Annotated in this window: 47 protein-coding genes (1 of these 47 running past the window's edge); 20 read left to right on the top strand and 27 right to left on the bottom strand. The window is 58.7% G+C overall.

The genetic code is table 11. The annotated features are described in order from the left end of the window. Both E4021_RS15180 and E4021_RS15175 read right to left on the bottom strand, forming a co-directional pair. Window positions 1–2,019, bottom strand: the 5' portion of a protein-coding gene (locus E4021_RS15180) for a T9SS type B sorting domain-containing protein (protein WP_168797632.1). It extends 1,452 nt beyond the left edge of the window; only the first 2,019 of its 3,471 coding nucleotides appear in the window; the start codon lies at window positions 2,017–2,019; the stop codon falls past the left edge of the window. Window positions 2,020–2,145: 126 nt separating this feature from the next. Next, a complete protein-coding gene (locus tag E4021_RS15175; RefSeq protein ID WP_136460227.1) occupies window positions 2,146–2,898 on the bottom strand; it encodes a porin family protein in 753 nt (250 codons plus the stop codon). Window positions 2,899–2,962: 64 nt separating this feature from the next. Here E4021_RS15175 and E4021_RS15170 point away from each other — a divergent pair, with 64 nt between their 5' ends. Continuing rightward, a complete protein-coding gene (locus E4021_RS15170; protein WP_136460226.1) occupies window positions 2,963–4,021 on the top strand; it encodes a gliding motility protein GldB-related protein in 1,059 nt (352 codons plus the stop codon). A gap of 44 nt (window positions 4,022–4,065) precedes the next feature. Continuing rightward, on the top strand, window positions 4,066–5,022 hold the full coding sequence (locus E4021_RS15165; protein ID WP_136460225.1) for an isopenicillin N synthase family dioxygenase: 957 nt from the start codon (window positions 4,066–4,068) through the stop codon (window positions 5,020–5,022). Window positions 5,023–5,317: 295 nt separating this feature from the next. Here E4021_RS15165 and E4021_RS15160 read toward each other — a convergent pair whose 3' ends face one another. From E4021_RS15160 to E4021_RS15120, 9 genes are all read right to left on the bottom strand, one after another. Further along, on the bottom strand, window positions 5,318–7,612 hold the full coding sequence (locus E4021_RS15160; RefSeq protein WP_136460224.1) for a GH92 family glycosyl hydrolase: 2,295 nt from the start codon (window positions 7,610–7,612) through the stop codon (window positions 5,318–5,320). 689 nt (window positions 7,613–8,301) lie between these two features. Continuing rightward, window positions 8,302–9,723: a pyridoxal phosphate-dependent decarboxylase family protein gene (locus E4021_RS15155; RefSeq protein ID WP_136460223.1), complete on the bottom strand. Its 1,422-nt coding sequence runs from the start codon at window positions 9,721–9,723 to the stop codon at window positions 8,302–8,304. Window positions 9,724–9,838: 115 nt separating this feature from the next. Next, window positions 9,839–10,381: a dihydrofolate reductase family protein gene (locus E4021_RS15150; RefSeq protein ID WP_136460222.1), complete on the bottom strand. Its 543-nt coding sequence runs from the start codon at window positions 10,379–10,381 to the stop codon at window positions 9,839–9,841. A gap of 118 nt (window positions 10,382–10,499) precedes the next feature. Beyond that, entirely contained in the window at window positions 10,500–10,883 is a 384-nt protein-coding gene (locus E4021_RS15145; RefSeq protein WP_136460221.1) for a hypothetical protein, read from the bottom strand. An 88-nt stretch (window positions 10,884–10,971) separates the two neighbouring features. After that, the gene (locus tag E4021_RS15140; RefSeq protein WP_136460220.1) at window positions 10,972–12,882 is read right to left on the bottom strand and encodes an endo-1,4-beta-xylanase; all 1,911 of its coding nucleotides are present in this window, start codon (window positions 12,880–12,882) and stop codon (window positions 10,972–10,974) included. A gap of 150 nt (window positions 12,883–13,032) precedes the next feature. Next, on the bottom strand, window positions 13,033–13,563 hold the full coding sequence (locus E4021_RS15135) for a hypothetical protein (protein ID WP_136460219.1): 531 nt from the start codon (window positions 13,561–13,563) through the stop codon (window positions 13,033–13,035). Window positions 13,564–13,610: 47 nt separating this feature from the next. Then, entirely contained in the window at window positions 13,611–14,981 is a 1,371-nt protein-coding gene (locus tag E4021_RS15130) for a Gfo/Idh/MocA family protein (protein ID WP_136460218.1), read from the bottom strand. A gap of 265 nt (window positions 14,982–15,246) precedes the next feature. Then, window positions 15,247–17,283 carry a glycoside hydrolase family 3 protein gene (locus E4021_RS15125; RefSeq protein WP_136460217.1) on the bottom strand — a complete coding sequence of 679 codons (2,037 nt, stop codon included), beginning with the start codon at window positions 17,281–17,283 and terminating at the stop codon, window positions 15,247–15,249. Window positions 17,284–17,431: 148 nt separating this feature from the next. Further along, the gene (locus E4021_RS15120) at window positions 17,432–17,767 is read right to left on the bottom strand and encodes a TfoX/Sxy family protein (RefSeq protein ID WP_136460216.1); all 336 of its coding nucleotides are present in this window, start codon (window positions 17,765–17,767) and stop codon (window positions 17,432–17,434) included. 144 nt (window positions 17,768–17,911) lie between these two features. On the opposite strand from E4021_RS15120, the gene E4021_RS15115 reads away from it, so the two are divergent. After that, window positions 17,912–18,427 (top strand): hypothetical protein, encoded by a 516-nt coding sequence (locus tag E4021_RS15115; protein ID WP_136460215.1) that lies wholly within the window; start codon window positions 17,912–17,914, stop codon window positions 18,425–18,427. A gap of 24 nt (window positions 18,428–18,451) precedes the next feature. Here E4021_RS15115 and E4021_RS15110 read toward each other — a convergent pair whose 3' ends face one another. After that, window positions 18,452–20,434 (bottom strand): carboxypeptidase-like regulatory domain-containing protein, encoded by a 1,983-nt coding sequence (locus tag E4021_RS15110; RefSeq protein WP_168797631.1) that lies wholly within the window; start codon window positions 20,432–20,434, stop codon window positions 18,452–18,454. Window positions 20,435–20,764: 330 nt separating this feature from the next. On the opposite strand from E4021_RS15110, the gene E4021_RS15105 reads away from it, so the two are divergent. From E4021_RS15105 to E4021_RS15080, 6 genes are all read left to right on the top strand, one after another. Then, window positions 20,765–21,052, top strand: coding sequence for a Sec-independent protein translocase subunit TatA/TatB (locus E4021_RS15105; RefSeq protein WP_136460263.1), 288 nt, complete (start codon window positions 20,765–20,767; stop codon window positions 21,050–21,052). Between the two features lie 144 nt (window positions 21,053–21,196). Then, complete coding sequence (gene lysS / locus E4021_RS15100) at window positions 21,197–22,741, top strand: lysine--tRNA ligase (protein WP_136460213.1); 1,545 nt, start codon at window positions 21,197–21,199, stop codon at window positions 22,739–22,741. 27 nt (window positions 22,742–22,768) lie between these two features. Further along, on the top strand, window positions 22,769–23,680 hold the full coding sequence (locus E4021_RS15095) for an aldo/keto reductase (protein WP_136460212.1): 912 nt from the start codon (window positions 22,769–22,771) through the stop codon (window positions 23,678–23,680). A 5-nt stretch (window positions 23,681–23,685) separates the two neighbouring features. After that, window positions 23,686–25,101 carry a GMC oxidoreductase gene (locus tag E4021_RS15090; protein ID WP_136460211.1) on the top strand — a complete coding sequence of 472 codons (1,416 nt, stop codon included), beginning with the start codon at window positions 23,686–23,688 and terminating at the stop codon, window positions 25,099–25,101. 16 nt (window positions 25,102–25,117) lie between these two features. After that, window positions 25,118–25,918, top strand: a complete 801-nt coding sequence (lgt, locus tag E4021_RS15085) for a prolipoprotein diacylglyceryl transferase (RefSeq protein WP_136460210.1) — start codon at window positions 25,118–25,120, stop codon at window positions 25,916–25,918. 250 nt (window positions 25,919–26,168) lie between these two features. Then, window positions 26,169–26,780 (top strand): HAD family hydrolase, encoded by a 612-nt coding sequence (locus tag E4021_RS15080; RefSeq protein WP_136460209.1) that lies wholly within the window; start codon window positions 26,169–26,171, stop codon window positions 26,778–26,780. 39 nt (window positions 26,781–26,819) lie between these two features. Here the strand turns inward: E4021_RS15080 and purQ are convergent, their stop codons facing one another. From purQ to yidD, 4 genes are all read right to left on the bottom strand, one after another. Continuing rightward, window positions 26,820–27,527, bottom strand: coding sequence for a phosphoribosylformylglycinamidine synthase subunit PurQ (gene purQ / locus E4021_RS15075; protein ID WP_136460208.1), 708 nt, complete (start codon window positions 27,525–27,527; stop codon window positions 26,820–26,822). 282 nt (window positions 27,528–27,809) lie between these two features. After that, on the bottom strand, window positions 27,810–28,967 hold the full coding sequence (locus tag E4021_RS15070) for a prolipoprotein diacylglyceryl transferase (protein WP_136460207.1): 1,158 nt from the start codon (window positions 28,965–28,967) through the stop codon (window positions 27,810–27,812). A gap of 18 nt (window positions 28,968–28,985) precedes the next feature. Further along, complete coding sequence (locus E4021_RS15065; protein WP_136460206.1) at window positions 28,986–30,158, bottom strand: thioredoxin family protein; 1,173 nt, start codon at window positions 30,156–30,158, stop codon at window positions 28,986–28,988. A gap of 58 nt (window positions 30,159–30,216) precedes the next feature. Next, on the bottom strand, window positions 30,217–30,510 hold the full coding sequence (gene yidD / locus E4021_RS15060; protein ID WP_211097032.1) for a membrane protein insertion efficiency factor YidD: 294 nt from the start codon (window positions 30,508–30,510) through the stop codon (window positions 30,217–30,219). Window positions 30,511–30,770: 260 nt separating this feature from the next. On the opposite strand from yidD, the gene E4021_RS15055 reads away from it, so the two are divergent. Then, the gene (locus E4021_RS15055) at window positions 30,771–34,067 is read left to right on the top strand and encodes a VPS10 domain-containing protein (protein WP_136460205.1); all 3,297 of its coding nucleotides are present in this window, start codon (window positions 30,771–30,773) and stop codon (window positions 34,065–34,067) included. Between the two features lie 900 nt (window positions 34,068–34,967). Continuing rightward, the gene (locus E4021_RS15050; RefSeq protein WP_136460204.1) at window positions 34,968–36,155 is read left to right on the top strand and encodes an MFS transporter; all 1,188 of its coding nucleotides are present in this window, start codon (window positions 34,968–34,970) and stop codon (window positions 36,153–36,155) included. A gap of 218 nt (window positions 36,156–36,373) precedes the next feature. Here E4021_RS15050 and E4021_RS15045 read toward each other — a convergent pair whose 3' ends face one another. Together E4021_RS15045 and E4021_RS15040 are read right to left on the bottom strand one after the other, a co-directional pair. Further along, window positions 36,374–37,189, bottom strand: a complete 816-nt coding sequence (locus E4021_RS15045; RefSeq protein WP_136460203.1) for an inositol oxygenase family protein — start codon at window positions 37,187–37,189, stop codon at window positions 36,374–36,376. A 78-nt stretch (window positions 37,190–37,267) separates the two neighbouring features. Then, entirely contained in the window at window positions 37,268–38,872 is a 1,605-nt protein-coding gene (locus E4021_RS15040; RefSeq protein ID WP_136460202.1) for a solute:sodium symporter family transporter, read from the bottom strand. A 247-nt stretch (window positions 38,873–39,119) separates the two neighbouring features. Here E4021_RS15040 and E4021_RS15035 point away from each other — a divergent pair, with 247 nt between their 5' ends. Genes E4021_RS15035 through E4021_RS15025 form a run of 4 tightly spaced genes read left to right on the top strand, consistent with a single transcriptional unit; the run spans window position 39,120 to window position 41,315 of the window. Then, the gene (locus E4021_RS15035; protein ID WP_136460201.1) at window positions 39,120–39,449 is read left to right on the top strand and encodes a nucleotidyltransferase family protein; all 330 of its coding nucleotides are present in this window, start codon (window positions 39,120–39,122) and stop codon (window positions 39,447–39,449) included. Further along, window positions 39,446–39,889 carry a hypothetical protein gene (locus E4021_RS15030; RefSeq protein WP_136460200.1) on the top strand — a complete coding sequence of 148 codons (444 nt, stop codon included), beginning with the start codon at window positions 39,446–39,448 and terminating at the stop codon, window positions 39,887–39,889. The genes E4021_RS15035 and E4021_RS15030 overlap by 4 nt, the downstream gene beginning before the upstream one ends. Beyond that, a complete protein-coding gene (locus tag E4021_RS18170) occupies window positions 39,886–40,059 on the top strand; it encodes a hypothetical protein (protein WP_168797630.1) in 174 nt (57 codons plus the stop codon). The genes E4021_RS15030 and E4021_RS18170 overlap by 4 nt, the downstream gene beginning before the upstream one ends. Next, on the top strand, window positions 40,056–41,315 hold the full coding sequence (locus tag E4021_RS15025; protein WP_136460199.1) for a cation:proton antiporter: 1,260 nt from the start codon (window positions 40,056–40,058) through the stop codon (window positions 41,313–41,315). The genes E4021_RS18170 and E4021_RS15025 overlap by 4 nt, the downstream gene beginning before the upstream one ends. A gap of 182 nt (window positions 41,316–41,497) precedes the next feature. Here E4021_RS15025 and E4021_RS15020 read toward each other — a convergent pair whose 3' ends face one another. Then, entirely contained in the window at window positions 41,498–42,607 is a 1,110-nt protein-coding gene (locus tag E4021_RS15020; RefSeq protein ID WP_136460198.1) for a Fic family protein, read from the bottom strand. 499 nt (window positions 42,608–43,106) lie between these two features. Between E4021_RS15020 and E4021_RS15015 the strand changes: the two genes are divergently transcribed. From E4021_RS15015 to E4021_RS15005, 3 genes are all read left to right on the top strand, one after another. Further along, on the top strand, window positions 43,107–44,636 hold the full coding sequence (locus tag E4021_RS15015) for a M20/M25/M40 family metallo-hydrolase (protein ID WP_168797629.1): 1,530 nt from the start codon (window positions 43,107–43,109) through the stop codon (window positions 44,634–44,636). 182 nt (window positions 44,637–44,818) lie between these two features. Further along, entirely contained in the window at window positions 44,819–47,929 is a 3,111-nt protein-coding gene (locus tag E4021_RS15010) for a SusC/RagA family TonB-linked outer membrane protein (protein WP_211097031.1), read from the top strand. 6 nt (window positions 47,930–47,935) lie between these two features. Continuing rightward, window positions 47,936–49,525, top strand: coding sequence for a RagB/SusD family nutrient uptake outer membrane protein (locus E4021_RS15005; protein WP_136460195.1), 1,590 nt, complete (start codon window positions 47,936–47,938; stop codon window positions 49,523–49,525). 88 nt (window positions 49,526–49,613) lie between these two features. Here the strand turns inward: E4021_RS15005 and E4021_RS15000 are convergent, their stop codons facing one another. The 8 genes from E4021_RS15000 to E4021_RS14960 all read right to left on the bottom strand — a co-directional run bounded on the left by E4021_RS15000 (window position 49,614) and on the right by E4021_RS14960 (window position 56,552). Beyond that, entirely contained in the window at window positions 49,614–50,075 is a 462-nt protein-coding gene (locus tag E4021_RS15000; protein WP_136460194.1) for a DUF3368 domain-containing protein, read from the bottom strand. Beyond that, window positions 50,068–50,292: a UPF0175 family protein gene (locus E4021_RS14995; RefSeq protein WP_136460193.1), complete on the bottom strand. Its 225-nt coding sequence runs from the start codon at window positions 50,290–50,292 to the stop codon at window positions 50,068–50,070. Before E4021_RS14995 ends, E4021_RS15000 begins: the two co-directional genes overlap by 8 nt. Before the next feature lie 374 nt (window positions 50,293–50,666). Beyond that, window positions 50,667–51,563 carry an alpha/beta hydrolase gene (locus E4021_RS14990; protein ID WP_136460192.1) on the bottom strand — a complete coding sequence of 299 codons (897 nt, stop codon included), beginning with the start codon at window positions 51,561–51,563 and terminating at the stop codon, window positions 50,667–50,669. A gap of 181 nt (window positions 51,564–51,744) precedes the next feature. Next, window positions 51,745–52,023: an IS66 family insertion sequence element accessory protein TnpA gene (tnpA, locus tag E4021_RS14985; RefSeq protein ID WP_136460191.1), complete on the bottom strand. Its 279-nt coding sequence runs from the start codon at window positions 52,021–52,023 to the stop codon at window positions 51,745–51,747. A gap of 600 nt (window positions 52,024–52,623) precedes the next feature. Continuing rightward, window positions 52,624–53,346: a hypothetical protein gene (locus E4021_RS14975; protein WP_136460189.1), complete on the bottom strand. Its 723-nt coding sequence runs from the start codon at window positions 53,344–53,346 to the stop codon at window positions 52,624–52,626. 98 nt (window positions 53,347–53,444) lie between these two features. Next, complete coding sequence (locus tag E4021_RS14970; RefSeq protein ID WP_136460188.1) at window positions 53,445–53,786, bottom strand: hypothetical protein; 342 nt, start codon at window positions 53,784–53,786, stop codon at window positions 53,445–53,447. A 222-nt stretch (window positions 53,787–54,008) separates the two neighbouring features. Beyond that, window positions 54,009–55,067: a DUF5677 domain-containing protein gene (locus E4021_RS14965; RefSeq protein ID WP_136460187.1), complete on the bottom strand. Its 1,059-nt coding sequence runs from the start codon at window positions 55,065–55,067 to the stop codon at window positions 54,009–54,011. 360 nt (window positions 55,068–55,427) lie between these two features. After that, window positions 55,428–56,552 carry a hypothetical protein gene (locus E4021_RS14960; RefSeq protein WP_136460186.1) on the bottom strand — a complete coding sequence of 375 codons (1,125 nt, stop codon included), beginning with the start codon at window positions 56,550–56,552 and terminating at the stop codon, window positions 55,428–55,430. Window positions 56,553–56,969: 417 nt separating this feature from the next. Here E4021_RS14960 and E4021_RS14955 point away from each other — a divergent pair, with 417 nt between their 5' ends. Continuing rightward, window positions 56,970–57,389: a transposase gene (locus tag E4021_RS14955; protein WP_136460185.1), complete on the top strand. Its 420-nt coding sequence runs from the start codon at window positions 56,970–56,972 to the stop codon at window positions 57,387–57,389. A gap of 43 nt (window positions 57,390–57,432) precedes the next feature. Further along, on the top strand, window positions 57,433–57,671 hold a 239-nt coding region (locus E4021_RS14950), incomplete at its 3' end, for a transposase (RefSeq protein ID WP_136459663.1).

The following is a 57,671-nucleotide window of genomic DNA, read 5'->3' as shown; positions in this document are numbered from 1 at the left end:
GCTGAAGAGCGCCTCGAAGGTGGCCGAACCGTCGGCGGTGGTTTCATCCGGGCAGCTTACCCCCTGCAGATCGGTGAAGGAACCGGAGATACCTACCGGGTCCTCCAGTTCGAAGAGGGTGTCAAAGGCGGGCTGACAGTTATTGGCGTCGGTAATGGTCACGCGGTACGTACCGGCCGTCAGGTTGGTAATGGAGTTGGAAGAGGTGCTGGCACCGTCGACCGACCAGTCGTAGCGGTAGGGGGGCGTGCCGCCCGTGGGGTACACGAAGATGCTGCCGTTGGCGTCGCCGAGGCAGACGGGCGATTGCAGGTTCACGCTGTCTACACCTACCAGTCCCGGGCTGGCCACCTCGCCGATGGCCTGGGATACGCACTGGTTGGAGATGGTGGCTTCAAATAGGTAGAAGCCCACGCTCAGGTCGGCGGTCGTACGCGTGCCGATGTCGACCTGCTCGCCAATGGTACCGTCGTTGTTGATGCGGTACCAGGCGGTCTCGGTCACGGTTTCCCCCTGCGGCGGGGTCACGACGGTGAAGAGTTGGCCGTCGCTGCTGGAGGGGCAGGACACCGAGTCGACCGCGATGGGCTGAATACTCGCCCGGGGCGGGGAGAAGATTTTGAAGCGCAGCGAATCGATACAGCCGTTGGCGTCGGTGACGAAGGCCACGTAGTTCGTGTCGGGCTGCAGTTCGTCCAGGAAGCTCGTGTCCATCACGATCGTATCGAAGCGCATCGTCGTATCGGAGGGGTTGGGCAGGCTGTCGTTCTTAAAGCGGAAGGTGTAGGGGGCGGTGCCGCCGGTAAAGACCACCCGGGCGGTGCCGAACTCATCAGGGCAGCCGAAGTCGGTGGTTTCCACGGTGTCGATCTCCAGCAGGGGCGGCTCGTTGATGGTGATCGTATCGGTGACGGTACAGCCTTCGGAATCCTGGTCGCGCAGTACCACGAGGTAGGTGCCGGGACCGAGGTCTTCGTAGACCCGTGGCGTGCGACCCTGGTTGCCTACGGTCTGGTAAGCAACCAGTTCGGTGCCGTCCTCCGCGAGCAGTCGCGACTCGAAGGGATAATCGGGGGTAGCGCCTTCGAAGCCGGCGGTAACCGAGATACTACCGTTCGCGTCGCCGAAACAGCTGATGTCGGTCGGGGCGGCGGTAAGCAGCAGGGTTTTTTCGGCGGCCACCACGAAGCTGGTGGTGGTCATACAATTGTTGGCGTCGGTGACGGTCACCTCGTAGTTGCCCGGCTGCAGGTCGGTGCGCCTGATTCCGTCGGCCAGGACCTCGAGGCCGTCCGACCAGTTGAGGCGGTAATTGCCGTTGGTGTTCTTGGTGCCACCGGAGATGGGGACGTCGACCGTACCGTCGCTTACTCCGCTACAGGTGGCGGGGTCGGTCCTGAGCTGGCTGCTGTTTACCACCAGGCGACCGGGCGACCGCAGGGTTTCGGTATCGGTGGTCTCACAGTCGGTAGCGGTATTGGTGGCGGTGACGGTGTACTGGCTCGGGCCGAGATCGGTGATGCGCCGGGTCGTGGCGCCGTTGCTCCACCGAAAGGTGTAGTCGCTGTAATCGGAAATGGGGTTGCTGCCGTCGAAGACCACGGCCTCCAGGATGCCGTTCGTGTCGTCGAAGCACTGAATTTCCTGCACCACCTCGATAGCGGTAGTGATATTCGGTTCTTCAATCTCGACGTTGTCGCTGGCACTGTTGCCGGCGGCGTCGGTAACGGTCACGGTATATTCTCCGCTGTCGAGGTTGGAAAAGTCAATGGTTACCCCGTTGGCGTTCGTGGAGTTGGAACCCGTGACCGGCGGGGTGGCCGGACGGGTACGGACGATAGAAAAATCATAGGCGGGACTCCCCCCGGTGGCGGACACGGTGATCGTTCCGTCGCGTTCACCCAGGCAGCTGATGTCGGCTTTGGAGACCGTTAGGGCCAGCTGCGCCTGCAATCCCGTGACCCCAAGCAATGCGAACAGCAAAAAGAAAAGGGTACGGATACCGGGGCGGTCAGGCATAAATGTGTAGTTCATAAGCATACGAGGGGCAGCCGCTGGGAGGGGCCGACGGAGGAACTACGTACCAACGTTGCCTTGCCGGGATTCATTGCACCCGCGCCCGCGCCCCCTTCCTTTATGTCGGTGTTAGAACATAATGCCCAAAAGAATAGAAATCGAATTAACCTTAGCCTTGCTGTTGTCCTCGGCGGGGCTCCGCTGGTCGCGCATGAGCTGGGTATCGTTGTCGGTCGTCAGGTCGAGGAAACCCGACTGAAACCCGAGGCCGGCGATCAGCGAGGAACTGGTGGAGATGGCGTATTCGATGCCGCCGCCGAGGCCCCAGGAGAGGTTCAGGGCGTTGACCTCGGGGCCGATCTTGAACTTTTCGCCGGAGTCGATGAAACTGGCGTTCTCAATGCTGCCGCGGCTGCCGGAAACGATGCCGAGCGTAAAGGCGGGCTGTACGAAGTAGCGCACGTAGCCGAACTCACGGGTGCGCAGGGTGAGGCCCAGGGGCACCTCCACGAACTGTAGGTTGTAGTCGAAGGTCTTGCCGCTGAGCTGGGTGGGCGTGGGCGGATTGGTGAGGGTCTCCGCCAGCGACTCGCGCCAGATGTCTACCGACGTAAACTGCTCGTCGTAGCGCAGCGCGCCGCCGGATCCGAAGTGCACGTTGATGCCGGTGTGAATGCTGTAGTTGTCCTGAAAGAAATACTCCGCGATCAGGCCCAGTTTGAGGCCGAGGTTGGTGCCGTCGCTCTCGATCAGGTTATTGTCCGTAGTCATGTAGCTGAACGACGGGCTCAGCTGCAGGCCAAACTGGATAGGGTTATACTGGCTGAAAGCGGTAAGGGAGGTCAGCAGGAAGGCGAGTAAGAGGGGTAACTTGGTGCTCATTCGGTAATAATTGGGAGGTAAAGTCGTTGTCAAACGACCGCGTACCCCCGGTGTTTACCTCATGATGAAAGTTAGCAGACACTTATTCTTTCCCCTTCTCCTACTTTTCTTCACGGCAGCTTCCTGCTCCGAGGACACACCACCGCCGCCGGACGTGCGGGATATCGAGGTTGATCTTACCGTGCTCCGCTTTGACCGGGCCCTGGCCGCACTGGATACGAGCCGCATAGAAGAAGAAATGGAGCGCTTGGATCGTACGTTCGGCAGCTTCACCGAGGCCTTCTTTACCCACCTGGTGCCCGTGCGGCGTGGCGACTTCAGTGCCGCCGAAGGCCAGAACGTGCTCCGCGCCTATCTGGAATACCCCCTCACCCGGGTGGTCGACTCAACCGTGGAAAGCCGCTTTCCCGCTGTGGGCGGCGGCGCGCAGGTGCAAGGGCTGGTGGAAGACTTCCGCCAGGGACTGCGGTACTACCGCCACTACCTGCCCCAGGCACCGGTGCCGGATACGCTGGTCACCTTCGATACCCACTTCGAGCTGGCGGCCTTCCTGTACGGCGACGGGCAGATCGCCGCGGGGCTGGAGTTTTTCCTGGGCCCCGACTTCGACTACGCCCTCGTTAATCCGGAAGAGCCGATCTTCTCCGACTACCTGGCGCAGAGCTATACTCCCGCCCACTTTACCGGCAAACTGCTGCGGGTGCTCCTGGAAGACCGTTTCCCGCCGCCGCGCTCCGGACGCCTGATCGACTACCTCATCTACGAGGGCAAGAAGCTCTACCTGCTCGAGCACCTCCTGCCGGAGACCCCCGACCACGTGGTCTACGAAATCACCGAAGAGCAGATGGACTGGCTGCGGAACAACGAAACCCCGATCTACGCCTACCTGCAGCGGGAAGACATTCTCTACACCACCGACGTCAACCGCATCAACAAGTATACCCGTCCGGCCCCCTACACCCCGGGCATGCCGGTGGAGTCGCCCGGCGGCGCGGTGAACTACCTGGGCCGGCAGATCGTGGCGGCGTACATGGCCGCCCACCCGGAGTTGACAATGCCGGAACTGATGGCCCTGACCGACGGACAGGAAATACTGCGCGGCGCCCGGTACAAACCGAGGTAGCGCTCGCGGTGTTACTCCCCCGTAACCAAGTTAAACATCACGCCATGGCCGTCACCGCCCCCCGTACCATTCCCCTAGTTGACCTCTCTACGTTCACCAAGGGCGACGCCGCCCAGCGGCAGGCCTTTATCGACCAGCTCGGTAACGCATTCCACAACATCGGCTTCGTGGGCGTCACCGGCCACGGCATTCCGAAGGACCTGATCGACGATTTCTACGTAGCGGCAAAGAAATTCTTCGCCCTGCCCGTCGAGGTCAAGCGGCAGTACGAAGTACCCGGCGCGGCCGGCCAGCGGGGGTATACCTCCTTCGGCAAGGAGCACGCCAAGCAGTCGCAGGTGGCGGATCTCAAGGAATTCTTCCAGATCGGCCAGGAACTCGCCGACAAGAGCGACAGCGCCTTTGAGGCCAACCCCGAAGTTTCGGAAGTGCCGGAGTTCATGAAGCTCGGCACCCAATTGTACCGTGCCTTCGAGGCCAGCGGTGCCAGTCTGCTGCGGGCCATCGCCCTCTACCTGCGGCTCGACGAAGGGTACTTCGACCAGTACATCAACGACGGCATGAGCATCCTGCGGGCCATCCATTACCCGCCAATCACCCAGGAGCCCGCCAGCGCCATCCGCGCCGAGCAGCACGAAGACATCAACCTGATCACCCTGCTGGTGGGCGCAAGTGCCGGCGGACTGCAACTTCAGAATACCGCGGGCGAATGGCAGGAAATCGTGCCCGAAAACGACGAAATCGTGATCAACGTTGGCGATATGCTTCAGCGGCTCACCAACAACTACCTGAAGTCGACCACTCACCGGGTCGTGAACCCGCCCCGCGAGCAGTGGCATGAGCCCCGGCTTTCCATCCCCTTCTTTCTCCACCCCCGCCCCGAAATGAAACTCGACGTGCTGCCCAGTACCGTCACCGCCGACCGCCCCCGCGCCTACGAGCCCATCACCGCCGGTGAGTACCTCGACGAGCGCCTGCGGGAGATCGGCCTGAAAAAGTAAGGCCGAGGCCTTTCAGGCCGAGCAGGGTTAAGGGCCTCCAGGCCTGTTACTTTGAATTACCGCCAGGGCGCGGGGGAAGCAGATAGCATCCTCCGCGCCTTTTTTGTGCCGCGTGAGGTTGAGGGCCTCCCGGCCCGATTCAGGTTGAAGCCACGGAGATGCAGAGGTTCACTGAGGGGACATTTGTACACCTCTGTGCCTCCGTGGTTATCACGGTCACCTTGTGTGTTTGAGCGGGTTGAGGGGCTCCCGGCCCGACTGATGGCCGTGAGCAGAGCTCACGATCTGGAGCGACCTACTCGTTCGACAGCGAATACGGGCGAGCCTCCTCTCCCGTGCCCCGCAACTGGTTCGGGGTGTCCGTCATATCGAAATCGAGTACCGCCCCTTCCATGAGTCTTTCGTGGGTGAGGTAGTTGCGGTCGTAGGTCTGTCCGTCGAGCGTGAGCCGATCGATGTAGCGGTGGTCGGGACCGTTCTGGGTAGCATTGATGGTAATGGTATTCCCGTTTTCCAGGTGTAGGGTAGCCTTGCGGAACAGGGGCGCACCTAACACGTACTCGCCGGCGGCCGGCGCAACAGGATAGAAGCCCAGGGCTGAGAAGACGTACCAGGCGGAGGTTTGCCCGTTGTCTTCGTCGCCGATGTAACCATCGGGGGTGGGCTGATACATGCGGTCGAGGGTTTCTCGTACCCAGTACTGGGCCTTCCACGGCTGCCCGGCGTAGTTGTAGAGGTAGATCATGTGCTGGATGGGCTGGTTGCCGTGGGCGTACTGCCCCATGTTGGCGATCTGCATTTCACGGATTTCGTGGATCACCTGTCCGTAATAGCTGTCGTCGAACACGGGCGGCAGGGAGAAAACGCGGTCCAGCTGGTCCACGAAGGCCTGCTCACCGCCCATCAGGTCAATCAGCCCCTGCACGTCGTGGAAGACCGACCAACTGTAGTGCCAGCTGTTGCCTTCGGTGAAGGCATCGCCCCACTTGAAGGGATTGAAGGGTTGCATGAAGGTGCCGTCCTGGTTCTTGCCGCGCATCATCTTGGTTTCGGGGTCGTAGAGTTTGCGGTAGTTTAGGCTGCGCTGCCGGTACTTTTCCACTTCCTCGGCGGGTTTGCCTAGGGCCTGCGCCAGGCGGTAGATGGCGAAGTCGTCGTATGCGTACTCCAGGCTGCGGGCGGCGTTCTCGTTGATGCCTACGTCGTAGGGTACGTACCCGAGTTCATTGTAGTATTCGGCTCCCGCCCGGCCTACGGCGGTGAGGGGGCCGGCGTTGTTGGCCCCGTGCACCAGGGCTTCGTACAGGTTTTCAATGTCGTAGTCGTAGGCTTCGCCGCTCTTCAGGTAGGCTTCGGCGACTACAGAGGCAGAGTTGTTGCCCACCATCACGTTGCGCAGTCCGGGGCTGGCCCACTCCGGCAGCCAGCCGCTCTCGTCGTAGGCGTTGGATAGTCCCTCCTGTATGTGGCCGGTCAGTTCGGGGTACATCAGGTTGAGAAAGGGAAACAGGGCCCGGAAGGTGTCCCAAAAGCCGGTATCGGTGAACATATAGCCGGGCCGCACCTCCCCGTTGTAGGGGCTGTAGTGCACCACCTTGCCGTCGGCGTCGTATTCGTAGAACTTACGGGGGAAGAGCAGGGAGCGGTACAGGCAACTGTAGAAAGTGCGAAACTGGTCTACGGTGCCGCCTTCCACTTCGATGCGGCCCAACTCGGCGTTCCACCGGTCGCGGCCGGCCTGCCGTACGGTCTCGAAGTCATCGTTGCTCAATTCTTCCAGGTTGCGCGCCGCCTGCTCATGACTGATGAAGGAGGAAGCCACCCGCGCGTGAACCACCTCATCCTCAGCGGTCTGAAATCCGATCACCGCCCCGGCGTGGTCTACCTCCTGCTCGAGGGCGGAGGTCAGCACGGTATCGCTGAAGGTGCGGGTCACCGTAAATGCCTTGTCGAACTCCACTACAAAGTAGTTCCGGAAGTTATCCGGCACGCCGCCGCTGTTGCGGGTGGTGTAGCCGATGACCTTTCTTTCTTCGGGGATGATCTTCACGTAGGAGCCCCGGTCGAAGGCATCGATCACCACGAAACTGCTGTCTGACTTCGGGAAGGTGAAGCGGAACAGGGCGGCGCGGTCCGTGGGCGTGAGCTCGGTGGTCACGTCATGGTCGGCCAGGTACACCGAGTAGTAGTGGGGCATGACGGTTTCCGCCTTGTGGGAGAACCAACTCTGTCGGTCCTCTTCCCGGAAGCGCAGCCGTCCGGTCACCGGCATGAGGGAGAACTGTCCGTAATCGTTCATCCAGGGGGAGGGCTGGTGGGTCTGTTTGAAGCCCCGGATCCGGTTGGCGTCGTAGGTGTAGGCCCAGCCGTTGCCCATTTCACCGGTTTGCGGGGTCCAGAAGTTCATGCCCCAGGGCCGCGCGATGGCCGGGTAGACGTTGCCGTTGGAGAGCCGGTAGTCCGAGTCGGTGCCCATCAGGGGGTCGGCGTAGTCGACGGGGTTGTCGATCATTCCAATCGTGGCGGATTGCGCCCGTCCAACGGACTGGCAAATGAGGATCGCGAAAAGCAGCGTGAGAATCTTCTTCATGGGGAATGGGTGTGCCGGATCAAGATAATCAGTGGGCGGCAAGGTTGATACCCGATCAGGTCGACACCCTGTGGGTCGAGCGGGAGTGCTACGGTGAACGCTTGGCATTTACTCGGTCTGTAAGGCGTCATATGTTTGTCTTACAGCAAAATCGATCATCATGGTGCAGGGATGATCGGGCTGGAAGGCCCTCAGCCCGCCCGGGTAAATGGGCTGAGCGACTCCAGGCGCGATGCTCTGTGAGCCTCTGTGCGCTCTGTGGTTTAAAAAAGGAGCGAAGCGAGCAGTCGCGCAAATGGCAGATTGTAAATTGTAAAGCCCTCAGCTGCTCGGCATCTTTAAGGTCGAGACCCTGTGGGTCGAGCGGGAGTGCTACGATGAACGCTTGGCATTTGCTTGGCCTGAAAGGCCTCATATGTTTGTCTTACAGCAAAATCGGTCGGGATGATCGGGCCGGAAGGCCCTCAGCCCGCTCGGGTAAATGGGCTGAGCGACTCCAGGCGCGATGCTTCGTGTACCTCTGTGCGCTCTGTGGTTTAAAAAAGGAGCGAAGCGAGCAGTCGCGCAAATGGCAGATTGTAAATTGTAAAGCCCTCAGCTGCTCGGCATCTTTAGGTCGAGACCCTGTGGGTCGAGCGGGAGTGCTACAGTGAACGCTTAGTATATGCTCGGCCTGAAAGGCCTCGACCTCACCCCGCCTCCTGTCTCACACGGTCGAGCAGGCGCACGAGGGCGTCAATGTCCTCCCGGGTGGTAGCATAATTGGTAATGCAGGCCCGCAGTACGTCCACGCCGCGGATGGGGTAGACGCTGATCCAGGCTTCGCCGGATTCGACCACGCGTGCGCATATTTCCCGCGCATAGGTGCCGGGGTCCGGGTGCCCGGGCCAGGTGAAGCAGACGACCGGCAGGGGGGTATCCACCGCAATGGTCCACCCCCGGGTGGTGAGTTGCTCCCGCAGGTAGTCGCCCATCTCTACGTGGTGACGGATCGTAGCGGCGTAGCCCTCCCAGCCGAAGACCAGCAGCGAGAGGTACATCCGCAGGCCCAGGAAGCGCCTTGACCATTGAATGGTGTGGGTGTAGGGGTCGACCACCGAAAAGGAGCCACCCTCCCGGGGCATGTACTCGGCCGTGGTGCGGAACGACTGGCTGAGGATCTCAGGATGACGGGTGATGAACATCCCGGTGCCCATCGGAACGGAAAGCCATTTGTGGATGTCCGTGGTGATCGAATCCGCGCGGTCGATCCCCCGGAGCCAGTGCCGGTAGTCGGGATTGAGTGCCGCCGCCCCGCCGAAGGCGGCGTCGACGTGCAGCCAGACTCCGGCTGCGGCGCAAAGGTCGGCGATCTCCGGCAGCGCATCAATGGAAGCGGTACCCGTGGTGCCGGCCGTGGCAATAACCATCACAGCTACCTTTCCGGCCCGCTGATCGGCGGTCAGGCGTTCCCGCAGGGCGGTGACCGACAGGCACAGATGTTCGTCGGTGGCAATCTGGACCACGGAGTCCAGTCCCAATCCGACCACCCGGGCCGCCTTGACCACGGAATGGTGGGCCTGATCCGAACAGTACACCACAGGCTCCCCCTCAAAAGCACGGAACCCCCGGTTAGCGTAGTCGGGGTAGCAGTGGTTCAGCGCGCACAGGATGCCTGTCAGGTTGGCCTCCGCCCCGCCGCTGGTGAAGGTGCCGTCGATCGACGCTGCGTCGTAACCAAACTTTTTGCCGTATTCCCGGATGAGGTAGGTTTCAACCTCGGCGGCGAAGGGCGAATGGCTCCAGGCCGCCAACTGGGGATTAAAGTAGGCGGCGATCAGATCCGCGAGTATGGACGGAAAGTTGGCCCGCGGGTTGTACAGGCCGTAGTAGCGCGGGTGCGGTACGTGCACCTGATGCTCCAGGAGATTGTCGACCACTGTTTTTACTGCCTCACCGGCCCCCAGCGGCTCGGTGAAGTCGAAGCGCGCCACCGCCTCCCGTATCTTTTCCGGATCCAGGCGGGGGGCCACGCGCCGGTCCCGCGTATGCGTATAGTAAGCCTCCAGCTGGGGCAGCAGGTCGCTGAACAGTTGCTGGCGTTGGTCGGGGGTCAGGTCGAAATGGGGCATGGGCAGGGAGTGAAACGCAATGGGAGCCGGCGGAGATGGGCGGACAACGCCCGGCCAATGTACTCAAGATTCCCGCTGGCGGGAATGACGGGTTTGCCGATAAGAGGGCAGCCCCTTATTCCCGCACGTACCGCAGTTGCACCAATCCGCTGGGGAAGTGGCGGCTGGGCAGCGCCCTGAGCGGGATACGCGGCGTACCTCCCAGAAAAAGCCGCTTACCGTCGCCGAGCAATATGGGGATCACGGATATGACGTATTCATCAATAAGATCCCGCTCCATGAGCAACCGGACGATCTCCCCGCCCCCGTCGCAGTAAATATGGCCCGCGGGTTCCCGTCGAATTTGTTGGATGAGGTCCTCAATTGGTCCGCTATAGAAGGTGACGCCGTCGGCAGCGGGGCGTTCCTGGCGGGTGATCACGTAGCAGTCGAACTGCCGCGCCTGGGGGAAATCGCCGTGGAGCATCTCCCGGATTACATCGTAGGTTTTGCGGCCCACCACGTAGGTGTCGACCCCACGGGTAAATTCGGCGTAGCCGTAATCCTCCCCTTCCTCCTCTACGGCCGACAACCACGAAATATCATCGTCGAGGGTGGAGAGGTAACCATCGACACTCATGCTGATGTAGACGATGACCTTGCGGGGCGGAGCAGTCATGGACAAACGCTTAGAAGGTTATGAAAGACATACGAAAGATAAGGTACGGTAACCCCCGGATTCGGCGCTTTTCACAGGTACGGCACCCGCGTCCGCGGCAGGAAACAAAGCTTCCCCGTCAGGCGAGGAACAGAGCGTAAATGACATAGGCCACCCCCGCGGCCAGGGTCAGCGACAAAGCCAGGAAGCGCAGCGAGACGCTCAGGCGACCGATGAGGGGCAGGCTTTCCGTGAGCAATTCGAGTTCATGGAGGGGGCCGAAATCCTCTTCCTCTTGCATCCCGTCCGCGGGAATCCCCTCGGCCGCGAGCACCGCCACCGCGGCACGGTAATCGTCTTCCAGCACCTCCACCACGGCGCCCCGATGGCCGAGCAGGTAGGCACCCACGTACAGGCTGTGCTCAAATAGCACGCGGTACCGCAGGGCCTGCTGGCCGAGGGAAAGCTTGATAAGGGTGAGGGTCTGAAGGTCCCGGACCTCGGTGAGGCGGAGGTATTTCAAGAACGGAGGGGGAGGGTCACCCTGCAAGATACGCCGACGGGCAGGTTAAGGCCGGAGGCGAGGCAACGGTCTGTCTCCCACACAACGCTTACCGCACCAGTAGTCGCTGACCGCTCTGCCGTGCCCCCGACCGTACGGTGAGGTAGTAGATGCCCGGTCGCAGTCCCAATCGGTCAAGGTCCACCTCGACCGACCGCTGGCCGGCCGCGAAGGACCGGCGTGCGACCTCCCGGCCCAGCTGGTCGTGGAGGAGCCATTCCGCGTCGGGCAGCACCATGCCCAGTTGCACGGTGACCCGCCCGCTAGCCGGGTTGGGAAACAGCGTAAGGGGAGTGGTCAGCGGAGCAGTGCGATCTGCCAGGCCGGTAGTAGCGCAGGCGTAGGCAAAATCGTTCAGCGGCGGCGCCTCCGCGTTTCGGATGCTGTCGTTAAGGTATTCGGCCAGGGCCGGCCGCTCCCGGTCGGTGCAGGGGTCGATCAGGTAGGCGAGCTGCGCCGAGCGCCAGTGGCCGGTCCGGTAGCCCCAGAGTGTGATGCCGGTCACGGCGGGGTGGTTCCAGAGCATGCCGAAGATGCGCTCGTATTCGGCCTTCTGGAAGGAATCGCGGACCGCCACATTGTCGGTGACCGTGTACGTATCGTCGACGTTGCCGTCAATGTCCAGTTCCGTGACCTGCAGGGGCAGGCCGGTGGCGGCCAGGCGGTCGACATTACCGCGCAGGAAAGCGGTATGCTCGGCGAAGGATTCCCCGCCGTACTTGCGCGTGGAGAAGCTGTGTCCCTGGAAGCCCAATACGTCGATCAGGTCGTCGGCCATGAGCAGATCGACCACTTCGAGGTACTTGTCGGTGACGCCCTGGTAGTTGGTCAGTACGTTGTATTCGTTGATCACCAATTTGGTTTCCTCGCATGGGAAGTACTCCCGGGCGAGTTTATAGGCGTTGACGATCCAGTCGTACTCGCCGGGGGTGGTGCCCAGTTCCCCGTTAAGTGATTTGAGGGCGTCTACGTAGTCGCCGCTGTTGGCGTCGTTGGAGTTATCGGCGTAGGGACTGTTGTCGATTCCGTTCGGCGGGTCGTTGATGAATTCGTTGACCACCTCCAGATACTCCAGGGTAGCGCGGGCGTCGGAGCTGCCGTCGTAGTGGTCCGCTACCGCCTGGAACCAGGCGCGGATCTTGGTTACCTTTTCCTCGTTGGTCATGGGCCGCAACCAGGTGGGCTGCTGGTTGCCCCAGAGCAGGACGTGGTAGCGGAAGGGAAAGCCGTTGCTGGCGGCGTAGGCCCGGGCCTCATCAATTTCCGAAAAGTCGTACACCCCTTCCTCGCGCTCCACGCTACCCCACTTTCCGGCGTTTTCGGGCGTAACCTGGTTGAAGTAGTGCTCGTGGTCCTGGCGCTGGGCCGGGCTGTAGATCGATCCCAGAAACTTGCCCTTCCCGGCGGCAATGGGTTGCTGGTCTTCGGGGACGTCGAATTCGTCCACGCAGGGGTTATCGGGGGCCACCATTTCCGCGTCGTCGAGGAAGAAGGTCACGTTGGTTTGTCCCAGGTCCAGGGCGATCTGCGTCATCGTCTCGTTGGCCGTGAACGTCCAGGATAGCTGTGTCCACTCATCTACCGTGATTGGCGTATCCGGACCATAGAGGGCATTCGGTTGCGTGGAGAAGCGAATATTGGCCCCGTCCGCGGCGGCTTTCGCCCAGATCGTGAAGGTGTAATTGTTGCCTACGGTGGTCGGGACGGGATCCGAGATCAACTGCACGCGCCACTGCTCGCCGGGGAAGCCGGGGCTGGACACGTGCAGAGCGCGGTCGCCCGAATGCACCTCCGCCTCCACGGTGGTGACCGTCAGGTAATCGGCGCCGTTGAGTTTGGTCCAGTTGTTGAACGCATTGTCGCTCCCCGTTTCGAAGCCGGGGTTGGCAATGAGATTCTGGGAGTATACCCCCACCGGGAGCAGAAAGATGAGGCAAAGCAGGGAGTAGAAAGGGTTCATGGGTTCTCGTTGGTGCGTGAAAAAGATCGAAAATGGCGGAATGGCCGTACGCTAAATGTACGGACGGTATCCCACAGCCACAATCGATTGTGTGAATTATTTTCCAGCTTGTGTGTTCCTTGGGGAACGCCCGGATGCTTTAGCTATATCTTATGGATCGACCTGGGTATCCCGGGCTAAAATGGATTGGTATTGACGGATCAGTGCGGCCTTGTTTTTGCGGTTCCATCCCAGGGTGAATGGATTGGCACGGACTGAGGGATTGACCATGCTGTTCAAGTACAGTTTTTCCTCTTTCAGGATTGCCGTTATTCTGATTCCGTCCCATTGCCAGCCTACTTGCTGAATGGCACAGAAATAGCTTTTCCGGTTCGACAAGATGATCCATTCGTTCCCAACTGCTACTGCCTGGTTCGCCCTTTTAAACTGTTGGTCAGTTAATCCCGACCGGTAGACTTCTAGCCTGGGGCTGACCAGTTTATGGCGTAATAGAAGCAGTAGAAATACGACTATTCCAAAAATTAAAAAGCCATCCACCCGCAGGTCGTAATGAAGTACAAAGGCGACTGCAACCAGCGGAATCGAGAGGAAAAGAAAATTGACCCAATGCTCAACCCTTTCCCCCGGGGTCAACTGAACCTTCCCTGTTCTGATGGACCGGTTTATCTCCCTGGAGGTCACTTGCCTGGTTCCGAATGTGCTACGGTGTTCATCTCGTTCCCTCGGCCTCACAGCACCATCTCCGCCGGGTCCCAGTCCACGATGCGGCGTTCGAAGTAGCTGAGGTTGGCGGCCAGTGAAGGGGCGGCGGCGCGGAACCCGAAGGCCCCGTCTTCCACGACTTTCCCGCCGCTGCGGATGGCGTCGAACCAGTTCGCGAAGTGATGTACGTGGTCGGAATAGCCCTCCGGGGTGCGGTAGCTCCACTCCGTGGGACCCACTACGGTAGGGGCCGCCGGGGGGTATTGATTGCGGTACCAGTCCTCAAATTCCTTGCGGGTGGCGGAGGGAAAGGTATTGTAGGTATCCCAGCCGCCGTAGCCCGGCGCCGGGGAGAGGCTCTTTCGGCTGAGGGTGATCCGGTTGCCGGTGACTTCCAGGCTTCCTTCCGTTCCCACGAAGCGGATGCGCGATCCCCCGCCGCCGCCGTCTACGAAATTGACCCGCAGCTGCATGTTGAAGGCCGGGTGGCCATCCTGTTCGCCGTAATCGCAGCTGGCGATGAATACGTCGGGCACGTCGCGTCCGTCCTTCCAGTAGCGCAGGCCACCGGTGGAGAAGATCCGCTCCGGCCCCAGGGAATCCAGGATGCGGTGGCTGCCGGAAAAGAGGTGGACGAAGAGGTCGCCGGCTACCCCGGTACCGTAGTCCCGGTAATTCCTCCAGCGAAAGAAGCGCTTGGCGTCGAAGGGAAGGTCGGGCGTATCCTTGAGGAAGGTGTCCCAGTCCACGGTTTCCGGGGAGGCATCGCGGGGGATGGAGTACTGCCAGGCCCCGAGGGCGCTGAAGCGGTCGTTGAAGGTTTCCACCAGCACAAGCTGCCCCAAGTCGCCGCGCCGGTAAATTTCCCGCGCCTGCTCGGTGAGGATGGAACTAACGCGCTGACTGCCCACGATCAAGACGCCGGCATTGCGGCGTTCCGCGGCCAGCACCGCGTGGCCCTCCGAGAGTTGCTGTACGAGCGGCTTTTCGCAGTAAACGTGTTTGCCCGCGTCGAGGGCTTCTATGGTGATGGTGTCGTGCCAGTGATCGGGGGTGGCTACGATGACGGCGTCGACGTCCGGCCGCGCCAGGATCTCGCGGTAATCCCGGGTCAGAAAGAGGTCCTGCCCGTACACTTCCCGGAATCGCTCCAGGTGGCCCGTATAAAGGTCGCAGCCGGCGACCAACTCGACGCCCGGATACTGCAGAGCGGCCTCCAGGTCGCTGAAGCCCTGAATACCCAGTCCGATACAGGCGATATTGATCCGGTCGTTGGCGTTACGCGGAGACCGCGGCGCAGTGAGCAGGTGGGTCAGCCCCTCCTCCGAGACCAGGGGCGCGGCCAGTAATCCGGTAGACAATTGGCGAAGGAAGTGGCGGCGGGAACGGGTAGGCATCGGTGTAAGGGGATTTGGGGTAGGGACCGGACGATTAATCCTCCGGCCGATTTTGCGGGTCAAGCTAGGCTTTTTCCGCAATTACGCGGCACCCGCGCGCCGCCGCCAGCATCATGCCCTGCGGGTCGGGCCGGGTACGGATGAACCGTTTTACCCCAGCAGCGGTAGGCACCCCAGCAGCGTATTGAGGCCGGGGCCCCCGCGTGGGTTGATGGAAAAGACCAGGCACTCGGTTGCCCGCTTTATGGGAGATTTGTCCGCATGCTCAGTACCCGTCCATTCCCTCATTAAACCAGAACAGGGCGTAGCCTTTCGCCTCCTGGTAGCCGGGCAGGTCGGACACTTGCTGCTGGGCGGCGGCGTCGCTGGCGGGGGTTGAAAAGGGCATTTTGCCAACCGGCGTGAACCTTCCGGTCAGGACGTCCATCACCGCCTCGGGCGTAGTGCCGAAGGTGGCCAGTACGGCGGGGATGTTGCCGGGGCCGGGGGTGTACAGTTCATCGATGGCCCAGGGGTTGGTGTAATTGACCAGCAATACCGTGGGTTTGGTTCCGATCAGTTGGCGCAGCCGGTCCACCTCCACGCCATTGGCGCTCAGGTTAAGGTGCAGGGGGCTGCCGTCGGCTTCGAACAACGATTTGCCGCGCGGGATCACCCAGAGGACGATGCGGTCAGCCTCCTCCGGTGTATCGACGAACCGTACGCCATAGGGATGGACGTCGGGGAGATAGGTGGTGATCGGATCGTCGTCGCGGCGCGACAGGTAAGTCGCAAAGTAAATCTTCTGCGCGGGGCGTAAGGGCAGTACCTTTTCTTCTTCCGATACGCCGTTGCGCAGCAGTACGATCGACTTGCGCATGGCCACGTCGGCACGCGCCTGGAAATCTTCGCGTCCCACGAGCGCGGCCGCGCCCTCCGGATCCACGTAGGGATTTTCGAACAGCCCCAGCCGGAATTTTTCGAGCAGCAGGCGGTATACGGAGTCGTCCACCAGGGGCTGCAGCGCCGGGTACATCCTGAGGGTGCGGATCAGCAGCGTGGGGTCGGCCGTGCCGCTGAATAGGTTAACCCCGGCTTCGATCGCCATTTTGTAGCGTTCGGGGATGGTGCGATCCTCCACGCCCCAGGGCATCATGTCGATGGGGCCGGTATCGGAATTGATGATGCCGTCAAAGCCGAGCCGCTCGCGTAGTACACCCTGCAGGACGGGCTTGTTGTAGGCGTAGGCCACTTCCGGGTATTCTGTATTGACGGGGTAGGAGTAGTAGGGCATGATGGCCGAGGTGCCGGCGTCGATGGCGGCCCGAAAGGGGATGAGGTTGTTTTCGAACATTCCGCCCGTGAAGACTTCCCGTTTGCCCCAGTCGAAGTGGGGGTCCTGCCCGCCCTCCACCGCACCGCCGCCGGGAAAGTGCTTGGTGGTCAGGGCGATGGACTGCGGCCCGAGTTGCGTGCCCTGGAATCCCAGCACGATCTGCCGGATCATATCCGCGGCCAGTTGGGCGTCTTCCCCGAAGGTGCCTTCCACGCGTTGCCACCGGGGCTCGGTGGCCAGGTCGGCCATGTACATGTAGCCTTTGCGAATGCCCGTGGCCAGCCATTCCTGGCGGGCGATGTCGGCAAACTCCCGCACCAGGGTGGTGTCGCGCGTGGCCGCCAGTCCGAGTTCGCCCGGCCAGGTGGAGAAGGGCGTCTTGCCGAGACTGAGTCCGACCGAGGCGTCAACGGTGATGTGGTTGCGCGGATTGGAGGCCACGATGGCCGGTATGCCGTGGCCGTGGCTTTCGCAGAGGGCCTGGAGGTTGTTGGCCCATTCGGCCAGTATGCGGGGCGAGGTATTGGCGCGGAGGATGAAGTGGCGCTCGTGGTATTCGGTCACCGCCCGGGTGGTGCCGGCCGCACTCATCATAGGGTAGTCGAGGGGTTTGCGGGTGAAGATATTTACCTCGCTTACCTGGTCCTCCTCGTTGAAGCCGCTGGTGATGGGCCGCCCGGTGGGCGGGCCGAAGCCGGGATCGTTCTCCAGTCGCGTGGTGCTGATGAGCATAAAGCCCGCCTTCTCTTCCATTTGCATGCGGCCCGTGAGGTCGCGGCTGCGCGCTTCGGGGCTGAGGCGCCAGTCTTCGTAGGGCTCCAGCGAATCGTTGCCGTTGAGGTCCTTGAAGCGCAGGCCGTCCACTTCCAGGAGGGACGCAGACCGGTACCCCAGGGTCGGCTGCTCGTGCCGCCGGTCGTCGGGGCGCGTACCGCTGCAGGTTAAAAATAGTACGCTGAACAGCGCAAGCAAGGGAAGTGGATACAAGGTGAGGTGGTAGAAGGTCAGGGAATCTCGCGGTGGAAGATAGCTGCTTTTACCGTTCGGGCGGCGGAGCGCGGGTTCCGGCGCCGGCGGAAATGGCGGGCTGGGCGTGGTTGGCGGGCCGATATCCTTGGGGTTACCGGGGGACTGATCATTTTTTCCCGGCCGGGGCGGCGTGGGCGATGGCGATTGACTTGCGGGCCCACGCCGTCACCCTGGATCGGTCTTCGAGGACCTCAACGGGGACTTCCCAGTAAGGCATCCCCTTTTTCTTGCCGCCGGAATGAAAGGGCTCCATGCCGTGGTCCAGGAACTCCCGCCGGTTGGTGTCGTCTACCTTCAGACGGAAAGCGCCGTTGCCGACCATGGCAAACATCTTCCCTTCGTGGAAGAAGCCGTAGCCGCCGAACATCTTTTTGCCGGTTATCTCCCCCAGATCGGCCAGCTGCTCGTGTAGATAGGTGATGAAGTCTTCGGAAACTGCCATGGCGTACGCTTTGGGGCGGGGGTGTCCGCCGCTTATCGGTAAGTTAGGGTAAAACGAGGGGGCCGTCCGGCGGGGCGGGTGTACCTTCCCTCACCCACCGCATTTCCAGACCAAGCGTACGCTCTCTTGCCGCATTTCATCCTTTTGCTTTTTGTACTGCCCGTCTGCCTGACGGGGCAGTCCGAATCCGACTATACCCGCGCCCTGGCCCGGTCACTCGGCGGCCGCACCGAAGTATCCGTGACCAGCGGGCGCGTGGATATCCTCACCGACGTCCACGCCATCGAGGTAGACTGGGCGCCGAAGTGGAAGGAAAGCATCGGACAGGCCCTGTGGTACGGTTTGCAGACAAACCGGCGGGCCGGAATCATTCTCATCCTGCGCGACCCCGGTGACCGGAAATACTTCATTCAGCTCAATGCCGCACTTACGCATGGCGGACTTGAGGGTAAGATCAAGACCTGGGTCTACCCGGATGATTTTCCGGACATCACCCCCGAATCCAGGGCTGCGGCTCCCGAGCAACCGGCCGCCGACCAGCAGTATTGGCTATCAACGAACAGCGGCAAGCGGCACCGCCGCGGCTGTCGCTGGTTCGCCGAATCCCGGGGGCGGTACTGTACCGTTGAGGAAGGGGTGGCTGCGCAGTGCTGTCACTGAATGGATGAGGCCCTAGCTCTGCGCCTACTCCAGTATCCGGCCCGGCCCCCGGTGGTCGCCGCGACCGATGGCCAGTTGACGGTACGGAGCCTCCGTTAGTTCTCGCAGGTCCAGGTACCGCCCTTCTTCCGCGCCTTCCCACTCCTGGAGGACCTCCCCACCCGCCAGTAGGAGGAGGCGGTCCCCTTCCATGTCGCCGCCGTTCCACCACAGGACGCTGGGGGTCACGTATTCCAATTCCGGGGAGGGAAAGCGCAGCATCAGGTTTACGTCCGACCGACTGGAGCGCAGTTCCACCACTCCCGACGAGACGGCCCGGTAGCCGAGATCCTCGACGTTGACCACCTCCAGGATGTACCGCCCGGGATTGACGCTGAAGGAAAACTTGCCGTTGGCGTCGCTGACGGCGGAGTCCACTACCTGTTGGGTTTCGGTACGGACCACGATCTCTACCCCTCCGACGGGAACGAGTTCACCGCTGGCAAAGTCCTTGTATCCGGCCCGCGCGGTAATGGTAACCCAATCCTCTGCGGGTGGTACGGTAGCTTTCACAACGATGGTTCGGTCTCCGACGGCAACCGACGCATAGGTCAGTTCGATGGCTGGCTCCGGATCCGTCCAGTCGTAGGTCAGGTTCCAGGGCAGCCTGGTCCGAAGGTGAGGGGTGCCACTTCGAAAGAGGCCCGCAGTGACGGGTAGGGAGAAGGTGCCTTCGGCATCGGTGGTTGTTTCCTGGATCAACTCGTCCTGGCCATCAATCAACTGGACCAAAGTGCCGGGCAGCACCCGGCCGGCCCCCGGGAACAGTACCACTCCTTCGATCGGGGGAAGGGGGCGGGGGTGGAAGACGTACGCATTGTCGCTGTCGCTAAGGAAGGACTGGTCCAGCAGCAACCGCAGCGAATAAGCGGCGTAGTATTCGTCCTGGGGCTGGATGGTCAGGGTCGCGACCTCGCCCAGCAGCCCCCCTTGCAGGATAAGTTTGCCATCGCTTCCGGATTCGGTCGTGAGCGTATTGCCGTAGTCGTCGCGCAAGGTGGCCGTTGCCGGGAGCCCCTCCTCGTTCTCGTTCCAGGCGTGGCAGGCGTAGGCGTATTCCCCCTCGTTCACTCCGGGGAATGTGTGCCCCGGCAGGTAGCCGACGCGGCGATCGGCCTGCCGGCCCTTGCAGATGACGGGAAGGGGATCGAAAATTTTGACCTTGGCCGGGAGGAGCTGGTCGTAGGCCACGAAGGGCAGACCGCTGAACCTGATGGAGTGGAAATGGAACCAATGTTGAACCGGCTCAAAGTAAAAGGTCTGCTCGTCCGCGTGGTCGTCGCCGGGGTGGCCTCCCCGGTGATCGACGATGCGAAGATCAGAAGTTCCCGGCAGCAGCCAAGTGGACCCCAGGTTATCGTTGCTGCTGGCAATACTCGCCCCGCACAGGGCCTTCGACTCGCTGTGGTTGGTCACCTTCATGATGGCCCGCGCCTGCTCCCCGTGGTTCACCGAGGCCGTCAGGAGCTTGGTAGAAAAGGAGAGGGGCTTCTGGACGTCGATGGCCAGGGCACTGGAGGTGGTGGCCGGTTTGGTGACTACGGTATCGCCCGTTGGCAACCACGATTTGTCCTCCTCCCCGGTTGGGGTGGCCCGCAGGTAGTAAAATTTCTTCCCGTGGCTGATGGTCTGCCCTACTAGTCGGATGGTCACCCTCTCCTTCGGCGCCTGGCCCCGGATCACCTTGGTTTTCAATACGCCCATGCCTTCCTCGATGATCTCGACCTTGATGCTGCCTTCTCCGGCGCTCACCTCCCCGTAGGACACTTCTACGTGCCCGGTGAGGATAAAGCGGTCGCCCACGTAAATGGTTCCGGCGGATGCCATAGACAGGGAAATGGAGCCGATGGTCACGTAAGCGTCGGGCAGGGTAGCCACCGTCGTACCCGTGCTGGCGACGATGGCGCCGATTGCTACCAGTTCGGAAACTCCCTTGGCGCCGAGGCCGGCCAGTAGGGGGGCAGGCATGCTGATTGGTTTGTCAAAGGTGGGTGGATTTCGTGGTCCGGGGCCGACCAGTACGCAAAAAGATACACGTATAAGGTATGGGTTTAGTCCCGGGAAGTCAAGGCCTGACATGGCTTTCACGGCAATGGGCCAGGCACCTGCGCGCCGCCGCCCCTGGAACCTTGACCTGAATCCGTCAACCCCCGGACGCCGTAAGTTGTACTCAATGGATGGAACGGGGCGAAGCTCTGCGACTCGGAACTAACGGTGGGGGCGAACAACTCAACAGGCCGCCGACACGTTATCCACTAACTTGCGTTATCTTTGATGACGCTTTCAACTACGATGAAGATGAATACCACGCTGCTTTTCCTCAATGCCATCGGCCCGGAGATGATCCTGGTCTTCTTTGCTATTTTGCTGCTCTTCGGCGGTAAGAAAATTCCTGAGCTGATGCGCGGCATCGGTAAGGGTATCCGTGAATTCAATACCGCCAAAGGCTCCCTGGAACAGGAACTTAAGGAGGGAATGAAGGAAGAAGAACAACGCGAAAGAGACGCCCGCGAACTGCGTGAGCTCCGCGAACGCGAAGCCCGCCGCCAGAAAGAGGAGTCTTTTATTACCCGCGACAACGACTAGTACACCGGCTTCTACCCGGTCAGAAAAGCTTCTCCATCCCCCGGGGTGGAGAGGCTTTTTTGTTGTGCGCCCCCGCCCCGCCCCGCAGGCCGGCCGCTCGCATCAATACCGTACCTTTGCCCGCTGCAACTTAATCTAGACCCCATGGAACTCACCGACCAGGAAAAAATCCGCCGCGACAACCTCGCCAGGATCCGCGAACTCGGTATCGACCCCTTCCCCGCCGCCCTCTTTCCGGTGACCCACCTGGCCGCCGACATCCTCGAGCAGGTAGAAACCGACGCGGACGGGCAGGTAACCAACCTGCAGGACGTCACCCTGGCCGGCCGGATCATGTCGCAGCGCATCATGGGCAAGGCCGCCTTCGCCAACCTGCAGGACAGCAGCGGCCGCATCCAACTCTACGTGAGCCGCGACGATATTGCCCCCGGCGAGGATAAAACCCTGTACAATACCCTGTTCAAGAAATTGCTCGACCTGGGCGATTTTATCGGCGTCAAGGGGTTCGTATTCAAGACCCGCACGGGCGAAATTTCGGTGCACGTCAAGGAACTCACCTTCCTGGGCAAGTCGCTGCGCCCCCTGCCCACCCCGAAGCGTGACGACGAGGGCCACGTCTACGATGAATTCAAGGATCCGGAGCTTCGCTACCGCATGCGATACGTCGACCTGACGGTCAACCCCCAGTACAAAGAAATTTTCCGCAAGCGCAGCCGCCTGATCACCTCAATGCGGCAGTTTCTCGACGACCTGGGCCTGATGGAAGTAGAAACCCCCATCCTGCAACCCATTCACGGCGGCGCGGCGGCCCGGCCCTTCAAGACCCACCACAACACGCTGGACGTGCCGATGTACCTCCGCATCGCAAATGAGCTTTACCTGAAGCGGCTCATTGTGGCCGGCTTCGACGGCGTGTACGAGTTCGCCAAGATGTTCCGCAATGAGGGTATGGACCGCACCCACAACCCCGAGTTCACCGCCGTGGAATTCTACGTAGCCTACAAGGACTACCACTGGATGATGGAGACCTGCGAGCAACTGCTGGAGCACGCCGTGCAGGCGGTCAACGGCACCACCAAAGTGAAGGCCGGCGAGCACGAGATCGACTTCAAGGGTCCCTACCGCCGCCTCACCATGGCCGACGCCATTCGCGAATACACCGGCGAGAACATCGACGGGGCCGACGAGGAAGAACTGCGCGCCATCGCCAGGCGGCTGCACGTCCACGTAGACAAGACCATGGGCCGCGGCAAGCTCATCGACGAGATTTTCGGCGAGAAGGTCGAAGGCCACCTGATCCAGCCCACCTTCATCATCGACTACCCGGTGGAGATGTCGCCCCTGACCAAGAAGCACCGCAGCAAGGAAGGACTGGTCGAGCGCTTCGAACTGATGGTCAACGGCAAGGAGATCGCCAACGCCTACTCCGAGCTCAACGATCCGATTGACCAGCGGGAGCGCTTCGAGGATCAGTTGCAACTCGCCCAGCGCGGCGACGACGAGGCCATGGCCACGGATGAAGACTTCCTGCGGGCCCTCGAATACGGCATGCCGCCTACGGCGGGCATCGGCATCGGCATCGACCGGCTGGTGATGCTGCTCACGGGCCAGAAGAGCATTCAGGAAGTACTGTTCTTCCCGCAGATGAAGCCCCTGCCCGCCGCGGGCGCGAAAAATAAGGAGGCTTAGGTTGCGTTGTCTAGATTAGTTCCCCTTATGCGCAACGCCGATCAAGTCAATCTGGGATTTGGAACTTCCTCCCTGGGAAGAAACTACACCGTACGCGGGGCCGTCCGCAACCTGGAGACGGCCTTCGATCAGGGCGTGGTCCACTTCGATACGGCCCCGGCCTATTGCTTCGGGCACGCGGAGATGCTGCTCGGCAAGTTCATTCGCGACCGCCGCGACGCGGTGACCGTCACCACCAAGTTCGGGATCACCCCGAGGCGGATACCCTTCGCCCTCATGCCGGCCTTCAACCTGGTGCGCACCCCGCTGAAGCGGTTGCTTTCGACGGCGGTAAAGGTGTCGGGCAGCCAGCACCACCACGCCTTCTCCTACACAACCAGTATCGACCCACAGCGGCTGGAAGACAGCCTTCACCACAGCCTCAAGGAACTGCGGACCGACTACGTCGACAATTTCATGCTCCATCGCATCGCCTCCCCGCTGGCCAATCAGGACGACGTAGTGGAGCGCCTGCTAAAGCTGAAGGAAGCTGGCAAGGTGCGCCACCTGGGACTGGCCGGCAGCTTCGACGACATCTACGGCGGTGAGCCGCTGCGTGAGGCGTACACCGCAATCCAGTTCGGCGACGACCTCAGCAAGCGGTTTCGGGAAACGATTACCGACGATCTGCCAGGGCGGCGCTACTACCGCTTCGGCGTCTTTGCCATTATGGGACAGGCCCGGGAATTTCTCCGCGAAAATGAGGTGTCGGATATTTCCGCCGCGGAACTTTGTCTGGCCTACTACAAGGAGGACAAGGATTTCGGGATCACCCTTTTCTCCTCCTCCCGGAACGAAAATATCAAAGAGGTGGTCCGGCTGTGGAGGTCGGACAAACAACTGCCCCCACACGTTATTACCCGTTTTCGGGAATACCTCCTGCAATCCGTTAAGGTATAGTTTTTATGGACCGACCTAGTGTATGTATTATCGGCTGTGGCACCTACGGGTCCTACCTTCTCAGGCAACTCCGCGAACGTTACGGCGATATGCTGGACATCACTGTCGTGGAGGTCGGCAACGAAACCACGAAGAGTTCCGAGGAGGCCGGCGTAGCTACGGCTTCGGATACGAGCAAGGTATCGCGCTTCGGACGGTACTTTGGGCTCGGCGGCACCTCGGCCCGCTGGGGCGGACAGATCCTTTTCTTCGACGAGCGGGACGTCGTCACGGACGACCCCGACTGGAACTACATAGTGGAGCTCAACAACCGCCACCGCGGCCGCGTGCTCCGCGAATTGCTCGGCAGGAAGAAGAAACTGCGTGAAAAGGAAGACCCACGGGTCAAGAACGGCATCTGGCTCGGCTATTTCAAGCGAAACCTCTTCAAACGCCTCGGTAAAAAGGACAAGGAGGCCGTGCGCTGGCTGAAGAACACCCGCGTCACCGGATTCACCACCGCCCCCGATGGTACGATCAAGGGGGTGCACATCCGCACCGTCGACGGTAAAGATTCCGTGGTGAAGGCCGACCGCTTCTACCTCACCTCCGGAGCCCTCGAAAGCTGCCGCCTGCTGAGCAAGCTGGACAACGAAACCCTGGCCAATACCGATCTCGGAAAGAACCTCGGCGACCACGTGAGCGTAGAACTCTTCCGGGTGAAGAACTCCCCTCCCGTGCTGCACGGCGTGGATTTCACCCCGCAATTCGTCGGCACTTCCCTGTTCACCAAGCGCCTGCTGGTCAATACGCAGGGGGGCAGGGTAAACTTTGCCCACGTGGTGCCCAACAAGGATGTAGCGGCATTCACCGTGCTCAAGAAGGCCATGTTCGGCCGGCAGGAGGGCGGTACCAGCTTCGGCGAAGTGGCGCAGAGTTTCGCATTTTTGGCCCTCTTCGGCACGAAACTGCTCTTTCTGCGCAAGTTGCACATTCACCGCAACGACTGGAGCCTCCAGCTTGACATCGAGCAGGGAGACGAAACGGATAATGAGGTGGTGGTCTCGGAGGAAACCGACAAATTCGGCGAGCCCGGCATCCGCGTCAACTGGTCGGTGAGCCACAGTGACCGCGCGGCCATCGCCGAAGCGAAAAAGAAGATCAAACAGGTGCTCGACGCCGAGGGCCACTGCTACGAGGAACTCTTTACCGACATTCACGAGTACGAGAAACTGGAAGACACCTACCATCCCGTAGGCTTCATCCGCATGGGGGAGGATGCGCGCGCGCCCGTCGACCGCGACTTCCGGGTGCGGGGCACGTCGAACCTGTACCACTTTTCTACCGCGCTGTTCCGAAGCGCCAAATCCATCAACCCTACCGGGGCGGGTTTCTGTCTGATCGAGGAACACCTCGAGCGGGCCTACCCCATGACCTCCTAGGGTGCTGAACCACGATATGCTGTTATACATCACCTGGGACGCCTCCCCCGAAATTTTCACCATCGGCCCCATCACCCTGCGGTGGTACGGCATGATGTTCGCCATCGGCTTCCTGCTGGGCTTCATGATGGTGCGCCGGATGTTCCTGCGGGAAGGGGCCCCCGAAGCCTGGCTCGATTACTGCTTCTATTTCCTGATCGCCGGTACGGTGCTTGGTGCCCGGCTGGGTCATATCCTGTTCTACCAGTGGGACTACTACAGCCAGCACCCCGGTGATATCCTCAAGATCTGGGAGGGCGGACTCGCCAGCCACGGCGGCGTGATCGGCGTGGTGACGGCCCTCTGGCTCTTCAGTCGGTACGTGAGCAAGAAATCCTTTTTCTGGATCAGCGACAAGGTAGCCGCCCCGATCGCCCTGGTGGGAGCCATGATCCGCTTCGGCAACCTGATGAACAGCGAGATAGTAGGCACCCCGAGCGACGCCCCCTGGGCCTTCCTCTTCGTGAACGCCTTCCCGAGCAGCCTGGCCGACGTGCCCCGCCACCCGGTACAGATCTACGAGAGCCTCAGCTACCTCCTCACGTTCGCCATCCTCATCACCCTTTACTGGAAGACCGACGCCCCCAAGAAACCGGGTTTCCTCACCGGACTCTGGTTCGTTCTCATCTTCGGGTTCCGCTTTATCTGGGAATACTTCAAAAGCGACCAGGGCGGCTTCGGCGAATCACTCACCACCGGACAATGGCTCAGCGTCCCCCTCGTCCTACTCGGCCTGGGACTCATCGCCACCGCACAAAACCGTAAAGTAAAAGCATAATCATGGCGCGGCCGCAGGTGCCAGCCCCCCCCAAGCGAAGCGAGGGACAAAAGCAACACCGCATTGACCCATTAACCCCTTAACCCATTGGCAGCCCCCCCCCGAGCAAAGCGAGGGACAAATGCAACACTGCATTGATCCATTAACCCCTTAGCCCATTGGCAGCCCCTCCCGAGCAAAGCGAGGGGCAAATGCAACACCTATTCAGTCCTTCAGTCCTTCAGTCCTTGACCCATTAACCCCTTAACCCATGATCCACACCATAATCTTCGACCTGGGCAACGTACTCATAGGCTGGCAGCCCCGGGCGCTTTTTGAGCAGGTTTTCGATACGAAGGAGGAGGTAGATCATTTCCTGTCCAACGTTGCCACCTTGGAGTGGAACGAGAAGCAGGATGCCGGTCGGACCATCGAGGAGGGGACCCGTGAATTGATCGAGCGGCACCCCGAATTCGAGCGCGAGATCCGCATTTACTACGACCGTTGGACGGAAACCATCACCGGACCGATCGAGGGCACCGTAGAGATATTAAAGGAATTAAAGGCAAGCGGTAAGTACCGGCTGCTCGCCCTGACCAACTGGTCGCACGAGCTCTTTCCGTGGGCGCGGGAGACTTTCGACTTCCTGGACCTGTTCGAAGAAATCATGGTAAGCGGAGAAGTCAAACTCCAGAAACCCGACCCGGCCATCTACCGCCTGTTGCACGAACGGTTCTCCCTGCAGGGCTACGGCGGCTGCGTCTTCATTGACGACAGTCTTCGCAACGTGGAAGCCGCCCGCCGGGAAGGCCTCGACACCATCCGCTTCGAAAACCCCGAGCAGCTACGCTGGGAACTACGGGAGAGGGGGGTGGAGATTTAAGGGGACTTTAGACTGTTAGTCCTTTAGTCCGTTAGTCCTTTAGTTGGCGGCGGCCACGGCCTTAGCCAGACCTTGGAAAATGATAAGTCCGTCCCGGTTGCCGAGCAGTTCTTCGCTGGCGCGTTCCGGGTGGGGCATCATGCCGAAGACGTTGCGGTTTTCGTTGCAGATGCCGGCGATGTTGCCGATTGAGCCGTTCAGGTTGCTGTCCAGGTTGACTTCTCCGGCGCCGTCGCAGTAGCGGAATAGGATCTGGTCGTTTTGGTTGAGTTGATAGATGGTGTCCTCATCGGCGTAGTAGCGGCCTTCGGCGTGGGCGATGGGGATGCGGAGTACTTGTCCGGGGGAAAGGTCGCGGTTGGTGGGTGCGTTGTCGGTTTCTGCCCGGATGTAGACGTTCTTGGCGATGAACTTCTGTTCGCGGTTGCGCAGCAGGGCTCCGGGGAGCAGGCCGGCTTCGCAGAGGATCTGAAAGCCGTTGCAGATACCAAAGACGTAGCCGCCCTGGTTGGCGAATTCGATCACCGATTTCATGATGGGAGAGAAGCGGGCTACGGCCCCGGCGCGCACGTAGTCGCCGTAGCTGAATCCTCCGGGCACGATAATGCAGTCGTCGGTGGTAAGGTCGCCGAGGCTTTCTTCCTTGTGCCAGAGTTTCCTGGTTTCCCGCCCCAGGACGGTGCCGAGCACGTGGATCATGTCGTCGTCGCAGTTGCTGCCGGGGAAAACGATAACTCCGAATTTCATCTCCTTGAATTTAGGGGGGCAAAGATAGCGAATGGTGGATTGGGGGCGGGCTGGGAGACATCGGACGTATCAGTGCTGCCATTTTTACAGACGTCGGACGTGTCAGTTGGAGATTCAGGAGAGAATTTTAAGACAACCCCATGTAAGAGGTAGAAAATTAGATGCAGCACCCTATTTGGAAGGCTATTTTCCCAAATATGAGCCAATAGCAGTACTGTCACATTGACAGACGTCCGACGTCTGCCAACCAGTCAGACCTGACACGTCCGACGTCTGCCAAGCTCATATCACCGCCCGCCCCCGCCAGCGCACCAGCCAGGCCCCCAGCAGACCCGCGACCATAAAGCCAATGGCAATGATCTGTGCCTGCGTAAGGTGAAGCCCCAATACGTCGTACTTATCATTGAGCCTCACGTACTCGATAAAGAAGCGCTCTACGCCATTGAGGAAAAGGTAGATGCAGAAAAGCATGCCCGGCCACACGGTAAGTGGTTTGCGCACCGCCCACAGGATGCCGCCAATGGCAAATGCCATCAGGGTTTCGTACACTGGGGTGGGATAGTGGAGTTCCGGCAGCCGGCTGCAGTAGTCGACCGTGCAGCCCGGGATGGGCACCCCGCGGTTCAGCACATTGTGGGGATAGTCGTAACCGTATAGCCAGTCGGGCAGGAACCACCAATCAGGGATCGCCGCGATGGCCGAGCCCCAGTCGCCGTCGCCGCTCAGCTGGCAGCCGATACGCCCCACCCCGTAGGCGACGATCAGGGCCGGAGCCACGGCATCCATGATCGGCACTACCGGAATCCGGTGCTTGCGCAAATGAAGGTACACGGCAATTCCGCCGCCGATCAGACCACCGTAAATGGCCAGGCCGCCGCCACTGAATAGCTCCTGCAGCGGATTTTCCAGAAAGCGGTCCCAATACTCAATAACCGCAAAGAGCTTGGCACCCAGTAGTCCGCCAAATGCAGCAACCATGGTTATGGGCCCCACGCGATCGCTGGGGTATACGTCCACGGGCTGCGGATCGGGCAGGGCTCCCTGCTTGCGACCGATGTTGTAGTAGTAACCGAAAAACAGGGCAGCACCAAGAATCCCCCCCAGTAAAGATCCCTCCATGGACAACAGCACCCCGGAAGGGTCCTGCTGCCAGGCCGAAAAGTTGCCGATGGCGTACGGGATCTTATAGCCAAGCAGGAAACCGATGATGGCGTTGCTGATGTAGTCCGCCTTGGTGACGGTCTGCCCGGGCACCCGCAGCACCCGCTCCGCCGGCAGCTGTCCCAGGCGTTCGCGCCGCTCCATTTCCCACTTCAGCAATTTGGCCGCTACCAGAAAGGCCAGCAGCAGGAAGAGCCCGAAGGTCTTGACGATGCTGAAGGCATTGTCGCGCGCCGTGCCGATAAGGTCGTGAAGGAGGTAGCTAAGGTCCGGGTGCATGCCCGCAAAGCTACGGTGCTATTTCGTCTGCTCCCGGAGCTGGTCCACCAGATCCTGGATCGCCCGGCGGTAATTGGCCGGTCCGTCCGGACCCAGGGCGGCAAGGGAACGCTCGGCGGCTTCCAGCGCCTGCCCATACCGCTGTCGCTTCTGCAGAAAGCGGCCCAGGTTGTAGTAATCGCGCCACCCCTCCTCTGCCAGTTCCGCGGCTCCGGTCAGCGCTTCCGCGGCCAGGTCGATTATGACTGTGCGGTCGATAAAGTCTGAATTTTCGAGGGCCCCAAAAAGATTGCGCAGCCTGGCCTCATCCCCCTCGGCTCCCCGTTTGAGGTAGCTTTTGGCGGTTTTATAGACTTTCTCCGGGTCTTGCCCCTGCAGGGCAAACGCGAATTCACCCTCCGATTCGAGTCGTTTGGCTTCGTCATTATCGAAGAGTTCGGCTTTTTCGACCACAGTGGCCATCAGTCGCTCACTCCTGAATTCCAAGGCTTTATCGAAGGAAGCGCGCACGGCCGCACGCACCTTGCTGTCCACGGCTTCCCGTCCTTCCAGCGCCAGGATCGCCTCCCGGTGCTCCAGCAGAAGGTCAAACAGTCGGCTGTCCGCCTCCGTCGTGGCCAACAATATGAGGCGGAGGTTCGCGGGTGCCGTAAAATCCAGTCCGGGCGTGCGCAGGTAGTCGTTGGTGATTTTCAGGTGCGGTTCACCGCGGCGGATCAGGGCGCGCACCAGTTTGTAGGCCGAGCCGGGTTGGTTCTCGGCGAAATCGCGGCGAAGTGCTTCTAGATCATCAACGCGTTCCAGGGCAGTGCGGGCATCGGCGAGCAACTGGGGCACCTGCCGGGCGCCGATCACCCGGTGCACGGGTTCGTTGTTGGGGCCGATGAACAATAGGGTGGGGAAAGCCGGGGCCCGGTGGTATTCCCGGAAGGCAGCCGACTCCGGCTTTTCCATGTCGTACTGGACGTTGACGAAGTTGGCGTTGAAGAATGCACCCACCTCCTCGTTTGGGAATACGTTGGCGGCCATCATCTTGCATGGCCCGCACCACTCCGCGTAGGCGTCTACAAAAATGAGCTTGTCCTCGGCTTCGGCCTTGGCCAGGGCCTCGTCCCAGCTCCCCTCGAAAAATTGAATGCCCTGGGCGGAGAGCGCCGAAGAAACCAGCAAGAGAGCGAAAAGACGGATCATATCGACCGGGATATTAAATGATACAGACTGAAAGGATAGCTATTGGACTCTACCAAAGTTACTCCTTCACGTGGGGCTTTTTGGGCACCGGATCCGGACCGAATCCGCCCCAGGGGTGACAGCGGCCTATGCGCTTGATCGCCAGCCAACTGCCCTTCAGGACGCCCCACTCCTGGATGGCCCCAACCGCATAGTGGCTGCAGGTGGGGTCGTAGCGGCACCGCGGTCCGATCAGGGGTGACAGTGCTGCCTGATAAAATCGGATAGGAAGAATGAAGAGTTTGCGGATCACGTCATGGAAGTCCAGATAATACAGTACGATGGTGGTGGGCGGAGGGTTGCAAGTGGCCATGGAGTTAACCAGTCATTAAGATAAGCGCGCTGGCAGACGTCGGACGTGTCAGTGCTGCCATTTTTGCAGACGTCGGACGTCTGCCAGGGTTTCCGGGGCATTTTAACGATATTTGATAACATATCGTGTTGAAAGTGGCAGAAATGCTAGTAAACACTGAACCGTCATTTTGTCATACATCCGATGTCTGTCAGAATGACGCCTCTGCCACGTCCGATGTCTGCCACGGGCTGGCTATCTTGCCCGCTTAGCTCCAATCCATGAACCGAATTACCCAGCTCTTTACGCTACTCCTTTGCACCTGCGCGCCCGCCCTGATCCTGGCGCAAGACCTCAACGAAGACCACTGGAAAGCCATCGCCCCCCGCTCCCTCGGGCCGGCCGGGATGTCCGGACGGGTAACGGGAATAGACGTGCACCCCGACGACCGCGACATGATCTACGTGGCCACGGCCTCCGGAGGACTGTGGAAAAGCAACAATGGCGGTACGAGTTTCGAACCCATCTTTGACGACCAGAAGTACCTCAGCATCGGAGCGGTGGCCGTCAGCGACGCCAACCCCAGCATCATCTGGGCCGGCACCGGCGAAGGTAACCCCCGCAACTCAGCCAACTACGGCGGCGGCATCTACCGCAGCCTCGACGGCGGCGCCACCTGGGAGATGATGGGCCTGGAAGATACCCGCCATATCCACCGCATCCTTACCCACCCCACCGACCCGAATACCGTCTACGTAGGCGCCCTAGGCAGTATGTGGGGGCCGAACCCCGAACGCGGCGTGTACCGCACCACTGACGGCGGCAAGAACTGGGAAAAGATCCTTTATGTAGACGAGGGCACCGGCATCGCCGAATTTGTTATGGACCCCAGCAATCCCGACAAACTGATCGCGGCCACCTGGACCTTCGACCGCGACCCCTGGTTCTTCAACTCCGGCGGACCGGGCTCCGGCATCTGGATCTCGAAGGACGGCGGCGACACCTGGGAACGCCGCACCGCCAAGGACGGACTACCCAAGGGGAACCTCGGCCGCATCGGTCTGGCCATCTCCGCCAGCAACCCCGAAATTGTCTACGCCCTCGTGGAAGCCAAGGAAAACGGCCTGTACAAGAGCACCGATGGGGGAGAAACCTTCAGCCTGGTGACCACCAAGGACGTCGGCGACCGCCCCTTCTACTACGCCGAGATCTACGTGGACCCCCAGAACCCGAACCGCGTATTCCACATCGCCACCTACATCAGCAAGTCGGAAGACGGCGGCAAGACCTTCACCGAGATTGCCAACTACGGCAACAACGTTCACCCCGACAACCACGCCTTCTGGATCGACGAGGACAACCCTGAATACATCATCCAGGGCAACGACGGCGGACTGAACTTCAGCCACGACGGCGGAGAAACCTGGCGCTTCGCCGCCAACCTGCCGCTGGCCCAGTTCTACCACATCAACTACGACATGAGCTACCCCTACCTGATCGGGGGCGGCATGCAGGACAACGGCAGCTGGGTAGGCCCCAGCCAGGGACTGAAGAGCGGCGGCATCACCGACGCAGACTGGCAGGAAGTGTACTTCGGCGACGGCTTTGACATCATCTTCAAACCCGACCAGCCCGACGTGGTCTACGCCGCCAGTCAGGGAGGCGCCCTCGGCAAAGTGGACCGCAGTACCGGCAAGACCACCTTCATCCGGCCCGTGCACCCCGAAGGGGAATTCCTCCGCTTCAACTGGAACGCCCCCATCGCGCAGTCGCCTCGCGACCCGAACACCATCTACATGGGCAGCCAGTACGTCCACAAGAGCACCAACGCCGGCCTGAGCTGGGAGATCATCAGCCCCGACCTGACCACCAACGACTCCACCAAGCAGCGGCAGGACATCAGCGGTGGACTAACCATCGACGCCACGCAGGCCGAAAACCACACCACCCTGCTCGCCATCGTGCCCGCACCACCCCAATTCATGCAACCCCAGACCCTCTGGGTGAGCAGCGACGACGGACGCCTCCACATCAGTCGCAACGACGGTGAAGAGTGGACGGAACTCACCGGCAAGCTCACCGGTATGAACCCCGGCAGCTGGATCCCCTACATCGAAGCCTCGCCCATTAATCCCGGCGAAGCCTTCGTAGTAGTGAACGACTACCGCCGCGGTGACTACCGCCCCATGGTGTACCACACCACGAACTACGGGGAAAGCTTCACCCGCATCGTGGACGAGAACAAGGTCAGCGGACACGCCCAGGCCATCGTCCAGGACCCGGTACAGGAGAACCTTCTCTTTTTGGGCACCGACCAGGGACTCTGGTACAGCCTCGACTACGGGGACAGCTGGACGCGCTTCGACGCCGGCTTCCCCCACGTGTCGACCCGTGACCTCAAGGTCCACCCCCGGGAGCACGACCTGATCATCGCCACCTTCGGCCGCGCGGCCTGGATCCTGGACGACATCCGGCCGTTCCGCGAAATGGCCCGGGAGGGCGCCGAGATCCTGCAGGACTCCTTCCGCCTCTTCCCCGCCCCGGACGCCTACGCGTGGGAGAGTCGCTCTTACCAGGGCACCCGCTTCTACGCCCAGGGGCAGTTCCAGGGTGAGGACCGCCCCGGCGGCGCAATGCTGACGTACTGGGTGCGCCCCGGCGGCCCCAGCGAAACGGTGGATCCGGATTCGGTGGACGTTAGCCAGCTGACCCGCTTCTCCATCATCGACCCCGAGATCAAGGAGGACATCCCCGGCCGCGAAACCGGCAGCCTGCAGAAGGCCTTCGCCGACCAGAATGAGGAGATCGACCCCATCCCCGCTCCGAAAGAGAAAGTGAAGATCCAGGTGATCGACGTCCAGACCGGCGACACCATCCGCACGTACACCGATAAGCCGCGATGGGGCATGAACCGCACCAGCTGGAACCTGCGCCGCGACGGCGTAGAAACCCCCAGCCGTCGCGAACGCAAGGAGGACGCCGACGCGCCGAACGGCATTTCCGTCACCCCCGGCACCTACCGCATCCTGATGACCTACGGCGACCATACCGATGAAACGATCGTGACCCTGCACGCCGATCCCCGCGACAGCTTCCGGGGCGCCGCCCGCTACGCCGCCCGCGACCGGATGTACGCCGAGTTGGAAGCCGAAGTCAATAAAGTCACCGCCGCCTGGGACCGACTACAGGAGGCCCGCAAGAGCCTGAAACGAGTCGAAGACGCCGCCGCCAACGCCCCTAAGGCCGTCAAGGACACCCTGGCCAACCACCGCAAGGAGCTCCTCAAGCACATCGATCGCCTCGAGGAGATCGTCACCGAACCCGAGGACCTCAAAGGCATCCAGCGCAACCCCACCAACCTGCAGTCCTACCTCTACAGCGCCCGCAACTACATCGCCCAGATCGAAGGCGAACCCAGCCAGATGGCCCGCCTGATGCTGGAGCAGTTCTCCGAAAAGGGCGACGACTTCGTCCGCCAGGTCAACGCCTTCCTCACCGGCGAAATGCGCGAGTTTCAGGATGAAGTGCGCGCGGCCAATCTGAGCTTGTTCGGGGAGCTGGGTGAGGTGAAGGAGTGAAGGGGTCAAGGGGTGAATGGGTGAATAGGTGAATGGGTGAATGGGTGTTGCATTTACCCCTCGCTTCGCTTGGGTAGGTGCGTTGCCTGCTCAAGGGCTCAAGGGGCGTTACAGTTACCCCTCGCTTCGCTCGGGCCGGTCAAGGACTGAAGGGTGAAGGACTGAATGGGTGTTATCCTACCCCTCGCTTCGCTTGGGTGCGGACATAAGTAGGCACATGGGGTTGTGGCTTATTGTCGTAACTTTTGTCCCTTGCTACCCTCGGGTAGGACATGAGTTCTTCGAGAAATTTAGGATAAGTGCTTTCCGCCAACTGGGACTGCAGGGCTGTTCCTTTAGCTCCGTATCCGGATGTTCCCCACCCTTCCCCGGCCCGAGCGTAGAAATGACTGGTTTAAGCCCTTGCCGCCCTTGACCCCTTGCCGCGTTGCCGCACGAACCCGAGCGAAGCGAGGGATAGGGATAACGCTAATTCAGTCCTTCAATCCTTCATCCCTTCACTCCCTGCCCCCTTACCGCACGAACCCGAGCGAAGTTATACTCGGACTAATCAAGCCATTTCAGCCCAAATTATTAACTTCGATCGGGCTATGGTAATCCCGTTCTTTCGGCCGGTGTTGCCGCTTGGGACCCGTAGCCTTCTTCTTCCTTCTGTCGCCTTTTTCGCTGCCGCTTGCTCAAAGCCTGGGCTACGCCGTTTTCAAACTGGTAACGGTTAACCCCCTGGTGGACGGCCGTTTTGCCTTTTGCCGCCCCCACCCGAGCGAAGCGAGGGATGAATGCCGTGCTATTGACCCCTTCAGTCCTTCACCCCTTGTACCTCCCCCCACCCGAGCGAAGCGAGGGGTAAGGATAACGCTCATTCAGTTATTCAATCCTTCACCCCTTCACTCCGTGACCATGAACCCCAGGTACCTAGCCTTCGGCTTCCTCCACTTCTTCTTCAGTTTCGTGGGGCAGACCTTCTTCATCAGTCTGTTCGTGGCGCGGATGACGGAGCGCATGGACTGGGGCGAGAGCACCTTCGCCAGCCTGTACTCCGGCGTCACCCTGGTGGCGGCCTTCATCCTGCCCCTCATCGGCCGGCAGATTGATCGGTTCAAGGTGCGCTACGTCTCTACGGTCACCGCCCTCTGTCTTATCGTGGGCACCCTGCTGCTGGCGTTTGCCGACGAGACCGTCCTGCTGGTGGCCGGCCTGTTCGTGGTGCGGCTGGGTGGGCAGGGGGTGTTGCCGCTGATTGGCTCCACCACGATCGGCCGCTTCTTCAATGCGCGGCGCGGTCGGGCGCTGGCGCTGTCCATCATCGGCATTTCGGTGGCCGAGGTGCTGCTGCCGCCGCTGGCCACCTATGCCATGGTGAGCTACGGTTACGGTCCGGTGTGGCTCATGGCGGGCTGTGCGGTGTTGCTGATCTTCGTGCCCGCCGTGTGGCTGCTGGTGCGGCGCTACGACGATTTCCAACGCGCCGATACGGTGGCCGAGGCCCACCTTCGTGCCGCTCCGGACGAGGTAGAGGCGGATTCCTGGACGCGGACGCAGGTGCTGAAGGACCGCAGGTTCCAGCTTATCCTGCCCATCGTACTTTTCATCCCCTTCGTCTTTACCGGACTGGTCTTCAATCAATCCGTTATCGCCGGGCAACGTGGTTACAGTCCCGAAACCATGGCCTACGGCCTCAGTGCTTACGGGCTCGTGCGGGTAATTTTCCTGCTCTTTGGCGGCGACCTCATCGACCGGGTGGGGCCCACGCGGTTGCTGCGCTTCGTGTTGCTGCCGGCCGTGGCGGGACTACTGGTGTTGCTCCTGGTGGAAGACAGTTGGTCGGTACCCGTCTTTTTCGGACTGATGGCCGTGAGTGGCGGCATGGATTCGGTAAACACCCCGGCCCTGTGGGCGGAGCGTTACGGCCCCCGCTTCCTGGGCAGCATCAAGAGCACGGTCCGCCTCTTCGTGGTGGTGAGTTCGGCCGCGGCCCCCATCCTCTTCAGCTACGGACTACGGTGGGGACTGGAGGCCTGGCTGGGCATCCTGATCGCTTACGGGCTGGCGTGCGTGGGATTGGCGGTGGTGGAGCGGCGCACCTGAGGCCGAGGCCTTGTAGGCCGAGTGTACATTGTCACTGAAGAAATGCCCGTCTCCTAATAGAGCACCTCGACCAATAGCGTAGCCCCGCCGTAAATGGTAAATCACCCCGCCCGGCCCTGGAAGGGACGGCACTAGACGAGCGGAGTCAATTCCGAGGGCACCGAGGAATGGGCTTCGCGACAAAAGAATCGCGCCAGAAGGCCCTCCACCCGATGTCACTACCAGTAGATCGGCCCAGTACCCAAGTACTTCTCAGCGATAGGGCGGTAATAGTCGATCACGTCCTCCAGGTCGTACACTTTTTGGCTCTTGGTGTAGAGGTCGTACTGGTTGAAGTCCTTGATTATGTCCAGATAGGCTTCGTCCTTTTCGTTCAGGATTTCGGTATAAGCACCACCGGAGTGCCAGGGATAGAAGGAATGGTAGCGGATCATGACCATCGCCTCCTCGGGGAGCGTATTGGTGGAGTGGTTATTAAGTACCTGGTAGAGGTATTCGTCGTGACCCCAAGCCAGGTCCACGTTGTCGATGCCGCAGCCCGGCTCGTAGATGCCGAGGGGCGTATTGTAGCGGGGGTCCTGCATGTCGGGATTCAGGGCGTTGAACTCGGGGTAGACGCAGGAGTCGGGCAGGGCGCAGCCCACCACAAATACGTCGCCCACCATGCCCCACTGCTCGGCCTGACTGGTGCCGTCCTCGTCGCTGCCCCACAGGAACATCACCTTTCCGAGGTCGTGGATGAGGCCGGTGAGCTGCATCCAGTCGGGCCGCCCGTCGGCCCGGATCGCCTCGGCGCTCTGGATGAGGTGCTGGACGTTGGGCAGGTCCAGGTCCGGGTCGCTGACGTCGATGAGGCTGTTCAGGTGGCGCATGGCCTCCCAGAGGTCCATCGGGTGATCAAATTTGAGGTACTTTTCGTGCATGCGCTGCACGTAGTCCACCGTCTGGTTCTTACGCATCTTGCGGTAATGCTCCCGTACGGCTACTGACACATCGGGCGCCTCATAATTCCTGAAGACCTTCGCTTCCGCCATGGCAATTTTCGTTGTGGACAGTTGCTGTCCGGTTTAGATTGGTGGGCAATTCCTGCGCTGCGATTCTCGACCGTTACCCTATACGTTACCGAGTGAAAGATAGAACGCCAGCGTGAGAACCACCAGCATCACGCTGAAAACCTTGGCGTACTTCCACGGCTTCAGGTTGAGTTTCCCGGCGTCGTGCATGATGAAGGTAGGGTCCTTCGGCGTCAGGTAGGAGACCACGTGCATAACGATCAGGTTCAGCACGAATTCTATCCCCCATAGGTGGACGAAGTGCATATCTACCGCCAGCCCGTAGTCCATAAGCACGTAGAACACCAGTCCGAACGCTAATCCCGCCTTCGCCCCCGTAGCGGATACCCGGGGAAAGAGGAAGCCGGCGGAAATGACGCTGGCGATCGGAATGAAAAAGATGCCGTTCAACTGCTGCAGCAATTGGTACAATCCTTCGGGGGCATTGGCCACGAAAGGAGCGATTCCAATGGCGAAGAAGGCCAGGATGGCGGACGTCCACTTCCCTACTCTTACCAGCCGTAGCTCACCCGCCGTCGGCTGGATGTACCTTTTGTAAATCCCCAGACTGAACACGGTGGCCGCACTGTTAAGCGTACTGTTGAAGGTGCTGAAAATGGCCCCCATCATCACCGCCACGAAGAAGCCCGTCAGCCACAGCGGCAATACCTTCTTGACGAGGAGTGGGTACACGCTGTCCGGATTGTCGTACAGGCTCTCCCCGTAGTAGTAAAATCCGATCAGGCCCGGCAGCACGATGATGGACGGTACCAGGATCTTCAGCAGGCCGGTAAAGAGCAATCCCTTCTGGGCTTCTTTCAGACTCACGGCGCCGAGTACGCGCTGGACGATGGACTGGTGCATCGTCCAGAAGTAGATCTGGTTGATCACCAGGCCCGTAAACAATACCTCGAACGGCAGGATGGCCGACCGCGACCCCGGACCGATGCCTGGCTCCTGACTGATCACGTTGAATTTCTCCGGACTGTTCTCGAATACCCTGCTCAATCCCTCCAGGGGATTGCCGGCCCCGATGTGCAGCAGTGCCAGCACCGGCACCAGCAGGCCCGCGATCAGCAAACCGAAGCCGTTGATCGTATCGGTGTAGGCGACCATCTTGAGTCCGCCGAAGATGGCGTATACGGCCCCGATGATTCCGACTACGAGAATGGTCACCCAGATCCCCTCCCGTTCGCTGATGTTCAACAGGTCGGAGATCTCGAATATCGCCTCGATGTTGAGGGCGCCGGTGTACAGCACGATGGGCAGCAGCGTGGCCACGAAGGAGATGATCAGCAGCAGGGCCACGATCGTCCGCGTAAGGCCGTCAAAGCGCTTTTCCAAAAACTCCGGGATTGTGGTTAAACCCATCTTCAGGTACTTCGGGGCGAAGTAAAGCGCGCCTACGATCAACGCCAGCGCGGAAGTGACTTCCCAGGCGATGATGATGGCCCCGTTGCGGTAGGCCGAGCCGTTCATCCCCACCAGGTGCTCCGTTGAGATGTTGGTGAGCAGCAGGGAACCCGCGATGACCACCCCCGTCAGTGATCTGCCCCCCAGAAAGTAACCGTCTTGCGTATCGAGCTCGTCCCGGCGCAATTGCCAGGTGGCGTAAAAGGCTACAAATCCGGTATACAGCAGAAAGGTCAGTAGGGTGACGCCCATGAAAGCCTGATTTCAGTTGGAGGCTTTAAGGTAGCAAGTTGACGGGGGTGAATCGGCACTATCGGCCAGTGCGTGATAATGGGGAGGTATAATTTGGCCCGGCGGCAGCGGATTGGCTTCCCTGGGATCGAGGCGGTGCAGTCTGGGTGCGTCGATCTCATACCCGGGCCCGGTGGCTATCGGAATCACTAAGCGGGAAGCAGGAACCGGCCCTGCGGGGCTTCCCTCTTTTGGTTACCTTAGTGCAATGAACATTCCTCCCGATATCCGGGCAACGGAGCTTCTGGCGGCCGTCAAATCGGTTGTAATGGACATCGATCCGGAGGCGAGCGTACACCTCTTCGGTTCCCGCGCGTGGGGAGATTTTGGGGATGAGTCGGGCTGGGATTTTTTTGTCGCTACCTCACACGCCGACGGGCGCAGGGTAGAGGATTTACTCGTCGACCCTGTCTACGAGTTGATGTTGACGCACGATGTGTTGATCCAGTTGGTAGTGTACCCCAAGGTAGTATGGGACCGGGGGCAGTCGCCCATCCCCCTCTTCGATCGGGTCAGAGAAGAAGGCATTGCCCTATGACGGAAGCGGAAAAACAACGCCTGATTGAACTGCAGCTGAATAAATCAGCGGAATGCTTCGAGATCGCGGAGGAAATGCAGCAGGCGCATCCTACCTTTTCCGTCAACCGCTATTACTACGCGCTGTACGATAGCCTGTCCGCGCTCACCTTGTCGATAAACGAAGAGGCAAGAATGCACAAGGGTACCATCGCGACCTTCAACCGCCGGTTTGACAAAAAGGATATTTTCACCCGGGATGATGGGAAATTAGTGGCGCGCGTATTTCTCTGGCGGACGAAGGCGACTATGACGACGATCAGGAGTACTCGAATGCGGAAGTCGATACCATTCGACAACCCGTACGCGACCTGCTGGCCAAAATCCGAGAATACCTTATCGCTTATCGCTACGGGATTAATCCCTTGTATTGCACCTGCGACCCCGCCCCTAGCTAAATGAACGAACTCCAACTCCATCACGACCTGATCGACCGTTACCCTGGCTACGCTATCCGAGTGATGCTGAACGCCCATGCCGAAAAGCTAAAGCACACCCTGGTCGACCGGTCAATAGCCAGCCACCGGACCGTTTCCAGTCGGCGCTACCAACCAGCACCCACCAGCTCATGAACTACTACCTAATCATCTCCGGCCTGATCTTCCTGGCCGCCGTATTTGGCTACCTCAACGTGCGTTTTCTGAAACTGCCGACGACCATCGGCCTCATGTTCATCACCCTGGTGTATACCCTGGGGGTGCTGGGACTCAGCTTCTTCGACGATACCCTGCTGCGGGCGGAGGCGCGGCTGATCCGGGAGATCGACTTCGAGATGGTGCTGATGGACTACATGCTCAGTTTCCTGCTCTTTGCCGGGGCCCTGCACACCAACTTCCAGCAACTGCGGGCGCACCGGTGGCCCATCATCGCTTTTGCCACCCTGGGGGTACTGACGTCGACCTTCCTCATCGGGACGGCCACCTTCTACCTGCTGCAGTTGCTCGGCGCGCCGGTGGCCTACGTCTACTGCCTCCTCTTCGGGGCGATCATCTCCCCGACCGACCCCATCGCGGTGCTGGGCATCCTCAAGCAGGCCGAGGCCCCGAAAAAACTGGAGATCAAGATCGTGGGCGAGTCGCTCTTTAACGACGGGGTGGGCGTAGTGCTTTTCCTTACCCTCTTCAGCATCGCCTCCGCCCCCGGGGAGGACATCGATCCGCTGGCCATCCTGGAACTGTTCGGACTGGAGGTCTTCGGCGGATTGCTGCTCGGCCTGGTCATCGGCTGGATCACTTACCAGTTGATGAAGTCGATCGACGACTTCAGCGTCGAGGTCATCCTCACCCTGGCGGCCGTCATGGGCGGCACGGTGGTGGCCCAGCAGTTCCACCTCTCCGCCCCCCTGGCCATGGTGGCCGCCGGCCTGGTGGTGGGCAACGACCGGGTGCGGGCCTCGGCCATGTCGGAAACCACCGAGCAGTACGTCGACAAGTTCTGGGAACTGATCGACATCCTCCTGAACGCCATCCTCTTCGTCCTCATCGGCATGGAAATGCTGGTACTCACCTACGAGGGCAGCTACCTCCTGGCCGGACTGCTGGCCATCCCGATTGTGCTGCTCTGCCGCTACGCCTCCCTGTGGCTGCCCGTGAAGGTGTTTGAGCGCAAACTCGACTTCGTACCCCACACCGACGCGATCATGACCTGGGGTGGTTTGCGGGGCGGTATCTCCATTGCCCTTGCCCTGAGCCTGGCCCCGGAGATGAACCGCGAGATGTTCCTGGTGATGACTTACGTGGTGGTGGTCTTCTCCATCCTGGTGCAGGGCCTTACGATCGAGCGGGTGATCCGGCGGTTGCTGCCGGGGACTAAGGTCGAGGCCTTATAGGCCGAGCACGGTTCGCGAGCTGTGCTCGCGGTCACTAAATCCGCGGGGCCCATTCCTCGCTTCGCTCGGAATCGACCCCGCTAGGTGAGGCCGTCCCTTCCAGGGCTGGGCGTGGCTTGTGAGCTGTGCTCGCGGTCACCAAATTAACTGCGCTGCCTTATTTCCGCGAGGCCCATTCCTCGCTACGCGTCCCCGCCAAAGGGCAACACGTAGTGGGTAGCGCGTCCCCGGCCCCGCTGCAGGAGGGCCCCGATCAGGCTCAGCCGTTTCAGCGCGCGGGCGGCGGTAGGCTGAGAAACCCGGGTGATACGCATGTACTTTTTTGTGGTCATCCCGCCTTGGAATCCACTCGGCCCGGCGTCGAGCATCTTGCCGATGGCCTTGCGTTCGTGGTCCGACAGCTGGTTGCCAACTGCCGTCAGGTATTCGTGCTTGCGCAAGGTGAAGGTGACCAACTGATTGGCATGGTTGAGTGCCTCGAGCAGCACTTCACTGAAGTAGACCATCCAGGGGGTGATGTCCAGGCCGTGACTTGACGCATTCAGCGCGACGTAGTATTCCTTTCTTCTCCGCTCGATGGCGTGTGACAGGCTGAAGGGGACGAACACGCCGAGGGATTGGCTAAGCATCTTCTCCATTACGGCCCGGCCAATGCGCCCGTTTCCGTCTTCAAAAGGATGAATGCTTTCAAACCAGAGATGAGCTACACCCGCTTTGGTCACCCCAGCCACCGTTTGGGGCCTGGACGTATTACAATAGTCAACAAACGGCTGCATTTCCGTGGGCACGCGGTCCGCGGGGGGAGCCTCAAAGTGTATTTCCTGGCGATAGTCCGGACCACTCACGATGCGCATAGGCGTAAGCCCCTGACGGTATTCGCCGATCGCGGTCAGGCGGTTTTCGTGGCCCAGCAGCAACTCGTGCCAGTATTTCAGGGTGCTCTCCGTGAGGGGGCGAGAGAAGGTATCGCGGTTCAGGATCATCTGCTGGCCGATTGCTTTGGCCTTCAGGTCGTGTACGCTTTTTGCATGACCTCCCAGGTTCAGGTTGTTCATCACCGATGACATCAGGTCGTGGCGGCTCATTATCTCCCCCTCGATACTTGAGGTGCTTCTAGCCTCCTCGACCAGCCGCTCAAGCAGATAAGCGTGCACTTCCTCCTCCGGAAGCAACCGGATACGATCGACCAGGGCAACACTGTCCCGGCAGTACCGCTGCAGCCGATCCTGAATGGCCGGCGCGTCCCAGTGGAAGTTGGGCCAAGCTTCGTATTGCCAATTGTAGAGTGACACGATTTTATGGGTTAATCATTTCAAAAATAGTGAAAATGATATGATTAGCCTGGGCTCGTCGTCAGATGGTTCGTGAGCTGCGCTCGCGGTCACCAAATCCGCGAGGCCCATTCCTCGCTACGCTCATTTTTTACCGCAGATTGCGCGGATTTGGTTTCGCAGATTTCGCGGATTTCTTCTCGCTTCGCTCGCTTGGTTGTTCCCACCACAGAGGCACAGAGGTCCACGGAGCACTCTGCCAAGGCCTCAGTGTCTTCAGTGCCCTCCGTGGTTGGCCCCTATTTCGCCGCAGGCGAATAATCTGTGTTAATCCGCGAAAAAGGATCTGTGTAATCTGCGGTTTAAAAAACCTTAGGGTCCACACAGCATCGCGCCTAGAGTTGCTCAACCCATTACCCCATCAGGCCAAGAGTTACCACAGGGCGCCGGCGCGCAGGTTCCATACAACGGCCCAAAAGCCGAAGAAAGTCATGATCTTTAAGGGACCAACGCATTGCCGGTGAAACCACTACACATTCTGCTGTTCCTCTCTTTTGCTTTGACGGTGCCCGGGGCCGCCCGGTGTCAGTCGCTGACGACCGACTCCATCGCCGCACTGACGGATCAGGCCCTGCCCGCCGCGGTGGACGAACTCGTCGACTTCCTCGCCATCCCCAACGACGGCAACTATCCCGAACAGGTGGAGGCCAACCTGGCGTGGTGCCGCAAGCGGTTCGACGAACTGGATTTTACCGTCACGCGGCTGGAAACGGCGGGACAACCCCTCCTCTTCGCGGAAAAAAAGGTCGGCAGCGGCCTGCCCATCGTGCTGTTCTACCTGCAGATCGACGGGCAGCCGGTGGACACCGCCGCCTGGGACCAGCCCAACCCCTACCAGGCCGTCTGGAAACGCAAGGAAGCGGACGGCAGCTATACCACGGTGCAGGGGCCGGAGGGGGACTTTGATCCCGAACTGCGGCTGTTCGCCCGCTCGGCTTCCGACTCCAAGGGGCCGGCCACGGCCTTCATCACGGCACTGGACGTGCTGCAGCAACGGGGCATAGAGCCAGCCTACAACGTGAAGGTGATCATGGACTTCCAGGAAGAGCTCGGCAGCGACGACCTGCCTGCCGCCGTGGCTGCCCACCGGGACCTCTTCGTCGCGGATTATCTGGTGATCATGGACGGTACCCGCCACGTCAGCAACGAACCCACCCTGACCTTCGGCGCCCGCGGTATTGCCACTGTGACGCTGCGCATTTTCGGTCCCGCCTACCCCCTCCACAGCGGGCAGTACGGCAACTTCGCGCCCAACCCGGTCTTCCAGGCCGCCCGGCTGCTGGCGGCCATGAAAGACGAGGGCGGCCGGGTACTGATCCCGGGCTTTTACAACGGTGTCTACCTGAGCGCGTCCGACAAGGCGGAAATGAACAAGGTGCCGGAAACCCGGGAGGAGATCCGCAAAATGGTCGGTATCGCCCAAAACGAATCGCTGGGCGAAACCTACCAGGAAGCCCTACAGTACCCGAGCCTGAACGTACGCGGCCTGCGGGCCGGCTGGACGGGCAAGGAAGTGCGCACCCTCATTCCGGACGAGGTGATCGTCGAGATCGATATGCGCCTCGTGCCCGAAACCCCGGGCGAGCGGCAGGTCGATCTGCTGCGGCAGTTCATCGCGGAGCGGGGCTACCACTTCGTCGACAGCCTGCCCACCGAGGAAGAGCGGCTGACGCACTCCCGGCTGATCTCCTTTACCTCCAGCCTCGGGTCGGTGCCCTTTCGCACGAACTTGGATACCCCCATTGACCACTGGCTGACCGACGCGGTACAGCGCGGACTGGGGCGCGAGCCGGTAAGGATGCGCACCACCGGGGGCTCCCAGCCCATGGGTCCCTTCGTCAACCTGCTCGGACTGCCGGCCGTATCGCTGCGCATCCCGAACCCCGACAACAGCATCCACGCGCCAAACGAAAACCTGCGGCTGGGCAATTTCCGCGAAGGCATCCAGGAATGCCTCGCCGTACTTACTGAGCCAATTTTTATTGACTGAGGTAGTTACGTCCCGTTAATTATATCCCGGGGAACAGGCGGTAAGGTTAAAATGGGTATTTAATCCCCAATTAACGGTGATTTACTTGGTGGAGCCGCCAAAGTGGGATATTATTGTCGCATCACTGGTATTTGTGAATTAATTGCGAGAAACCCAACCTTAACCCAGCAAAATTTTACTCCATGGTCATGCAATTTCGGACCTGGATAGGCGTGCTCCTATCCGGCCTGGTCCTCGCCGTGCCGAACCTGAGCGCCCGGCCGTTCGCCCCTTCCCCGGCACCTGCGTCCCCGCCCCCCTATGTGCAATCGAATGTAACCGAACAGACGCTGTCCGGCACAGTGACCGACGCCGAGACCGGTGAGCCGCTCATCGGGGCCACCATCCTGGTGCAGGGCACGAATACGGGCACGGTAACGGACATCGACGGCAAGTTTGAAATCACGGTGCCCGACGACGCCACCACGCTGATCGTCTCCTCCATCGGCTACGAGCGTAAGGAGGTGCCCATCAACGGGCAGACCGTGCTGAACATCGCCCTGGGCTCCAACGTGGAGTCGCTCTCGGAGGTAGTCGTGGTGGGCTACGGTACCCAGCGGAAGTCGGACGTGACCGGGGCCATCGGCACCATCTCCTCCGAGGAACTGCTCCGCGCCCCCGTGACCAACGCCCTCCAGGGGCTGCAGGGCAAGGTGGCCGGCGTGAATATTTTTCTCAATTCCGGCTCCCCCACCGGCAGTCCTCGGGTGCTGATCCGGGGCCTGGGCACGATCAACTCCAACTCCGCCCCCCTCTACGTGGTGGACGGGGTGGTGATGGAAGACATCCAGTTCCTCAACCCCAACGACATCAAGAGCATGGAGGTGCTGAAGGACGCTTCCTCCACCGCCATCTACGGCGCGCGGGGTGCTAACGGCGTCATTCTGGTGACCACCCGCCGCGGCCCGGACCAGGACGGCATCGTGGTGGGCTACGACGGCTACGCCATGGCCGGTACGCTGCGCAAGAAAATGGAGGTGCTCAACGCCGACGAATGGCTGGAAGTCGTGCGGCGCGGCATGGAGAACGCTCCCAAATACCCCGGGGGCCGGGATCCCGGCTTCACCACCGATAATCCGCTCTTCTTCGACGACAACGGCAATCCGCTCTACGATACCGACTGGCAGGACGAGGTGACCCGCACGGCCATCTCCCACAGCCACCAGCTCTCCATCCAGCAGCGTACAAGCAACTCTTCCTACGGCGTGTTCCTCAACTACACGGGTACGGAGGGCATCATGCTCAACAACTACTTCAACCGCCTGTACGGCAAGGTGGCCTACGAGGGCTCGCCCAAGGACTGGCTCACCTTCGGCTTCAACCTGCTGACCAACGTGACCAAGGAGAACAGCTTCGAAGAAGGCGGTGGCGGGCAGTCGCCGCGGCGCACCATGATCGAGATGCCCGCCATCTTCCCGGTCCGCTTCCCGGACGGTACCTACTCCAAGAGTACCGACCTGGGCGGCAATTTCAACCTGGAAGCCATGGCCAACCCGGTGCACGTACTGGAAACCCAGGACCGCCTCGCCAAGCGTACCCAGCTCTTCGGCAATGCCTACCTGGTGTTCAACATCGCCGAGGGGCTGAACTTCCGCACCCAGTTCGGCTTCGACAACCACGACCGGCTGTTCCAGGATTACAGTCCGCGCGACCTCATCAACATCTCCGCTCCCCTGGGCTTCGCCCGCCAGAGCAACCAGCAGGTGAACTACTGGCAGCAGGAAAACTACCTGAACTACAACCGGCTGATCGGCCCCCACAGCATCAGCGGCGTGGCGGGGTTCAGCTTCCAGCAGCGCACGGATGAGAGCTTCGGCATCAGCACCCGGGGCTTTGCTGACGACTTCTTCCGCTTCAACAACCTCGGCGCGGCCAGCCAGCCCGAAGCCCCGGGCTCGGGCTACAGCGACTGGACGCTCAACTCCTACTTCCTGCGCGGCAGCTACAGCTACAACGACCGCTACCTGCTCACGCTGACGGGCCGGGTGGACGGCTCCTCCCGCTTCGGGGCCGGCAACAAATACGGCTGGTTCCCCTCCGTCGGGGTGGGCTGGGTGATTTCGGAGGAGGACTTCCTCGCCGACAACCCCGTCATCAACCAGCTGAAGTTGCGCTCCAGCTTCGGCGTCACCGGCAACACCGAGATCGGCTCCTACCAGTCGCTGGCCACCGTAGGCTCGGGCACCACCCTGATCAACGGCCAGCGGGTCACCAGCACCGTGATCAACGGCCTGGCCAACCCCGACCTGCAGTGGGAGAAAACCCAGCAGTTCGACGTGGGCTTCAACCTGGCCCTGTTCAACTACCGGCTCAACCTGGAGATGGACTATTACTACAAGCTCACCACCGACCTGCTGCTGGCGCGCCCCCTGCCCCAGACGACCGGCTTCGGCTCCATCTTCGACAACATCGGCTCCGTGTCGAACCGCGGGATCGAGATGTTGCTCAGCACCCAGAACGTCTCCACCGACCAGTTCAGCTGGAGCACCAACCTGAACTTCAACTACAACAAAAACCGCATCGAGAAACTGGGGGAAAACGACGAGGACATCGAGTCGGGCCCCTTCTGGGTATCGGGCAGCCAGACCATCCTGCGGGTGGGCGAGCCGCTGTCGTCCTTCTGGGGGTACCGCCGCCTGGGAACCTGGGGTACCGACGAGGCCGACGAAGCCGCCGAGGTGGGCCGCATCCCGGGTGAGGCCAAGCGCACCACCGAAAAGGAGATCATCGGCCACGGGCTCCCCGACGTGACCGGCAGCTTCATCAACAACTTCACCCTGGGCAACTTCGACCTGACCGTCGACCTGCAGTTCGTCCTCGGGGCCGACATCATGCAGCAGTACTACCACTCCGTAGAGGACCGCTCCGGCATTGCCAGCGGCCTGCGGACCATCCTCACCGAAGCCTGGACGCCGGAAAACCAGAACACGATGGTGCAGCAGATCCGCCACCAGGCCTGGGCTGGGCAGAACAGCGAAGTGGACGACCACTGGGTAGTCGACGGCTCTTACCTGCGGGGCAATTCCTTCACCCTCGGCTACAACCTGAACGGCAACTCGCTCGACCGGCTGGGCATGAACAGCGTACGGATCTACCTCAACGCCCAGAACGTCTTCGTGGCCCACTCCGACGAGTTCCAGGGCCTGGACCCCGAGGCTACCTCCTGGGGCGGCAACCAGTGGGGCCAGAACATCTTCTTCTTCCAGTACCCGCGCCCCCGCTCCTTCACTTTCGGCCTGAACCTCAAATTCTAAATGACCATGAACGCTATCAAACTAGCCATTTTGCTGCTCCTGGGCGGCGCGGGGTACTCCTGTTCCGAATTCCTCGAAGAGGAGCCGCGCAGTTCGGCCAGCCTGAACCAGTTCTTCACCGAGCCCGCCCACGCCGAGAATGCCGTGAACGCCCTCTATCGCGACGGCGCCCCCGCCCTCTGGATGAACGGCGGCGTGTACAACGGCCGCAACATCATGTACGGCCCCTACCTGTCGGGCTTCTTCGAAAACAACTACAAGGGGCAGTACGCCTACATCGGGTTCGCCCAGCAGTTGCAGCTCAACGCCATCAACTCCAACTCCATCCTGAACGACTATTGGTCGCAGATGTACCGGGAGATCAGCCGCGCGAACAACGCCATCAAGTACATCCCCACCACCCCCGGCCTGAATGACGCCCAGGTGGACCGCCTCCTCGGCGAGGCCCGCTTCTTCCGGGCCTGGGCCTACTTCATGCTGGTGCGCCACTTCGGCGACGTGCCCCTGATCACGGAGCCCTACGAATCGACCAACGATATCTACCGGGCGCGGTCCTCCTCCGCGGAGGTCTACGCCCTGATCGTCCAGGACCTGGAGTTCGCCGTCAATTCCGCCGGCCTGGCCAACACCAACATGGTCAGCAACGGCTACCGCGTCTCCCGCCCCGCCGCCGCCGCCCTGCTGGCCGACGTGCAGCTGACCCGCAGCGGCTTCCCCCTGCAGAACGACAACTACGCCGCCGCCGCCGACGCGGCCCGGCTGGTGATCAACAGCGGGGCTCACTCGCTGGCACAGAACGCCCGCGACGCCAGCGGGGAGCTGATTCCCGAGAATAGCGCCTACAACAAGATCCGCCGCCAGGAGGTGATCGCCACCGAGTTCGTCTACCCCATCGAGTTCGCCATCGGCATCGCCGGCTCCGGCTACCCCGCCTACACCTACCCGGTGACCCTGACGAGCCAGACCAACTACGGCATCACCAACCAGGCCTACGAGCCGCGGGACCAGTTCCTGGCCATGTACGACGAGGACGAAGACCTGCGCATCCAGAACAAGCAGCTCTGGCACAATACCTACACCGACGAGGACGGCAACACGACCACCTTCCGCTTCCAGCCCTACCTGTGGCACGACGACCAGGCGCTGTTCGGCACCACCAACCCCGCCAACTCCGAATTGGAGGTGGCCGCCTACACCTACGCCGAGGTGCTGCTGATCGCCGCCGAGGCCATCGCCCGCTCCGAAGGGGTCACGGCTGAGGCCGTCGACTACCTCACCCAGGTCCGCAGCCGCGCCTACTACCGGCAGTCCGCCGACGAGATCAGCGGCGCGCTGTCGGAACTGTCCGTCCAGGAGTTCGTCGAGGAGGTCTGGGCCGAACGCAACCGCGAACTGGCCCTCAACTTCAAGATCTGGTACGACATGATCCGCACCCGAAAGTACCCCGAAGCCACCGACGGTACCATCAACTTCGTCGACCTCATCGGCCACAAGAGCAGCTGGGGCCCCGTCTTCGAGGAAAAACACCTGCTGCTGCCCCTGCCCGACCAGGAGCTGCAGCGCAACGCCGAACTGAACCAGAACGTGGGGTACTAAGCGATAAACATCACCGCACACCGCCCGGAGGGGGCACCGGCCTGGGGTTGGTGCCCCCTTTGGTTTTGGATACTGTTATCCGACGTATTTATTCTTCATTCATTTCTTTCAGGGCCAGCTCGTATACTCTGTCAGACAAGCGAAAACCCTGTTCCCGCAAGCTATTCAGCTGTTGTTTGCCCGATGAAATCAGCCCACGTTGTTTGGCGCGGATCAGTATACCAATCAGTCCAGTAATTGGCACACCCATTGACCGTGCCCACTTCCTCCCCTTCCGTTCATCGATTATCAACAATACGTTCTCTAGGGTCAACGCCAAGGCAATTGAGCTGGCCTCACCGGCGTCCAGGCTGGGATAGAGGGAGCGGTAGGCTACCGGATCATATCGATCATTTATTTGAATCCACCCTGGCAGATCTACAGCGCACTCCTCCTTGACTATGGACGTAATCTCAACGTGGCCATACAATTGTTGGAGCAAGTCCAGTCCTTTGATTTTATGCAGCCCGATGAGCGTACTGGCGTCGGCGATGACTGCCCGGTTAGGCATTGGCAATGTCTTCTAGCAGGTCATCTTCCTCCGTCTGAAAAGCCGAGACTCCGTAGCGGCCCAGTAGTTCCACAAATGAGCGACGGCTGATGCCTACCATCCGTGCCCCCTGTCCCGAAGTGATCATGCCTTCCTCAAACAACTTACTGGCAAACAGCATCTTCAGATCGAAATCTGTGGCCGTCAAATCCACCGGTAACTCTACGTGAAAGCCCATGATGATCCGTTTTTAGCTCGAACAACCATCAAGATAGGGAAGTTGCCAGGAACTACCGCTGTCCGGGTAGGGCATCAATCCCTTACTCTTTGCGGCTGGCGCTGGTGCCGCAGTTGGACGTGAAGCCTGCCCAATCGCATTGTAGGGATTGGCGCAGCTGGCCCCTGCCGGGTATTTCTGCAGCTGGTAGGGCGCTACGTCATTTGGGGTAGCCATCTCCCGAAGGGGGATAACACTGTTTCTCGTCAACTTCACCGCCGAGCCGGTGGCTTCCTCTTGCGGGCATAAGAGGCAGGCGGTACCCTGTTTCACATATTCCGCTTTGAACCGCGAGTAGAACGGGCACATTTTGTGAACCAGAACCCGCTAGCTTATTACTCTGGCGCTGGAAGATGCCGGTTGAAAAACTCCCAGTAGCTGTCGCCCAGGGCTGCAAACATCTCTTTTGGCGAATGCCCCGCTCCTTCCAGGATGGTGGTGGAGTGTTCAATGTCCAGTTGGCTGAGGTGATCAGAGAATTTCAATACATTATTTAGACTGGGATCCGCACCGCCGAGGATCATCCTGATTTCCAGGTTGCCACGAATGTTGGGGGCATTACCAATGGCAATTTGCCAAGGGCTTAACTGACGGAAAAACGCTGTATCCCCACCGTATACGCGGTCCAACGTTTGCTGTGCTTTGGCCTTTCCGGCAACCGGGGCTTCCTCGGGGTTCAGGACTTCCTGCATAGGTCCCGGATTGATCAGTGAAATGGCGGTAAACAGCTCAGGGTATTTCAGTCCCAGTCTGGCCGCGCCGTAGCCTCCCATGCTGCCACCCTCCAGCAGCCGGCCTCGCGCCTGGCCAATGGTTCTGAAGGACGTATCAATATGTGGAATGAGTTCGCGGATGATGACACTTTCCATTCTGACGGTGCCGTCTTTCGAGTCTACCCACATACTTTCCCTTTTGCCATCGTCCAGAAAAACAACCAGGGCGGGGGCTATTTTCTCACTTTGTATTGCCGCGTGAAACCGTTCGGCCAGCATATTAAGCACGCCGGGAGGCCAGCCACCACTTCCGTGGAGCCAGTAAATTACCGGATACGAATGGGTTGAGTCCAGCTTGTAGGCGTCGGGAATGTAAACGTGGTAATCAACCTCACCCTTCATGTAATCGCTGAGAATGTGCTGGGTGACCACCTTGGCCGGACCTGGAAGTTCAGCTGCTTCCTGTCCCGCGAGCGTTCCGATCGATAGTAGGGCAATCAAATAGAGTAAACCATTCATAACATTGCGACGGGTTGGGCCTCAGTAAATTAGGGGGATACTCAATTTCACGCAAGCTGAGCTGGCCGTGGTGCTCCGGGAGTTGGAAGGATAAGGGGGATTGGCCTGCTGCCGTGAGCGGCGGTGAAGGCTGGCTTTACCGAGACTGTTGCATGAAGGTGCTTTGGTAAAACCTTGGTTTTTAACATAGCACCTTTTTTAGCATCGCATAGCCATCGGAGAGGATGCCGTGGTCGATGCTCAACTCAGCGTACATCTTTTTCAAACGCGCGTTCTCCGTCTCGAGCTCCTTGATCCGCCGTTTGCTTTCGTCGGCCTCGTCGGCCTGCTCCTTCTTCCACTTGTAGAAGGTCGCGGCGCTGATCTGGTGCTGGCGGCACAGATCGGCTACGGGAGTGCCGGCGTCGGCCTGGGCCAGGATCTCGAGCCGCTGGGTGGGGGTAAACTTGCTTTTTCGCATGGTGAAACCACTTTAGGAAGGTGAACTAATTTAGGGTCAGTTCTACTTAAAAGTGGTTGCGGGTAGGGGGAAGCGTACAGGACCTCGCCGCCTCTGTCTGGGAACAGACCTCGGCCGATCTTGGGGTAGATTGGGAGTTGCTCGACAATTTGACGGAGGAAGAACTGCAAGGCGTTGAATTGCAAGTGCATGAGATGTGGTCAATCATTGGCCTTAAGCAGAGGAAGCGGTGGGCCTGGATGATTTATTGTCTGGCGATTAAGCAGGTTCTAACCTTTCACGTTCGCGGAAGGGGCAAAAAGGAAGCGCAGCGGCTCCTTGACAAACTACCCGATCGGCTACGGCAAAACTGCTCTTTCGCTACCGACAATTAGGATGCCTACTACCCAACCATCCTGAGGGAATAGTACCGAGCATTTAAGGCACTGACATACCATATTGAGGGCTACTTTACCGGGGTGCGCGCCAGGTTCAGCCGGCTGGAGCGGCGGAGCGTGCCGTTCTCCAAAAAGCTCACCAATCACGTGGCCGCGATTGTTTACATATTCTGGCAGCACAATTTGGCCGTCCACCATTACATGTGATACACTGCCAACAAGATTATTTTTTTCGCCGAGCAGTAATTATTTTATGACCATTTTTTGATACACATTGTAGATTGCATACTGACTTATGATAATTATAAAATAGATCCGTGACCTTTGTGTCAGTCAATTTGTAGGTTCCGTCAAAATCTTTAACATCTGGGAAAAGACCGGGAGTGATTGATATTTTAAATTTATCAATAAATGATTTTACAATTTCTTCAAATTCAGGATCAATATGATCTACATCACAATCTTCGAAAGCGAACGGTTCTTTAGTCACAGAGCAGATCATGTATTCATTACCATCAAAATACTTTGTTTTAGCCTCGTAGATTTGGGGCTTCACTACATATCTCATGACATCTCTAAATTCTTGATTGTAATTTCTTTTTTCAATTTTGCTTAGCGTATAGCTTACTACTTCCTTTTCGCCACATTTAAGATGCAGAATGATACCTTTAGTTTTAGGGTTCTTCAAGTTTTTTACCACTTCTATTTTACTTACACCGGATCTAGATTTGTAATTCCAGTAGATGTGACACTGCCGTAAGTATTCGGTCATGAATTCAAAATCCTTTCCTTGTAGGTAGCTACCAGGCGAGTATCCGGAAATTTTGCTTCTCACAGCCAATTGAAGGGCGGTTTTAGTATAGAATGGTTTGTCTGTGATAGTGTATTTTGGGTGTTTCTCCATCTCTCTTTTTAAATCAAAGTAGCAAATATTTTGGTTAACCACGATTTTTCAACTTGACCTGCAGCTTTTGGTTGCGCCAAACTGGGGCGCCGGCGACGGCTGACGATTGGAAGCTGTACGCTGGTGCAGTTTTAGCGGCATTACTTTTCTGGCGTGAGAAACTCTAATAGGTCTCCAAGTGAAACTTCGTGACTTTGGTAAATTTGCACCTTGCGATAATCAAGAATTTTACCCTTGACAGCCTCAAGTTTTAAAATATTTACATCATTATTCTTCAATAGCCTGTACTTATATTTTAGTTGGCTATGCTGCTCTTCAATTTTGATAACAATCACGCACCAATTTTTCTGACAGTATAGGTTTTCAGATATAGAAAAGTCGGTGTTCCACCTCTTTGCGGAAACCGATTTTAATTGTATGTATAGAGGTGAGCTTTTGTCAATAATTATTAGATCTACTCCTTTATCAACGTCTGATTTCACAATTGACAATTAAGGTTTGTTCTTCAACCAAATGTGTTCGTAGATTTTAGAAATCATGTGATATTCTGATAGCTTCTCCTGAGTTCTACTTTCCCTGAATTTGTTCATGGTGCTAAATTTATTTTTGAACCATACGCATACCCTGCGAGAAATAATTGATTATAATTGCGGATATCAATAAGTTGCTAATTAACTTCAGATCAATATAGCTTATAAGCCGATTCACTCCTCTTCGCCCAGAGATTCGACCAGCCTATTGAATGTTCTTACTATTAAAAACCGATTGGCATCCAATTCTTTAGGCATCGAGAATCGCCACAGGATAAAGTCAGTTACTTCGTCTAGCAAACTAGCTGTGTACTGCATTGGGTCAACAATTGAAACCCTGGTTATGTTGAACTCATCAAATTTGTAAAGATTAATCATATTTCCCTCTTTGAATGAAAAAAAGCTCGCAAAATTCGTATGTACATATTCACTACAAAACTTGTAATATGGTCTGAACTTTTCAAGCGCTAATCTGGATTCTAGCATTATAAATGTTGTCTTGTGTCCAAAAAGATCATTGGCCCATCCATAATCGCTTTTAACAAAATCCAAACCATATTTATTCTTCAATGCATCTCTACGACGTGTATATTTCAAAATAACATCGTCTTCCAAAGGCGGAAAATTGAAGCTTTTATGGTTTTCCTGATAACTTATGGCTTTCTTATACCTCCCAATGTCTGAATGCTCTACAAATTTTTTAGTAAGAACTTCATCATCTTCAGTAACTAAAACAAGATATACGACTGTAGTTTCATATAACGATCTCCAGACAGCCATTGCTGCGTCTTCTTGACCAGACATTAGCAGCAAGAAGATTTGATTAGCTTTTCTCAAAATTAATCCATAGAGTGAAATAGCTACTTTCAGGGTTTCACTCAGATCATTCTTGTATTTGGAGATTCTGTCTATAACTATCTCAAAAATTGATTTGCATAATTCAATCAATAACACAAAATTCTCGAACTGTTGTCTATGTCGGTTAATATTTCGTTTCTGGCTAACGGTGATCTGTTCAACGAATTTATCAATATTAAGATTATGATGATCCAGTGTTAATTCAGCAAGGAAATCATCATATCCTTGCATAATAACTTCAAAACCGTCGGCGTCTGCGGTTCTAAATATTTGTTCTGCCGATAAGCTTTCCAGGATAGTTAGTAGAGTTTCAATGTAATTATCTTCAAAATTGGAGAAAACAAGATCTTTTATTCCTATAACATTTTTATCCATAAAATTGTGAATTGTAAGGGGGGGGCGTTGGATATTTCTGAGTTCACTGGAATTAGTTTCAGTAGTTTTAATTGCAGCTCACGTTGGAGTGGAAGGCGGAACGAAGTGTAGCCTTTCACTCCAACGGGGGCCTACCCGACGGCCGCCTTCACCAACTAACACTTCGGGTGTCGATGTTTACCACGGTTGCTTCTGAAACAATCACAGCACCAACAAGCCTATCCGGCGGCTGTGCGTGGTAGGCAGTGTTGTGTGCATTTCACAGATAACTAAATAATTAATATAATTTAATTTACAACGGTAATGGAACTTGATGCAAGGTCCAAACAAAGGTTACTTTCTTCTTGTCTTCTGTTAGGATTAATTTAGATCGCTATGAGTTAATACTGTAGAGTCAAATTCTCCGATTTGTACTTGAATAGATTTCCAATTATAGGAGTGCTTTTCGATTAATCCGCCGAAATCAAAAGGGTATTTTGCGTTGGGGTTTTTGTAATAGCGTAATGTAGTTGACTCAGGAACCATATAATCAGATCGAACGAAAAGTACGCCACTAACTCTTGTCATTTTAGGATTAACTTCACTTCCAAACATTCCGTTATGCTCTCTAAAAGACGATTTCGTAGTCATTGAGTATACTCCTTGACCGAACATTAGATCATCGAGTTCACTATCATGCGCACCAAACACAGAGCCAATCTGGACACAAACAATGAATGGCTTATCTAATTTCCCATATCGGCCAGCTTTGCGGTTAATTGCGTTTTTGAGATACTGAATAGGATCTATGATTTGTGCGGCACTTCCTTGGATACCCACTATGTTGACAGGTTTTTCTGTCGATATAGTTCTAGGAATTAATGAGCATTCTATTCTAAACGATTCACATTCATAGATGAATCGATCCTTGTATCTTTCAGATGATATCCAATAGCTTTCATCCCTGATCTTTTCTTTGTTTTCTTCAATGTATTCGTTTAGCCGCCGGTACAGTTCTTGAAGTTTTTCCGATTTTATCTGTTTGATTTGTATATCGTATATTGATAGAAAAACACTGTCGGAAGCAACATTTTTATTAATCTTATCGACTATTTCATTAGTTATATTTTCTACTTTTTCTTCTTTCTCACTTTTGTCTCGTGCTAATCTCGCCTCAGCGTATATAACAATTCCGTCCTTCGACAACATAAAGTCAGGCCGCTTGGTAGTGTTTTCCATTTCTGGATGAACTACTACACCAAATTTGAGAGTATGGAATATCCTAAATAAGAGTAACTCAAAATAGGATGGATACCAGTCGTTTTTAAAGGATGATATCAAATCGCTCTTTTCTTTCTCTGGGTAGTCTTTAAACCAGCTTTCTAGGCGATCCCTTAACCGGATTGAGTAATCGGAGGCACTTCTATTAAAGAACTCATATAGCGTCTCATCCACTCTCATGTGTGATTCATCGCTTCGGTCAGTAGTTTCAAATAAATTCATCATCAATTTCTATTATCTAGTTTTCGCAAAATGTATAATTTTTCTGATTTGAACTGGGGCTTGTTTATCATTGCACACAACACTAACACATCCGCATTACGCATACGCACACTATAGAAGCGCAATTATCAACGCGTACACACCACCCACCCACCAATAATACACAACTAATACAAATTACCAAGAGAAATATATCTGGCTAAACACGAACAGCCGAGATATACACCACAAGTCCAGCCAAATACCAGCCCCCAAACAACCCTGAACACGCCAGCAGGTAGTAATCCCCACCCCCCACGACCTGACCTAAGGCCACCGAACAGCCACCCCAAACCCAACACAACAACCCCCACAAACCGTTCCCAGCAACCAGCAACTGTCCATGCCTGAAATAGCTTGACACAATCGTACACATCGATTATGTCATCAAATTCAGAACACCCCACCCTTAACCAGAAGTACACGCGGCGCTTCAGCGAGCCCTTCAAACGCCGCTGCGTTGCGCAACTCACCGCGGGAGAGGTCTCCATCGCCCAGGGATGTCGGCTCTGGCAGGTCAGTCGCACCTCGCTTTACCAGTGGATCTACCTATATTCAGATCGCATCAAAGGTACCCGTACGGTGGTAGAAATGGAAAGCGAAGGCAAGCGTATCGAACGCCTATTGGCCCGACTGGCCGAACTGGAACGGATTGTTGGTTGCAAGCAAATGGAAATCGACCTGTTGCAGACCACGCTCGACCTGGCGAGTCAGGAGGTGGGTTATGACCTAAAAAAAAAGTACGCTACCCGGTCATTGAGTACTGGCGCGGTCACCCCCAGCGGTGTATTGCCCCCCTAATTGATCGGAACGGATTACAGTTCAAAAACTGTAATTTTTCACCATGTCAAAGCGCAAATTCACTACCGAAGACAAGCTGCAGATCATCAAAGAGGCTTCCGAAAAAGGCGTCAAGGTTACGCTGGAGAAGTACGACGTCTACCCGGCCACCTACTACGCTTGGCGCAAGAAGTTCTCCGAGATGGGTGAGGACGGCTTCCGCCACGGCGTCACCGTCAAGCGGCTGCGAGAGATCAAGTCCCTGGAGAAGGAGAATCGAAGTTTGAAGGAACTGGTCGCCGA

This window comes from Neolewinella litorea (assembly GCF_004803465.1).
In the GTDB taxonomy this organism is placed as follows: domain Bacteria; phylum Bacteroidota; class Bacteroidia; order Chitinophagales; family Saprospiraceae; genus Neolewinella; species Neolewinella litorea.
The sequence above is the reverse complement of the archived record's forward strand: the minus strand, read 5'-3'. Positions and strand labels throughout refer to the sequence as shown.

Excerpts from the sequence above, each read along its gene's own strand:
- E4021_RS15175 (WP_136460227.1), bottom strand. The coding sequence starts at position 2,898 with ATGAGCACCAAGTTACCCCTCTTACTCGCCTTCCTGCTGACCTCCCTT.
- E4021_RS15170 (WP_136460226.1), top strand. The coding sequence starts at position 2,963 with ATGAAAGTTAGCAGACACTTATTCTTTCCCCTTCTCCTACTTTTCTTC.
- E4021_RS15165 (WP_136460225.1), top strand. The coding sequence starts at position 4,066 with ATGGCCGTCACCGCCCCCCGTACCATTCCCCTAGTTGACCTCTCTACG.
- E4021_RS15160 (WP_136460224.1), bottom strand. The coding sequence starts at position 7,612 with ATGAAGAAGATTCTCACGCTGCTTTTCGCGATCCTCATTTGCCAGTCC.
- E4021_RS15155 (WP_136460223.1), bottom strand. The coding sequence starts at position 9,723 with ATGCCCCATTTCGACCTGACCCCCGACCAACGCCAGCAACTGTTCAGC.
- E4021_RS15150 (WP_136460222.1), bottom strand. The coding sequence starts at position 10,381 with ATGACTGCTCCGCCCCGCAAGGTCATCGTCTACATCAGCATGAGTGTC.
- E4021_RS15140 (WP_136460220.1), bottom strand. The coding sequence starts at position 12,882 with ATGAACCCTTTCTACTCCCTGCTTTGCCTCATCTTTCTGCTCCCGGTG.
- E4021_RS15130 (WP_136460218.1), bottom strand. The coding sequence starts at position 14,981 with ATGCCTACCCGTTCCCGCCGCCACTTCCTTCGCCAATTGTCTACCGGA.
- E4021_RS15120 (WP_136460216.1), bottom strand. The coding sequence starts at position 17,767 with ATGGCAGTTTCCGAAGACTTCATCACCTATCTACACGAGCAGCTGGCC.
- E4021_RS15110 (WP_168797631.1), bottom strand. The coding sequence starts at position 20,434 with ATGCCTGCCCCCCTACTGGCCGGCCTCGGCGCCAAGGGAGTTTCCGAA.
- E4021_RS15105 (WP_136460263.1), top strand. The coding sequence starts at position 20,765 with ATGAATACCACGCTGCTTTTCCTCAATGCCATCGGCCCGGAGATGATC.
- lysS (WP_136460213.1), top strand. The coding sequence starts at position 21,197 with ATGGAACTCACCGACCAGGAAAAAATCCGCCGCGACAACCTCGCCAGG.
- E4021_RS15095 (WP_136460212.1), top strand. The coding sequence starts at position 22,769 with ATGCGCAACGCCGATCAAGTCAATCTGGGATTTGGAACTTCCTCCCTG.
- E4021_RS15090 (WP_136460211.1), top strand. The coding sequence starts at position 23,686 with ATGGACCGACCTAGTGTATGTATTATCGGCTGTGGCACCTACGGGTCC.
- lgt (WP_136460210.1), top strand. The coding sequence starts at position 25,118 with ATGCTGTTATACATCACCTGGGACGCCTCCCCCGAAATTTTCACCATC.
- E4021_RS15080 (WP_136460209.1), top strand. The coding sequence starts at position 26,169 with ATGATCCACACCATAATCTTCGACCTGGGCAACGTACTCATAGGCTGG.
- purQ (WP_136460208.1), bottom strand. The coding sequence starts at position 27,527 with ATGAAATTCGGAGTTATCGTTTTCCCCGGCAGCAACTGCGACGACGAC.
- E4021_RS15070 (WP_136460207.1), bottom strand. The coding sequence starts at position 28,967 with ATGCACCCGGACCTTAGCTACCTCCTTCACGACCTTATCGGCACGGCG.
- E4021_RS15065 (WP_136460206.1), bottom strand. The coding sequence starts at position 30,158 with ATGATCCGTCTTTTCGCTCTCTTGCTGGTTTCTTCGGCGCTCTCCGCC.
- yidD (WP_211097032.1), bottom strand. The coding sequence starts at position 30,510 with ATGGCCACTTGCAACCCTCCGCCCACCACCATCGTACTGTATTATCTG.
- E4021_RS15055 (WP_136460205.1), top strand. The coding sequence starts at position 30,771 with ATGAACCGAATTACCCAGCTCTTTACGCTACTCCTTTGCACCTGCGCG.
- E4021_RS15050 (WP_136460204.1), top strand. The coding sequence starts at position 34,968 with ATGAACCCCAGGTACCTAGCCTTCGGCTTCCTCCACTTCTTCTTCAGT.
- E4021_RS15045 (WP_136460203.1), bottom strand. The coding sequence starts at position 37,189 with ATGGCGGAAGCGAAGGTCTTCAGGAATTATGAGGCGCCCGATGTGTCA.
- E4021_RS15040 (WP_136460202.1), bottom strand. The coding sequence starts at position 38,872 with ATGGGCGTCACCCTACTGACCTTTCTGCTGTATACCGGATTTGTAGCC.
- E4021_RS15035 (WP_136460201.1), top strand. The coding sequence starts at position 39,120 with ATGAACATTCCTCCCGATATCCGGGCAACGGAGCTTCTGGCGGCCGTC.
- E4021_RS15030 (WP_136460200.1), top strand. The coding sequence starts at position 39,446 with ATGACGGAAGCGGAAAAACAACGCCTGATTGAACTGCAGCTGAATAAA.
- E4021_RS18170 (WP_168797630.1), top strand. The coding sequence starts at position 39,886 with ATGAACGAACTCCAACTCCATCACGACCTGATCGACCGTTACCCTGGC.
- E4021_RS15025 (WP_136460199.1), top strand. The coding sequence starts at position 40,056 with ATGAACTACTACCTAATCATCTCCGGCCTGATCTTCCTGGCCGCCGTA.
- E4021_RS15010 (WP_211097031.1), top strand. The coding sequence starts at position 44,819 with ATGGTCATGCAATTTCGGACCTGGATAGGCGTGCTCCTATCCGGCCTG.
- E4021_RS15005 (WP_136460195.1), top strand. The coding sequence starts at position 47,936 with ATGAACGCTATCAAACTAGCCATTTTGCTGCTCCTGGGCGGCGCGGGG.
- E4021_RS15000 (WP_136460194.1), bottom strand. The coding sequence starts at position 50,075 with ATGCCTAACCGGGCAGTCATCGCCGACGCCAGTACGCTCATCGGGCTG.
- E4021_RS14995 (WP_136460193.1), bottom strand. The coding sequence starts at position 50,292 with ATGGGCTTTCACGTAGAGTTACCGGTGGATTTGACGGCCACAGATTTC.
- E4021_RS14990 (WP_136460192.1), bottom strand. The coding sequence starts at position 51,563 with ATGAATGGTTTACTCTATTTGATTGCCCTACTATCGATCGGAACGCTC.
- tnpA (WP_136460191.1), bottom strand. The coding sequence starts at position 52,023 with ATGCGAAAAAGCAAGTTTACCCCCACCCAGCGGCTCGAGATCCTGGCC.
- E4021_RS14965 (WP_136460187.1), bottom strand. The coding sequence starts at position 55,067 with ATGGATAAAAATGTTATAGGAATAAAAGATCTTGTTTTCTCCAATTTT.
- E4021_RS14960 (WP_136460186.1), bottom strand. The coding sequence starts at position 56,552 with ATGATGAATTTATTTGAAACTACTGACCGAAGCGATGAATCACACATG.
- E4021_RS14955 (WP_136460185.1), top strand. The coding sequence starts at position 56,970 with ATGTCATCAAATTCAGAACACCCCACCCTTAACCAGAAGTACACGCGG.